At 38.9% G+C, this 57,671-nt stretch carries 54 protein-coding genes and 1 riboswitch (2 of these 55 only partly in view); of the genes, 28 read left to right on the forward strand and 26 right to left on the reverse strand.

What is annotated here, in order from left to right; all coding sequences use genetic code 11:
* The 6 genes from A3Q33_RS11560 to A3Q33_RS11585 all read left to right on the forward strand — a co-directional run.
* A protein-coding gene (locus A3Q33_RS11560) for an aminotransferase family protein (RefSeq protein ID WP_081180072.1) crosses the window boundary here: on the forward strand, positions 1–304 show its end. 1,085 nt of this gene lie to the left of the window's left edge; only the last 304 of its 1,389 coding nucleotides appear in the window; its start codon lies beyond the left edge, outside the window; it ends in the stop codon at positions 302–304.
* 473 nt (positions 305–777) lie between these two features.
* Complete coding sequence (gene pdxR, locus A3Q33_RS11565; protein ID WP_081180073.1) at positions 778–2,253, forward strand: MocR-like pyridoxine biosynthesis transcription factor PdxR; 1,476 nt, start codon at positions 778–780, stop codon at positions 2,251–2,253.
* A 681-nt stretch (positions 2,254–2,934) separates the two neighbouring features.
* The gene (gene ald / locus A3Q33_RS11570) at positions 2,935–4,050 is read left to right on the forward strand and encodes an alanine dehydrogenase (RefSeq protein WP_081180074.1); all 1,116 of its coding nucleotides are present in this window, start codon (positions 2,935–2,937) and stop codon (positions 4,048–4,050) included.
* Positions 4,051–4,114: 64 nt separating this feature from the next.
* A complete protein-coding gene (xsc, locus tag A3Q33_RS11575) occupies positions 4,115–5,878 on the forward strand; it encodes a sulfoacetaldehyde acetyltransferase (protein ID WP_081180075.1) in 1,764 nt (587 codons plus the stop codon).
* Positions 5,879–6,178: 300 nt separating this feature from the next.
* Positions 6,179–7,189, forward strand: a complete 1,011-nt coding sequence (gene pta, locus A3Q33_RS11580) for a phosphate acetyltransferase (protein WP_081180076.1) — start codon at positions 6,179–6,181, stop codon at positions 7,187–7,189.
* Positions 7,190–7,434: 245 nt separating this feature from the next.
* Complete coding sequence (locus A3Q33_RS11585) at positions 7,435–7,734, forward strand: DUF6506 family protein (RefSeq protein WP_081180077.1); 300 nt, start codon at positions 7,435–7,437, stop codon at positions 7,732–7,734.
* A 210-nt stretch (positions 7,735–7,944) separates the two neighbouring features.
* On the opposite strand, the gene A3Q33_RS11590 is transcribed toward A3Q33_RS11585, so the two are convergent.
* The 4 genes from A3Q33_RS11590 to A3Q33_RS11605 form a co-directional block, all read right to left on the reverse strand.
* The gene (locus A3Q33_RS11590) at positions 7,945–8,619 is read right to left on the reverse strand and encodes a hypothetical protein (RefSeq protein WP_081180078.1); all 675 of its coding nucleotides are present in this window, start codon (positions 8,617–8,619) and stop codon (positions 7,945–7,947) included.
* A 342-nt stretch (positions 8,620–8,961) separates the two neighbouring features.
* Entirely contained in the window at positions 8,962–10,305 is a 1,344-nt protein-coding gene (locus A3Q33_RS11595; RefSeq protein WP_081180079.1) for a TRAP transporter large permease, read from the reverse strand.
* Between the two features lie 14 nt (positions 10,306–10,319).
* On the reverse strand, positions 10,320–10,877 hold the full coding sequence (locus A3Q33_RS11600) for a TRAP transporter small permease (RefSeq protein ID WP_196797949.1): 558 nt from the start codon (positions 10,875–10,877) through the stop codon (positions 10,320–10,322).
* A 92-nt stretch (positions 10,878–10,969) separates the two neighbouring features.
* Positions 10,970–11,971 carry a TRAP transporter substrate-binding protein gene (locus A3Q33_RS11605; RefSeq protein WP_081180080.1) on the reverse strand — a complete coding sequence of 334 codons (1,002 nt, stop codon included), beginning with the start codon at positions 11,969–11,971 and terminating at the stop codon, positions 10,970–10,972.
* Between the two features lie 845 nt (positions 11,972–12,816).
* Between A3Q33_RS11605 and A3Q33_RS11610 the strand changes: the two genes are divergently transcribed.
* The 4 genes from A3Q33_RS11610 to A3Q33_RS11625 all read left to right on the forward strand — a co-directional run bounded on the left by A3Q33_RS11610 (position 12,817) and on the right by A3Q33_RS11625 (position 18,028).
* The gene (locus A3Q33_RS11610; RefSeq protein ID WP_196798110.1) at positions 12,817–14,274 is read left to right on the forward strand and encodes an NAD-dependent succinate-semialdehyde dehydrogenase; all 1,458 of its coding nucleotides are present in this window, start codon (positions 12,817–12,819) and stop codon (positions 14,272–14,274) included.
* Positions 14,275–14,552: 278 nt separating this feature from the next.
* Positions 14,553–15,551 carry an AAA family ATPase gene (locus tag A3Q33_RS11615; protein ID WP_081180082.1) on the forward strand — a complete coding sequence of 333 codons (999 nt, stop codon included), beginning with the start codon at positions 14,553–14,555 and terminating at the stop codon, positions 15,549–15,551.
* Positions 15,538–17,295 (forward strand): cobaltochelatase CobT-related protein, encoded by a 1,758-nt coding sequence (locus A3Q33_RS11620; RefSeq protein ID WP_081180083.1) that lies wholly within the window; start codon positions 15,538–15,540, stop codon positions 17,293–17,295. The genes A3Q33_RS11615 and A3Q33_RS11620 overlap by 14 nt, the downstream gene beginning before the upstream one ends.
* A 337-nt stretch (positions 17,296–17,632) precedes the next feature.
* On the forward strand, positions 17,633–18,028 hold the full coding sequence (locus A3Q33_RS11625) for a DUF3461 family protein (protein WP_081180084.1): 396 nt from the start codon (positions 17,633–17,635) through the stop codon (positions 18,026–18,028).
* 62 nt (positions 18,029–18,090) lie between these two features.
* Here A3Q33_RS11625 and A3Q33_RS11630 read toward each other — a convergent pair whose 3' ends face one another.
* Both A3Q33_RS11630 and A3Q33_RS11635 read right to left on the reverse strand, forming a co-directional pair.
* Positions 18,091–18,873, reverse strand: a complete 783-nt coding sequence (locus tag A3Q33_RS11630) for a S1/P1 nuclease (RefSeq protein WP_081180085.1) — start codon at positions 18,871–18,873, stop codon at positions 18,091–18,093.
* A gap of 346 nt (positions 18,874–19,219) precedes the next feature.
* Positions 19,220–20,338: a GGDEF domain-containing protein gene (locus A3Q33_RS11635; RefSeq protein WP_081180086.1), complete on the reverse strand. Its 1,119-nt coding sequence runs from the start codon at positions 20,336–20,338 to the stop codon at positions 19,220–19,222.
* A 657-nt stretch (positions 20,339–20,995) separates the two neighbouring features.
* Here A3Q33_RS11635 and A3Q33_RS11640 point away from each other — a divergent pair.
* The 4 genes from A3Q33_RS11640 (at position 20,996) to A3Q33_RS11655 (ending at position 25,918) form a co-directional block, all read left to right on the forward strand.
* Positions 20,996–21,280 carry a hypothetical protein gene (locus A3Q33_RS11640; RefSeq protein WP_081180087.1) on the forward strand — a complete coding sequence of 95 codons (285 nt, stop codon included), beginning with the start codon at positions 20,996–20,998 and terminating at the stop codon, positions 21,278–21,280.
* Positions 21,281–21,618: 338 nt separating this feature from the next.
* A complete protein-coding gene (locus A3Q33_RS11645; protein ID WP_081180088.1) occupies positions 21,619–22,746 on the forward strand; it encodes an OprD family outer membrane porin in 1,128 nt (375 codons plus the stop codon).
* 253 nt (positions 22,747–22,999) lie between these two features.
* Positions 23,000–24,673 (forward strand): RluA family pseudouridine synthase, encoded by a 1,674-nt coding sequence (locus A3Q33_RS11650; RefSeq protein ID WP_081180089.1) that lies wholly within the window; start codon positions 23,000–23,002, stop codon positions 24,671–24,673.
* Between the two features lie 278 nt (positions 24,674–24,951).
* A protein-coding gene (locus tag A3Q33_RS11655; protein WP_502687248.1) for an IS630 family transposase occupies positions 24,952–25,918 on the forward strand; the annotation gives its coding sequence in 2 pieces (ribosomal slippage) (positions 24,952–25,352 and positions 25,351–25,918; 969 coding nt in all).
* Positions 25,919–26,485: 567 nt separating this feature from the next.
* Here A3Q33_RS11655 and A3Q33_RS11665 read toward each other — a convergent pair.
* The 4 genes from A3Q33_RS11665 to A3Q33_RS11680 form a co-directional block, all read right to left on the reverse strand.
* On the reverse strand, positions 26,486–27,544 hold the full coding sequence (locus A3Q33_RS11665) for an IS91 family transposase (protein WP_081180091.1): 1,059 nt from the start codon (positions 27,542–27,544) through the stop codon (positions 26,486–26,488).
* Complete coding sequence (locus A3Q33_RS11670) at positions 27,541–28,428, reverse strand: tyrosine-type recombinase/integrase (protein WP_081178441.1); 888 nt, start codon at positions 28,426–28,428, stop codon at positions 27,541–27,543. Before A3Q33_RS11670 ends, A3Q33_RS11665 begins: the two co-directional genes overlap by 4 nt.
* A gap of 198 nt (positions 28,429–28,626) precedes the next feature.
* Positions 28,627–28,905: a type II toxin-antitoxin system RelE/ParE family toxin gene (locus A3Q33_RS11675; RefSeq protein WP_081180092.1), complete on the reverse strand. Its 279-nt coding sequence runs from the start codon at positions 28,903–28,905 to the stop codon at positions 28,627–28,629.
* A complete protein-coding gene (locus tag A3Q33_RS11680) occupies positions 28,902–29,186 on the reverse strand; it encodes a damage-inducible protein J (RefSeq protein ID WP_081180093.1) in 285 nt (94 codons plus the stop codon). Before A3Q33_RS11680 ends, A3Q33_RS11675 begins: the two co-directional genes overlap by 4 nt.
* Positions 29,187–29,358: 172 nt before the next feature.
* On the opposite strand from A3Q33_RS11680, the gene A3Q33_RS11685 reads away from it, so the two are divergent.
* On the forward strand, positions 29,359–30,282 hold the full coding sequence (locus tag A3Q33_RS11685) for a hypothetical protein (RefSeq protein ID WP_081180094.1): 924 nt from the start codon (positions 29,359–29,361) through the stop codon (positions 30,280–30,282).
* Positions 30,283–30,351: 69 nt separating this feature from the next.
* On the opposite strand, the gene A3Q33_RS11690 is transcribed toward A3Q33_RS11685, so the two are convergent.
* From A3Q33_RS11690 to A3Q33_RS11705, 5 genes are all read right to left on the reverse strand, one after another.
* Entirely contained in the window at positions 30,352–31,902 is a 1,551-nt protein-coding gene (locus tag A3Q33_RS11690; protein WP_081180095.1) for a cryptochrome/photolyase family protein, read from the reverse strand.
* A 105-nt stretch (positions 31,903–32,007) separates the two neighbouring features.
* Positions 32,008–32,160, reverse strand: a complete 153-nt coding sequence (locus A3Q33_RS11695; RefSeq protein WP_081180096.1) for a DUF2256 domain-containing protein — start codon at positions 32,158–32,160, stop codon at positions 32,008–32,010.
* A 15-nt stretch (positions 32,161–32,175) separates the two neighbouring features.
* Positions 32,176–33,189, reverse strand: coding sequence for an FAD-binding domain-containing protein (locus A3Q33_RS21045; RefSeq protein WP_353615500.1), 1,014 nt, complete (start codon positions 33,187–33,189; stop codon positions 32,176–32,178).
* A gap of 48 nt (positions 33,190–33,237) precedes the next feature.
* Complete coding sequence (locus tag A3Q33_RS21050; RefSeq protein ID WP_353615501.1) at positions 33,238–33,750, reverse strand: deoxyribodipyrimidine photo-lyase; 513 nt, start codon at positions 33,748–33,750, stop codon at positions 33,238–33,240.
* 1 nt (position 33,751) lies between these two features.
* Complete coding sequence (locus A3Q33_RS11705) at positions 33,752–35,110, reverse strand: DASH family cryptochrome (RefSeq protein WP_081180097.1); 1,359 nt, start codon at positions 35,108–35,110, stop codon at positions 33,752–33,754.
* Positions 35,111–35,188: 78 nt separating this feature from the next.
* On the opposite strand from A3Q33_RS11705, the gene A3Q33_RS11710 reads away from it, so the two are divergent.
* The 4 genes from A3Q33_RS11710 to A3Q33_RS11725 all read left to right on the forward strand — a co-directional run bounded on the left by A3Q33_RS11710 (position 35,189) and on the right by A3Q33_RS11725 (position 37,664).
* Entirely contained in the window at positions 35,189–35,506 is a 318-nt protein-coding gene (locus tag A3Q33_RS11710; protein WP_155866762.1) for a hypothetical protein, read from the forward strand.
* Between the two features lie 326 nt (positions 35,507–35,832).
* On the forward strand, positions 35,833–36,732 hold the full coding sequence (locus tag A3Q33_RS11715) for a hypothetical protein (protein ID WP_081180099.1): 900 nt from the start codon (positions 35,833–35,835) through the stop codon (positions 36,730–36,732).
* A 134-nt stretch (positions 36,733–36,866) separates the two neighbouring features.
* On the forward strand, positions 36,867–37,142 hold the full coding sequence (locus A3Q33_RS11720; protein WP_081180100.1) for a hypothetical protein: 276 nt from the start codon (positions 36,867–36,869) through the stop codon (positions 37,140–37,142).
* A gap of 117 nt (positions 37,143–37,259) precedes the next feature.
* Entirely contained in the window at positions 37,260–37,664 is a 405-nt protein-coding gene (locus tag A3Q33_RS11725; protein WP_081180101.1) for a hypothetical protein, read from the forward strand.
* A gap of 464 nt (positions 37,665–38,128) precedes the next feature.
* Here the strand turns inward: A3Q33_RS11725 and A3Q33_RS11730 are convergent, their stop codons facing one another.
* Positions 38,129–39,235 carry a phosphotransferase enzyme family protein gene (locus A3Q33_RS11730; protein WP_081180102.1) on the reverse strand — a complete coding sequence of 369 codons (1,107 nt, stop codon included), beginning with the start codon at positions 39,233–39,235 and terminating at the stop codon, positions 38,129–38,131.
* 191 nt (positions 39,236–39,426) lie between these two features.
* The gene (locus tag A3Q33_RS11735; protein WP_081180103.1) at positions 39,427–40,257 is read right to left on the reverse strand and encodes a LysR family transcriptional regulator; all 831 of its coding nucleotides are present in this window, start codon (positions 40,255–40,257) and stop codon (positions 39,427–39,429) included.
* A 127-nt stretch (positions 40,258–40,384) separates the two neighbouring features.
* On the opposite strand from A3Q33_RS11735, the gene A3Q33_RS11740 reads away from it, so the two are divergent.
* The 4 genes from A3Q33_RS11740 to argR all read left to right on the forward strand — a co-directional run bounded on the left by A3Q33_RS11740 (position 40,385) and on the right by argR (position 45,586).
* A complete protein-coding gene (locus A3Q33_RS11740) occupies positions 40,385–41,578 on the forward strand; it encodes an acyl-CoA dehydrogenase (protein ID WP_081151714.1) in 1,194 nt (397 codons plus the stop codon).
* 134 nt (positions 41,579–41,712) lie between these two features.
* Positions 41,713–43,917: a dehydrogenase E1 component subunit alpha/beta gene (locus tag A3Q33_RS11745; protein ID WP_081180104.1), complete on the forward strand. Its 2,205-nt coding sequence runs from the start codon at positions 41,713–41,715 to the stop codon at positions 43,915–43,917.
* On the forward strand, positions 43,914–45,005 hold the full coding sequence (locus A3Q33_RS11750) for an ACP S-malonyltransferase (RefSeq protein ID WP_081180105.1): 1,092 nt from the start codon (positions 43,914–43,916) through the stop codon (positions 45,003–45,005). The genes A3Q33_RS11745 and A3Q33_RS11750 overlap by 4 nt, the downstream gene beginning before the upstream one ends.
* A 101-nt stretch (positions 45,006–45,106) precedes the next feature.
* Complete coding sequence (gene argR, locus A3Q33_RS11755) at positions 45,107–45,586, forward strand: transcriptional regulator ArgR (protein ID WP_081151718.1); 480 nt, start codon at positions 45,107–45,109, stop codon at positions 45,584–45,586.
* A 282-nt stretch (positions 45,587–45,868) separates the two neighbouring features.
* On the opposite strand, the gene A3Q33_RS11760 is transcribed toward argR, so the two are convergent.
* A complete protein-coding gene (locus A3Q33_RS11760; protein WP_081180106.1) occupies positions 45,869–46,957 on the reverse strand; it encodes an aldose epimerase family protein in 1,089 nt (362 codons plus the stop codon).
* 171 nt (positions 46,958–47,128) lie between these two features.
* Positions 47,129–48,100, reverse strand: a complete 972-nt coding sequence (gene ispB, locus A3Q33_RS11765; RefSeq protein WP_081180107.1) for an octaprenyl diphosphate synthase — start codon at positions 48,098–48,100, stop codon at positions 47,129–47,131.
* A gap of 402 nt (positions 48,101–48,502) precedes the next feature.
* Between ispB and rplU the strand changes: the two genes are divergently transcribed.
* From rplU to A3Q33_RS11785, 4 genes are all read left to right on the forward strand, one after another.
* A complete protein-coding gene (gene rplU / locus A3Q33_RS11770; RefSeq protein ID WP_077285540.1) occupies positions 48,503–48,814 on the forward strand; it encodes a 50S ribosomal protein L21 in 312 nt (103 codons plus the stop codon).
* 16 nt (positions 48,815–48,830) lie between these two features.
* Positions 48,831–49,088 (forward strand): 50S ribosomal protein L27, encoded by a 258-nt coding sequence (rpmA, locus tag A3Q33_RS11775; RefSeq protein ID WP_081151723.1) that lies wholly within the window; start codon positions 48,831–48,833, stop codon positions 49,086–49,088.
* Between the two features lie 168 nt (positions 49,089–49,256).
* Positions 49,257–50,417 (forward strand): Obg family GTPase CgtA, encoded by a 1,161-nt coding sequence (gene cgtA, locus A3Q33_RS11780; protein ID WP_081180108.1) that lies wholly within the window; start codon positions 49,257–49,259, stop codon positions 50,415–50,417.
* Positions 50,418–50,526: 109 nt separating this feature from the next.
* The gene (locus tag A3Q33_RS11785; protein WP_081180109.1) at positions 50,527–50,847 is read left to right on the forward strand and encodes a hypothetical protein; all 321 of its coding nucleotides are present in this window, start codon (positions 50,527–50,529) and stop codon (positions 50,845–50,847) included.
* Here A3Q33_RS11785 and A3Q33_RS11790 read toward each other — a convergent pair.
* From A3Q33_RS11790 to moaA, 7 genes are all read right to left on the reverse strand, one after another.
* On the reverse strand, positions 50,839–51,585 hold the full coding sequence (locus A3Q33_RS11790) for a HesA/MoeB/ThiF family protein (RefSeq protein ID WP_081180110.1): 747 nt from the start codon (positions 51,583–51,585) through the stop codon (positions 50,839–50,841). The genes A3Q33_RS11785 and A3Q33_RS11790 overlap by 9 nt on opposite strands.
* On the reverse strand, positions 51,578–52,810 hold the full coding sequence (modC, locus tag A3Q33_RS11795) for a molybdenum ABC transporter ATP-binding protein (protein ID WP_081180111.1): 1,233 nt from the start codon (positions 52,808–52,810) through the stop codon (positions 51,578–51,580). Before modC ends, A3Q33_RS11790 begins: the two co-directional genes overlap by 8 nt.
* Positions 52,810–53,505: a molybdate ABC transporter permease subunit gene (gene modB, locus A3Q33_RS11800; RefSeq protein WP_081180112.1), complete on the reverse strand. Its 696-nt coding sequence runs from the start codon at positions 53,503–53,505 to the stop codon at positions 52,810–52,812. The genes modC and modB overlap by 1 nt, the downstream gene beginning before the upstream one ends.
* Positions 53,498–54,328 carry a molybdate ABC transporter substrate-binding protein gene (gene modA / locus A3Q33_RS11805; RefSeq protein WP_081180113.1) on the reverse strand — a complete coding sequence of 277 codons (831 nt, stop codon included), beginning with the start codon at positions 54,326–54,328 and terminating at the stop codon, positions 53,498–53,500. The genes modB and modA overlap by 8 nt, the downstream gene beginning before the upstream one ends.
* A gap of 23 nt (positions 54,329–54,351) precedes the next feature.
* Positions 54,352–54,882, reverse strand: coding sequence for a molybdenum cofactor biosynthesis protein B (moaB, locus tag A3Q33_RS11810; RefSeq protein ID WP_081180114.1), 531 nt, complete (start codon positions 54,880–54,882; stop codon positions 54,352–54,354).
* A complete protein-coding gene (gene mobA, locus A3Q33_RS11815; RefSeq protein ID WP_081180115.1) occupies positions 54,875–55,504 on the reverse strand; it encodes a molybdenum cofactor guanylyltransferase in 630 nt (209 codons plus the stop codon). The genes moaB and mobA overlap by 8 nt, the downstream gene beginning before the upstream one ends.
* Positions 55,504–56,475 (reverse strand): GTP 3',8-cyclase MoaA, encoded by a 972-nt coding sequence (gene moaA / locus A3Q33_RS11820; RefSeq protein ID WP_081180116.1) that lies wholly within the window; start codon positions 56,473–56,475, stop codon positions 55,504–55,506. The genes mobA and moaA overlap by 1 nt, the downstream gene beginning before the upstream one ends.
* Positions 56,462–56,618: riboswitch (molybdenum cofactor riboswitch) on the reverse strand. Its footprint overlaps the gene before it by 14 nt.
* Before the next feature lie 203 nt (positions 56,619–56,821).
* Between moaA and moeA the strand changes: the two genes are divergently transcribed.
* Positions 56,822–57,671: the 5' portion of a molybdopterin molybdotransferase MoeA gene (gene moeA / locus A3Q33_RS11825; protein ID WP_081180117.1), read on the forward strand. 386 nt of this gene lie beyond the right edge of the window; 850 of the gene's 1,236 nt are visible here — the first part of the coding sequence; it begins with the start codon at positions 56,822–56,824; its stop codon lies beyond the right edge, outside the window.

The following is a 57,671-nucleotide window of genomic DNA, read 5'->3' on the forward strand; positions in this document are numbered from 1 at the left end:
CTGCTTAAATCAATTGATGGATAAATACGATGTTATTGGCGATGTCCGCGGAAAAGGACTTTTTGCCGGCTTTGAATTAGTTAAAGACCGAAAAACTAAAGAGCCAGTAGATGAAAGTTTACCTATTGCTCTGGGTGCTCACTGTATGAAAAACGGTGTAATTATTGGTCGTACAAACCGCTCGTTTAAAGAGTATAACAATACGATTTGTTTAAGCCCTGCACTTATTGCTACCCGCGAAGATATCGATATTATTATCAAAGCTATCGATAATGCTTTATCGGAACTCGCACCTAATGTTTAATTTGTAATATTAAGTGATGCGCCTGACATATTATTTTATCTATGTGACAGGCGTATTTTTATTTTTAATATATTGTAAAATATTTATCAGAAACTCCCTTTCCCGCTTATTTCATTCTGGCTCATTTGTGACATTTAAAGCAAATGATGCGTACCCCACTGATATATTAACTATTCTCCGTCTAAATTGTTTGATACATTGCTGCACTCATTACAAGCATTGCTATTTTTTTGAAAAAACCGTTGTCATTAATCTTTGGGTTAAATGACCTGTCTTGCTTGCCATAATAGTATGAATACGTCATTAAAATTTCATAGGATGTTCAATTACAAGAGATAGAGGCATATAAATTTTAATAAGGGTTTATCAATATTTAAAATTTACGTGATTATAATCGTCTTGTTAACCGCTTCAATCGATCAGCTACTCATATTGATTGATAACATTTATAATTAAAAATATAAAGGTAAACTATGTTTCAGTTATTTCATTTGACTCCCGGCCAAGGCGGAAGTTTGCAACAGCAGTTAAGGGAACAGATTGCAGCGGCAATACTGAATGGGAATGTTCCCCAAGATCAATCTTTACCTTCAAGCCGTAAATTATCACAGCAACTTAAAGTGGCTCGAAATACCGTAGTTTTGGCTTATGAGCACTTGCTCGATGATGGCTATCTAATTGCGCGCGAAAGAAGCGGCTACTATGTCAATCCTGATATTCTAACAGGGCAGGTTAAACTCGACTCGCTAAAACAAAAATCTACTCATTACGAAGGTTATAATCCCCCTAATTGGGAACAACATTTTAAACTTAATCCGAGTGATCAGATCAATATTGTTAAGCCACATGATTGGCAAAAATATGCTTACCCATTTAATTATGGTCAGTTTGATGCCTCGTTGTTTCCAACGGTTAACTGGCGAGAATGTTGTCGAGATGCGGTAAGCGGTCCGTCGATTAATGAATGGGCTGGTGATCGTATGGACAATGATGATCCGTTATTGATTGAGCAAATTAGAACGCGCTTACTACCCAGACGTGGAGTTTGGGCGTCAGAAGATGAAATACTGGTTACTGTTGGTGCGCAACAAGCATTATACATGCTGGCGCAATTGCTGTTAGATAAGGACAGTACCATTGGGCTTGAAACTCCTGGCTATGTAGATATATGTAACATAGCAAAACTTAACCCGTCGAATGTACGTCCTATTCCAGTGGATGAAAAAGGTATGTTTGTTGGTGAGCATCTTAAAGGCTGTGACCTAGTATACACCACACCAAGTCATCAGTGCCCAACAACGGCAACCATGCCGATAGAGCGGCGTTATCAATTACTTGAACAAGCAAGTAAAGATAATTTTATTATCATTGAAGATGATTATGAAAGTGAAACTAATTTTGAGTCTAACCCGATCCCTGCGCTCAAAAGTTTAGATAACCATGACAGAGTCTTATATATTGGCAGCTTATCCAAAACACTTGCACCGGGTTTGCGTTTGGGCTATTTAGTCGGCCCTGCTAAATTAATTCAGGAAGTGCGAGCGCTACGACGATTGATCGTTAGACACCCAGCCGCTAACAATCAACGCTCAGTAGCCTTGTTTATTGAGCGCGGATACCATAATGCGTTGACCATGAATATTAACCGCAATTATAAAGCGCGCTGGAGAGCTATGGATGAAGCTTTACGCAAGTATTTGCCAGAATCTCATATTCAACCAACGTTTGGTGGCTCTAGTTACTGGATCAAAGGGCCTGAAAACTTAGATGCCGACGAGCTACAAAAAAGAGCGATGGAAGAAAGTATCTTAATTGAGTCTGGAACCATTCACTTTATTGAAGATTCACCGCCAAAAAATTATTTTCGCCTTGGATTCTCTTCAATATCAACGGCACAAATTGACGAGGGAATCAAGAAATTAGCCGGGCTTATTAACTCAATGGTTTAATGGCTAAATCAATGCTAGTCGTCGTTTAATCTGAAATATATTAAAGTTTCTATTACCATATTAGCGTCAATAATCGACCTATTGAACTGCTACAATAGGTCGAGATTTTTGCAATTTATATTAAGTCACTCGTATTTCGCTTTTAGGCATGTTCAATTTTTTAAATGAATTTGTGGGCCGTAAATTGACTTTATGGGTTTTCGTCATATCTGTAGCTCAGTTTAAGTTTAAGCTTAAATATTAAATTATTTAGTGCGGTTGCTGGCACTTACCGCTTGAAAAATAATCACCTCATTATTCATTTTGCATGACTTAGCTAGCAAGGTATGGAACTGATCCAACGCTTCGGCTATACACATCGCTAAAATTTTTTTGTTTAGATCAATTCATATGCAAAATAAATCATACCTAACATTTATATATAGCTGTTTTTAAATTTCCCGTCTTATTTTAAGTTTCTGTATTTAAAGTCTATTTTTAATTTTTATTGCTTTTTAAGTGCTGGCTTCATTAGTGACTTTGATCTGGTTCTATTGCGATTAAGGCCATCATCCTATCTTGTTATCACGTTTTCGGTTCTTGCAACTTAGCTTCAAAAGCGGGTTCAGGTGACAGGAAGAAATATCAATTTATCAATTTATCAATTTATCAATGATATAACCAGAAGATAGGAGCGCTAATATGTTAATCGGTGTACCAAAAGAGATTAAAAATCACGAGTATCGCATTGGTATGGTACCAGCGAGTGTACTAGAACTTACCAGTCGAGGTCATAAAGTAGTTGTTGAGGCTAACGGCGGTACAGGTATTGGTTTTAACGATGAAGATTATCTAGCTGCGGGTGCAACTATTGCTAGCACTGCAGCAGAAATTTTTGCTGCAGCTGACATGATAGTTAAAGTAAAAGAGCCTCAAGCTATTGAACGTAAAATGTTACGTCCAGGCCAAGTGTTATTTACCTATCTTCACCTTGCCCCTGATCCAGAGCAAACGGATGACTTACTCGCAAGTGGTGCTACTTGTATCGCTTATGAAACCGTAACTTCGGCACGTGGCGGGTTGCCGCTTCTTGCTCCTATGTCTGAAGTCGCTGGCCGCATGTCAATTCAGGCAGGTGCCGCTTGTCTGGAAAAATCTAAATCCGGTTGTGGCATGTTACTCGGTGGTGTGCCGGGTGTTGAACCCGCTAAAGTGACTATCATTGGTGGTGGCGTTGTGGGTAGTAATGCTGCACGCATGGCAATAGGTATGGGCGCTCACGTTGTAGTCTTAGATCGTAGTGTAGATGTATTACGTCGTCTAGTGACAGAATTTGGTACTGCTATTCAAACCGTATATTCAAGTAAGGCTGCTTTAGAAGAACATGTTGTCTCTGCTGATTTGGTTATCGGTGGTGTATTAATTCCAGGTGCTGCTGCACCGAAACTTGTAACTGCTGATATGGTTAGACGCATGAAAGCTGGTTCAGCTGTTGTCGATGTTGCCATTGACCAAGGTGGTTGTTTTGAAACCTCTCATGCCACTACCCATCAAGACCCAACATTTATTGTTGATGAAGTTGTGCATTACTGTGTGGCAAATATGCCAGGTGCTGTTGCGCGTACATCAACATTAGCACTTAACAATGCGACCTTACCTTACATCGTTTCATTAGCCGATTTAGGCTGGGAAGATGCTATCCAACGTGATGAACATTTGGCCAAGGGTTTAAATGTTCATGCAGGTAAAATTACTAGTGAAGAAGTTGCGGTTGCATTAGGCCGTGAATACAGCCCTTACCGTCCAGGTAACGCATAGTCGATCAATTGTTACGAGTGGTAACAAAGGTTATCACTCTTTATAAATATTAAGGAATAAAATTATGGCTCGTATGACTCCAAGTGAAGCAATGGTAGAAACGTTAGTTGCGAATGGTGTAACTGATAGTTTTGGTATCATGGGTAGTGCATTTATGGATGCAATGGATATTTTTACCCCCGCAGGTATCCGCTTAATCCCTGTAGTACATGAACAGGGTGCTGGCCACATGGCTGATGGTTACTCTCGTGTGTCTGGTCGTCACGGTGTTTGTATTGCACAAAATGGACCAGGTATCACAAACTTTGTTACAGCTATTGCTGCAGCCTATTGGGCTCACTCACCTGTAGTTTGTATTACGCCTGAAACAGGTACTAACTCACAAGGTCTTGGTGGTTTCCAAGAAGCTGAACAGTTACCTTTCTTTGAAACAATCACTAAATACCAAGTAAGTGTTGTTAATAATACTCGTATGGCTGAGCTCACTGCTCGTTGTTTCGACCGTGCAATGCTAGAAAATGGCCCTACGCAATTAAACATCCCTCGTGACCAATTCTACGGTGATATCGAATGTGAAATTCCAACGCCAATTCGCATTGAACGTTCTGCTGGTGGTGCTGTTTCACTCCAACAAGCTGCTGAGTTATTAGCAAATGCTGAATTCCCAGTCATGGTTTCTGGTGGTGGTGTTGTTCAAGGCGATGCATATGAAGAAGCCATCGCTATATCTGACATGCTTGGTATGCCAGTAGTGAACAGCTATCTACACAATGATTCATTTCCTGCATCTCACCCAATGTGGTGTGGCCCTTTAGGTTATCAAGGCTCTAAAGCCGGTATGAATACTATTGCTAAAGCTGATGTTGTATTAGCACTTGGTACACGTTTAGGGCCATTTGGTACTTTGCCACAGCACGGTATCGATTACTGGCCAAAAAATGCCAAAATCATTCAAGTTGATTGTGATCCAAAAATGCTTGGTTTGGTTAAGAAAATTGATGTCGCAATTTGTGGTGATGCAAAAGCAGCTGCGCAAGCATTAATGAAATTACTGGCTGACTTAAAGCCTAAATGTATTGATAACATGGCCGAGCGTGCTGAAGTTATTGCCGCTGAAAAAGCAGCATGGGAACAAGAGTTAGATGAGTGGATCCATGAAAAAGATGAATACTCTCTAGAAATGATCAACGAGCAAAATGCTGAAGAAGAGAATTGGTTACACCCTCGTCAAGTATTGCGTGAACTTGAAAAAGCAATGCCTGCTGATGTCATGGTGTCTACCGATATCGGTAATATTAACTCTGTGTCTAACAGCTATTTACGTTTTGAACGTCCACGTTCATTCTTCGCGGCTATGTCATTCGGTAACTGTGGTTATGCGCTTCCAACTATGATTGGTGCAAAAGTTGCCGCACCTGATCGCCCAGGTATTTCATACGCGGGTGATGGCGCATGGGGCATGTCAATGATGGAGATTATGACTTGTGTTCGTGAAGACATTCCAGTGACTTCAATTGTCTTTCATAACCGTCAATGGGGTGCAGAGAAGAAAAACCAAGTTGACTTCTATAATCGTCGTTTTGTTGCTGGCGAACTTGAAAATCAAAGCTTTGCAGGTATCGCACGTTCAATGGGCGCACTAGGTGTTACTGTTGATAAGTTAGAAGATATCGGTCCTGCACTTAAAGAAGCTCTGCATCAACAAATGGTAGAACGTAAAACAACGGTTATCGAGATCATGTGTACGCGTGAATTGGGTGACCCGTTCCGTCGTGATGCCCTTGCAAAACCTATTCGTCATCTTGAAAAATATAAAGATTTCGTTTAAGTCACTCTACTCTGACTGATTAATCCGAAGGCTGCGAGCCTTCGGATTTTATTTCAGCTCTTAATTAATGCCAATTGAATGAGGCAAATGCTCAATTATAAAAAATATACCAGAACAAATGTTTATGGTTCCAGACCAAACATAAGGACCTGCATCCATGCAGGCAGGGTGATATTGGGAATTAAGTCGGTTTTTGAATGTAATGACTTCATTTGCACTAAGAACGTTTTGAATAGCTTGCTAACTGACAGCATTTTATTCAAAGCGATTTTTGTTATCTATATATTAGGTTAATAATTCATGAAAGCACTCAACAACATATTTAAACGAGCAAGTGAAGCACCTAAATTGATTGTACTGGCAGAAGGTGAAGACCCTCGTATTATAGAGGCTGCTTATAATGCAACGAGCTTAAAAATAGCTAAGATCATTTTACTTGGCAATGTTGCAAACATTAAAACTAAAGCTACTGCGTTAAACGTATCATTAGAATCTATTACTGTGATTGACCCGAGTCATTCTTCAAAAGCGAGCGATTATGCAGCAAAGCTGTATGAACTTCGTAAAAAGAAGGGGATGACAGAAAACGCGGCGGCTGAACTGATACAAAACCCACTCTATTACGCGCAAATGATGGTGCACCTTGGCGATGCAGACGGTTCAGTAAACGGCGCAGTATATACCACAAGTGATGTGGTGCGCAGTGCTATTCAGATCATTGGGATGGATAAATCGGCCAGCATGGTATCGAGCTTTTTTTTAATGATGTTATGCCAACCTTTTCATGATTTAAAAGGCGGTGTTATTTTTTCTGACTGTGGTCTCGTTATCGATCCAGACAGCGAACAGTTGGCTCAAATAGCGCTGTCGGCAGCTCGTAGTGCTAAAACACTCTTAAACGAAGAACCTCGTGTTGCCATGTTGTCATTTTCGACCAGTGGTAGTGCTAAACATGCTTCGGTTGATAAAGTAGTATCTGCAACTAAAATCGTAAAAGCCCTCATGCCTGAATTAGCGATTGATGGCGATATTCAGCTTGATGCCGCTATTGTAAATACTATTGCAGAGAAAAAGGTCGAAAATTCTGCTACCCATGGTCGTGCTAACGTATTAGTTTTTCCTAATTTAGATGCCGGCAATATTGGTTATAAATTGGCAGAACGTATCGGTAAGGCTGATGCCATAGGACCTATATTACAAGGACTGAGAAAGCCAGCGAATGATCTTTCTCGCGGTTGCAGTATTACCGATATTGTTAATGTAATTGCCATTACTGTTGTTCAGTCACAAACACGTTTACTGGAAAATTAACTTTATTTACAGCGTGTATAGTGCTCTTGCTCTTATCCTTTATGGTAGATCAATTTTAAGCTGGTATTGCAGCTTTCATCCAGCAATATACGGCTCTAAATAGTAAAAATAGGACATTTTAGCTACATTGGTTCTACACCGATAAGTATTTTGGCTCTAATGAAGCGATGGCAATCGGTTTTTAATGTAAGTAATTAAAAGTATTATTAATTTAAATATTAACGACTCAACATTAGGAGCTAATTATGGCGTTGCAGAGATATGGTTTTATTGTAAAAAGTGCAGATTTAGAAATGTTTAAGCATCACTCTCGTCTGGCAAGTGAAAATTTTGACATGTCTATTTCTGGCGTTAACAGTGTTGAACAGGCGCAATTGGTCGCCCAGGAAATGTTGACTAAGGGTATACAGTTAATCGAACTGTGTGGCGCTTTTTCAGCGGAAGATGCTCAACGTATTCGTGAAGCTATTAATGATCATATTCCAGTAGGATACGTTCAATATACTGCCGAGGAACAGGCGCGTCTTGTGCATGACTTAGGTTAAATACGCTTGTTCAGTTGATAAAATATGGGATGGTTTTAACCCTAAAATGCCCCTCTAGGCATTCAATGTTTGACCTGTGCGTATTGCATCAGCAAATTCATTACCGACCATTTTACTGGGCTTTAGCATACAAGCCTTCAACATATCGATACACGAACCAATCCTTTATGCTTGGCGCTAATGTCAGGCCTTAATTTTCGACTGCATTTCTTATTTATTCAAAGTCAGTAAATAATGGTGGAAACATTGACGTGACCACCAATCACTCTGCTGGAGTAGTTGTTCAATTAATGCCCGTTCTTTATTGTTACCATAGCAAGCTATAGGGTATGCACAATGACGTCGTAACTTATTATAAATCCCCTTACTCGCTTTATGGTAATCGTCATAAGTATTTATTTCATCAGATAACGGCTTAAAGGGTAGTGCTTTTCGACAGTCATCGGTAATTGGAAATATAGGAAGCTGGGGGCATAAATAATAAAGCAACCAACTTGCCGCAGCCTCTTGTACTGCACTACCAAAAATAGCATGTGCTGCCAACCTGACTAAATTTTTTGCCTGTTGGTCTGCTTCATCTGGTGCTAGGTGTTTTAATTCCTCCCATTTAGGTTGTAGCTCTGCTCTAATAAATAGCTCAAGCTGCGTCGCTATATCATGATGTGTTAACCCTAAAGTGGGCAGTTGCTTGGCTTGCCAAAGCAACTGGATATAAGTTTTATCGACCAGCGTACGTCCCGCGTTTAACCAGCCAAATTGAGAGGCATGTTCAAGGCTGCCGTACATAATCACAAGTAGGCCATTTTCACTGCTGCGACTGTCAAATCCACTACCAACAAGTGGAGAGGGAGTTGACCAACGACTTAATATATTAGGGAGCGTCATATTGCTACTCATAATGTTGAGTTAATTAATATTTGTTCGACTTGTTCGTGGGGTTATTTAAACAATATCGACATCTACTATGCGTTACTTGTTAAGCATTTCTTCCTAATAAAGCTGCACTATATAAAACTGAACTATATAAAGCTGAACTATTAAATGAACTTCTTTTGATAAACGACCACAGCCTAAAGCTTTATTAAGCCGTCTAGGAAATAGTTTTAGCGCAGAAAAATGATTACTTTAAGAGGGCATGTTTTGGTGTTTAGCTATAGTTTGGCTAGCATCCAATGATTTGGATGCTAGCCATAATAGCTTGAAATAATTAATTAATTACTGTTAAAACTAGTAGCCAAATAAACGCGGTAAGTACAGCGAAATTTCAGGTACAAAGGCGATAACAAACACGGAAAAAGTTGAGACAAAAGCAAAAGGCAATGCCTTAACGGTGACTTCTTCAAGCGATATATTTGAAATCCCGGAGGCAACAAATAAGTTTTCTCCTAGCGGAGGTGTGGAGAAACCTATTGAAAGACTACACACCATCACTATACCAAAATGAACGGGATCGATACCTAGACTATAAGTGACAGGCAAAAGCACTGGCGTCAGTATCATAATCGCAGCTAACGTTTCCATAAACATGCCAACAAATAGCAAGAATACAATAATAAGGAGCCAAATTAGGTAAATATTATCAGTCACACTGAGCATAGACTCAGCAACAATGCCTGGTATGTTATTTTCAACGAGTAACCGACCAAATACAGTCGCAGTAAACAGAATCAATAATACTCGACCAGAAAGCCATGTTGTGGTTTCTAATGATTTAAATAAATCTTTCCAAGTGAGCTCTCTGTGGACAAATACGCCGATAAACAGAGTATAAAAAATAGCTACTATTGCCGATTCTGTTGGCGTAAAGAACCCTGAATAAATACCACCTAAAATGACTAATGGTGCGAGCACAGACCAAATGCCCATTCTTAAGGAAGAACGTATATGTTTGAAATCCCAACCTTCATCAGTACCTTTATAACCTAATTTACGACAACGAAAGTAGTTAAGTGTTAACAAACTAATTGAAATGACTAAGCCAGGCAAGAAGCCAGCAACAAACATTTTAGTAATAGATACTGACTGGAATGCACCATGCTCAGCAATAGCAGATTCTGGTACGGTCAAACCAATGGCTGAAATGCCAAAAATAACCATAGGAATAGAAGGGGGAATAACAATACCTAGTCCACCTGAAGAGGCCGTTATAGCTGATGCATAGCCTTTATCGTAGCCACGCTTGACCATGGCAGGTATCATCAACATGCCTACCGCTGCTGTTGTAGCAGGGCCCGAGCCTGAAATAGCGCCAAAAAACATACAGGCAAGTACAGTAGCTGCCGATATACCACCGGTTACGGGACCTGCAAAACTTTCTGCTATCGTTACTAAGCGTTTCGATATTCCCGCCGCTTCCATCAAAGCCCCCGCTAAAATAAAAGCAGGTAATGCCATTAAGGGAAAAGAACCAACGGATGTAAATGCAATTTGTACTAATTTAATCGGGTTTTCATCGAGGTAAAGAAACGTCGAAAGTGCAGCGACGCCGAGTGATACTGTTACGGGAGCCCCCATCACCAGCAGGGCCAAAAACGTCCCAAATAGTATTAATATAATGCTTGACTCTGCCATGAATTGCTCCTGGGTTATTTGTTGACTTTATCGTCTTTTGTATCGATATCGAGTTCAGTCAACTCATCGAGTTCTTGAGATTCAGGGTTACGAACATCTATGCCCTTGACAAATTTGTAGTAATTCACTTGAATCACTCGGAAAGTCATTAAAGAAAATGCAATCGGTAAAACCATATAAATGTATTTCATGGGGATACCCAGCGTTTGCGATTTCCAAAATAGGTTCATTTTGTTAAAAACAAAATCGTAAGATAGATAAACGAAATAACAGTTAAACGCGATCCAAATAATATCTGATAGTACTTCTAATGTGGCGGCCAGTTTTGCTGGCATTAATTTGTACTGAAAGGTTACTCGGTTGTGCGCAGCTAACTTAGCGGCATAACTGGCACCAAAGAACACAAACCAAACAAACAAATATACCGATAGCTCTTCACTCCATGAGAATGAGTAGCCAAATAATTGTCTTGAAATTATTTGTGCGAATAGAATGGTGACAAATACAGCCAACAATGTTCGACATATGTAACTTTCAATATTATCGAGAAACTTAAAGATCATACGAATCATGACTGCTCCCTCTTAGGTAATATATGCACCTGTTGGTTTCTCACCAGGTGCATACTGTTTTAAAGTGATAAATATGTGTTTAAGTTTGTTACTTAAACTTTATCACGCCCTAATATCACCAATGCTTCGTTAACTTTGTCTTTACCACCAACACTTTTATAGAACTTAGGCCATACAGCATTAGTTGCTTTGTCGATCCATTCTTTCTCGCCGTTTGCAGGGTCAGTAATTATCATGCCGCGTTTGGTTAACTCGGCTTTGATTTTAATTTCACTTGCCACAAGGCTTTTCGCGCTGAATTCTGTTGCCGCTTTACCTGCGGCCAAAATAGCGGCTTGAGTTGCTTTGTTTTGATCTTGGAATACAGATTCACTAACAATGAGTGGTTCAATTGAAAATAAGTAACGTACATTAGTAATATACTTTTGTACTTCATCGAACTTCATTGCGTAAATAGTAATATATGGATTGTCCTGACCATCGATAACACCTTGTTGTAAACCAGTGAATGTTTCAGACCATGCCATAGGAGTAGGGTTAACTCCCCATGAGTTATAGGTTTCGATCATTATTTCATTTTTTGGTACACGAATGACTAATCCATCCAAGTCGTCAAGTGTCCGGATAGGTCGTTTAGAGTTGCTCAAAACACGAAAACCAGAATAAGCCCAACCAATAATTCTAACCCCAGCATCACGCTTAGTATTTTCGATTAACTCTTGGCCTAATTTTCCTTGGGTCAGCGTAATAGCGTCGTCTAAACTCTGAATCATATAGGGCAGGGTTAAGACACCAACTGATGGGGAAAAAGGCGTTACATTATTGATAGCTAAAATTGAAAAATCTAGTGTACCCATTGCGGCATCGTTGACGGTATCTTGTTCACTACCTAACTGGCCATTGAGAAAGAGTTTTGCTTTGTGTTTAGTATTGGCAGTGAATTCTTCTATAAATTTTTTGCCTAGGGCTTCTTGTGTTCCGCCAGCTCCATCGCCTACTGCAATATTAAACTTGGCTGCACTTACTGTATTTGCTGTTAAGATCAGGCTCGACGCCAGGATAAGTGCTTTTACTATTTTATTTCTTGTACTCATCAATTTCTCCAGAATTTTTGTTTTGCTCCCACTCAATGGGGGCGTTTGAGTCTATTTAGTATCAACATATGATTGAATTACAAATAAGACCGATGTCCTTCTTATCGTCAGGTTTGAAATCGCTTATAAAAATTTCATTTTTTGTTAACTTGGCAATACCCCCATATAGTTAACTTCGAAGATCATATTTATTAGGGCCAGCCTATTAATGTTTTTAGTACCAAGCTGAAATCTATATTTTGAGATATCTGTAGGGCGGTATCATCTTTTTGATAGGTGGTTATTTTTATTTAAAATAGTAAATTAAGCTTATCGTTGAAACGCTATTGGTTGGAAAATCGGTTAATCGCAGCCTAAATTTTTCGGCACCATTAAAGCAGTCAGTAGCTTTAATTACAAACAATGAATCGCTTTATTGATATGAATAATCCTTTGCAACTCATAAGTTTAATTATATTGCGTTAACGAGGAAGGTTTGCGGAAGGTTTAAACTAGGCTTTATATCTTAATCGCTACATGGAAATCTTATTAGACGAAGTAGGAAATGCATGGACGAGAATAGCGTATTACTAAAATGCGAGTCTTATATTAGGCCGCTTTTTCACCCGATAAAGTAGACCAGTAAATTAACAGAATAAGCATAATCTCCTGCACCAATCAGTCTCTTTAATGTGGCGCTATCATTCATTTATAAACTATTTAACATGCTATTAAATGTGAAGGTGTCGAGATCTCAAAAAAGTCATACAACACCTCCCAAATCATAGTTTTTCTGCTAATAGACAATATATTGCAGTTTCACTCAACGGCTAACCTCCTTAACTAAAATAGAGCAATATATGACAATACAACTTAAAGATAATAGTTTGTTTAAGACTCAGGCTTTTATAAGCGGTGAGTGGGCTAATAGTGATAACAATGAAACATTTCCAGTTTACAACCCTGCGACAGGAGAGCTTTTAGCGGAAGTCGCCAATGTAGGATTAAATGAAACCCGGCGCGCAATTAAAAGTGCGCATACGGCAATGGCCAGTTGGCGTGAACTCCCAGCTAAAGCGCGTTGTGATATTTTAGAGCGCTGGCATACGTTAATGCTCGAAAATGTCGAAGATTTAGCGTTATTAATGACGGCAGAACAAGGTAAGCCTTTGTTTGAGTCTCGTGGTGAAGTTGCTTATGGCGCTTCTTTTATTAAGTGGTTCGCTGAGGAAGGTAAGCGTGTTTATGGCGATACTATGCCAGCCACAAGTGATCGACGTAGTATCGCTATTAAGCAACCTATCGGGGTTGTTGCCGCAATTACGCCATGGAATTTTCCTAATGCGATGATCGCGCGCAAAGTAGCGCCTGCGCTTGCTGTTGGTTGTGCCATGGTACTAAAACCTGCAGCAGAAACACCGCTCTCAGCATTAGCGCTAGTCGAATTGGCCAACCGTGCAGGAATACCACCAGGACTATTTAGTGTTTTACCAACAAGTGATGCAGCAACGGTTGGTAATGAAATGACCTCAAATACAATCGTTAAAAAAGTCACCTTCACTGGCTCTACACAAGTAGGTAAGCTTTTGATGAAACAATGTGCAGACACGGTAAAGCGGACCTCGATGGAGCTTGGAGGTAACGCACCGATCATTATTTTTGATGATGCAGATCTTGATTTAGCTGTTTCTGGAGCACTAATATCAAAATATCGTAACTCAGGCCAAACTTGTATTTGTGCGAATAGGATTATCGTTCAAGCAGGCATTTATGATGCCTTCGTGAAAAAATTTGTTGCAGCAGTCAATAAATTTACTATTGGCAATGGTCTGGACGATAAGACTAGCCACGGCCCAGTGATCACAGCAAAAGCAACGATCGAAATTCATTCAAAAGTACAAAGTGCTATAGCTGAAGGTGCTGTTGTTGAAACGGGTGGTAATTTCAGTGAACTAGGTGAGTGCTTTTATCAACCTACAGTATTAACCAATGTAAATGATCAAATGCGAGTTTTCCGAGAAGAAATTTTTGGCCCGGTAGCGCCTATTTTTAAGTTTTCTACGGAAGAAGAAGCTATTGCTATGGCCAATGACACCGAGTTTGGCCTAGCCGCGTACCTTTATACTGAACATATGGGACGATGTTGGCGAGTATCAGAAGCGCTTGAATATGGCATGGTTGGGGTTAATGAGACCGCGATAAGTTCTGAAGTTATCCCATTTGGCGGTGTTAAAGAGTCAGGTCAGGGGCGCGAAGGTTCCAAATATGGACTAGACGATTATTTGGAAATAAAGTATATCTGCATCGGCGGTCTTCAGCGCTAATTGATGAGATATAAGACCAGCTTAATTATTTAGATGGTCTATTTTATAGGCAAAAGTGGGGTGTTTTAATCAGTAAAAATAAGCCGCTCACTTTCGAGGTTGATATGCTGAGTAAAACTTGCACGAATCAATATTAAAGGGAAGCGGGGGTATTTTGAACTGGCCGTATCGAAAGGGGATATCTGGCTCCGCCATTACCAAGATGCTTTTTATAGACTTAGAATAACACCTTGTTCTACAGGCATAACCTTTATGACCCTTTTTGTATGGAATAACGCATGTTAGATATAAAACTTGAACAACCCGATATAATGATTTCTGTGCGCGATGTTTTTGGCATTGATACTAACCTGAAAGTACCAGCCTTTAGCGCAAGAGATCCCCATGTGCCTGAGGTTGATAGTGCTTATCAATTCAATCCAGAAGTCACCCTCGCTATTTTGGCTGGGTTCAGTCGTGATCGTCGGGTCATGGTTCAAGGGCTTCATGGCACAGGTAAATCAACACATATTGAACAAGTTGCAGCACGCCTGAATTGGCCTTGTGTTCGCGTTAACCTTGATGGACATATTAGTCGTCTTGATTTAGTGGGAAAAGATACAATAACCTTGCGTGATGGTATGCAGGTAACTGAGTTTCAAGAAGGGATAGTACCTTGGGCATTACGTCGACCTACTGCACTTATTTTTGATGAATTCGACGCTGGCCGCCCAGATGTAATGTTTGTTATTCAGCGTATTTTAGAGCGAGATGGTAAATTTACTTTACTCGATCAAAATGAAGTGATTCAACCGCATCCAAGTTTTAGACTATTTGCGACGGCCAATACTATAGGATTAGGCAATAGTAATGGCCTATACCATGGCACTCAAATGGTTAATCAAGCGCAGATGGATCGCTGGAATATAGTAACGACGCTTAATTATTTGCCGACTGAAGATGAAATAAAAATCATATTAGCACGTGTACCTAGCCTGAGTAGCGAAGCAGACGAGCAACAAATAAAGTCTATGATCGCTGTTGCCGACATGACGCGTAAAAGCTTTGCCGCGGGCGATATTTCTACTTTAATGTCACCAAGGACTGTGATCTCTTGGGCAGAAAATATTGAGATTTTTAAAGATGTTGCTGTTGGCTTCCGATTATCATTTCTGAATAAGTGTGACGAAGCTGAGCGTCCTATCATTGCAGAATTTTTTCAACGCTGTTTCGACCAAGAACTGACAGAGTCTTGGGCTACTCAGGCCGCACAGGTAATGGCTGATGGCCAGCACTAATATCATTAACAGCTTGGGCAGTAATCTCCAACCTCGCACGGATAAATTGCAGCAACAGGTTGAAGAACTTTGCGGAGCAACGATAAGAGCAGCTTCTGGTGAGAAGCTTTTTCGTTTTCGTGGCAGACGACCAGAGATAAATGGGAAATCATCTGGGATCAGGGCTCCACATTTACAGCCAGATCTTCTCAAAGATGACTTTCGCTCATTTCGTGGTGCTGCCGATGGTATAGCCTTACGTTTGCAATTTTGTGATTTTGAATTGCATCAAAAGCTGATACCTGAAAGTGCTGTTGGACAAGTCATCTTCGAATTACTGGAACAATTACGAGTGGAGTCTTTAGTTGAGGATAATCATCCTGGTGCTAAAGCTAATCTCATTCATCGCTATCAAAAATGGTGTGAAAGTTTTTGTGCCTCAGAGATGATTGAAAATCATGTTGGCTTACTCGTTTATACTATCGCTCAAATTGTGTGGTCACGCTTATTTAGACTGCCCGTAAGCGAAGCAACTGAAGGATTAATTGAGCCTCAACGTATGATGTTGGCACCACATATTGGTACTTTCTTAGTTGGAATGCGTAAAAACTGCCAGGATCAAAAAAAATTTTCCGACAATGCTTTAGGTATTGTTGGGGTTATTGATGAAATTATTACAGGAATGGACGAAGGTGACGCAAATAAGAATACTAAATCAAAAGCAGATGAAGCGGTTGCTGGTTTCAATTTAATTCTTTACCCCGAATCAGGTTCTGATGGTGACCTTGCGGTAGCAGGAAGCCAAAGTAGAGGGCAAGCATATCGGCAATTGGTTGAGCAGCTTAAAAGCTATCAGATATATTCTAAAACAAATGATCGGGTTATTGCTGCTGAAAAACTTATTTTGCCACAACAGCTGATAAAACTGCGAGAAAAACAAGACAAGCGTATTGCCGGACAAGGCGTGAATATTGCACGTTTATCGAGAGAGTTTTCTAAAATACTATCAGTCCCTCGACTAGAAGGCTGGAATTTTGGCGAGGAAGAAGGCTACATTGATGCTCGCAGGCTTAGTCGGTTGGTGACTTCGCCAGACTATCGTCAGTTATTTAGACAAGAGCGTTATCAGCCCCAGAGTAACTGTTTGGTGACCTTCTTACTCGATAACTCAGGCTCAATGAAGGAACATATTGGCTCAATACAGATGTTGGTCGAAATTATGACGAGAGCATTGGAGCTTGCAGGTGCCAGCACAGAAATATTAGGTTTTACTACTAGAGGATGGCAAGATGGCAAGACCTACAAGCAATGGATGCGTAGTGGTCGTCCGGCTAATCCAGGCAGGTTAACCGAACTCGAACATATTATCTATAAAGATGCTGATACACCTATTAGGCGTGCTCGACATAATATCGCCGCCATGTTGAAACCAGAATTATTCCGAGAAGGCATTGATGGTGAGGCATTGTTGTGGGCTGCAGAGCGCATGAAAGGTCGCTCAGAAGAACGTAAAATTTTAATCGTATTATCAGACGGTTGCCCAATGGAAACAGCAACCAGCCAGAACAATGAAGAAGCGTATCTTGATAATCATTTAAGGCAGGTCAGTGCCATGTTAGAAGCCAGAGGAGATATAGAGCTATATGCCTTGGGTTTTGGCCTTGATTTAAGCCATTATTACAGTAATAACCTAGCATTAGACTTACCCGAAGTACTAGAAAACGGAGTATTTAAAGATATTTTACAATTATTATGCCGCCGCTAGTTATAAACGTTTACTACATTTGTATGCTGAATGATGCTGGCCCTAAAATTATGTCGATGTGGCCCTATAGCTATTTTATCGAATCAACTATGCTTGCCAAGCAAAATTCAATATTGTCTGAGCTCAGTTAATAATTAAATTATTATTGTGAAGGACTAAATTTAATTATTAACTTCGAGGGATTGTAATATTTATTGCGCTCCTTAGACGTTATTTATCCGCTTGACAGAACTGAGATATCGTTCTGCCTTTAAGCATTTTTGAGCTAAGTAAACCTAATTTTTTGAGCATCGCATTTTTTAGTAACAAAGTGCGCTTTAATGAGAATGTATAAATCATGTCTGAATATCCAACCCTAAATAAAATGGGCGTTACCTCAGTTGACAATGTAGACAGATATACTTTGCGCCATCAAGGTGACATCGATGTATTGAAAATTTACTACAAGCGTCCTAAAGGGTCATTTTTATCACGAACCAAAAAGTTTTCATTTGTGAGTGGGCGTAAAGCTATTCCATTAGAAGCGCGTAGTTCAAAAGCATTCGATAGTATTGTTGATTTTAGCCCCCAATTAGCGTCGGCGCTGAAAGAGCTAAAATGTTTAGATGCGAAGCGAAAAGAAAGTGATCCTATTGATCCAAAACAAAAGTTTATATCAGACTTAGATCATCTTGAGAAGGTCATGACTGAGAAAATGGATGATATTCGCCGTCAAATTAATGAGTTAAAGTAGCTAAACAATAACATGTTAGTTCAAGATAAAACGCACCTAAGTGCGTTTTTTTATGTCAAATATTAGATGCTAAAAATATTATTTAGCATGCCGGCAAGGCGTATACCTGCTTTAGATATTTGCTCATTTAATATTGGTGTATTTTTATATGCATATTTATAGCCTAATTCTTTATCTTCAGGAAAGTTATAAACATTTGATCTATAAGCTTTAGAATCTTTAGCCCAATCTAAGTAAACAGCGTTTTGCCATAACGTAATGGTATCTACAGATTGGTTATTTAAAAAATCAGCATACTCAGTGTAAGAAAGTTTTTGATTTTCAATAATTGATGAGTCCCATACCGCATGAAGTTTTGTTGGTTGCCCAAACCATTTTACGGTTATTTCATTGCCGCCACGGTCATCTCTGCGTCCAACATGCAAAGGTTGGTGGATATCACCGACAAAATGTATGTAAAAGGCTAATGCTTGCCATTTTTCTTTTTTGCTGACTGTTTTGTCACGAAGTATTTTTTCAAAATCTGACAGGGCTTTTAGTATGTCACCCGCTTTGTTCCGGTGTAGCCCTGTAAATTCCTCATCATCATCTATAGATATATAATGCCAAGGTTTAGCATAATCCCAACTTTCATCTGAACGGATAGTATCCGGCCAGTTTGCTAACTTGGCTAATGGGTCGCCATTTGTGATCTCCATAAGCGCTTTTTTAGCTGCAGGTTCTAGGTTATCTTCAGCTATTTTTGCAACTATACGATGTCCATTAGGACCAAGTGCGGAAGCTGTTTTTATAGGCAAATGCGATAATGTAATTATCATGACAGCCATTAAACTTTTGTTAATCATTTATAGTCCTTCTTTTCGATCTTGTATTACAGTTATTAAAATATTGGCTTAATCTAAGTAATAGAAAAAGCGTTTTAAGCGCTTAGCTTTATTGCGGTCAGATATCGACAGTGATCAACAGATAATGCTGATAAACTTCGTGGTTATCTTCCTCATATAGAAGGAAATATATCACGAGTTATCGAAATTTATTTTTGAAATGGAGAAAATAATAGTAAATGTACTCAGCGTTAATAGTGAATTTGCTAGCCACATTAGGGGTGTTGGTATGTTTTAAAATAGCTCATTATGGGAGGCTTATGAAAGGTGAACAGATGGGAAATACAAGTGTTTATCCAAATAATCATTATTGAAAAGTTCTTAAGTAATATTGATTTCTTCCATTCTCTTTCGCTTCATATAAATATTCATCTGCTACTTCAATAAGATTATCACTGGTAATTTTAGCCGTGCCAGACTTTAAAACAGCGCCCAATGACACCGACGTTTTAACGTTTTTCCGATTATTTATAATGTTAAAGTTTGCAACGCTCTTCACCATGTCGACACAAATTTCTTCAAGCTTTTCACTGTTTATACCATAGAGAATAAGTGCAAATTCATCGCCACCCACACGAAAACCAATATCTTCTGCACGCTGACATTTCGCATCGATAACATTCGCTATTCTTATTAGAACTTCATCGCCGATGCTATGGCCAAATGAATCGTTAATGGTTTTAAAATTATCAGCATCAATTAGAATTAAGCCTAAAGTGGCATTATCTCGAGTTGCTATGGCATTTAATCTTACTACTTCTTCTTGAAACGATCTTTTATTATGTAGTTTTGTCAATCCGTCGGTTATCGACTCATTGTATAGCCGGTTGATTAATAAGTAATTTTTATAGAGTGTTTTTTGCCCTATTACGTTAATGGTAAGACAAATACAAGCAACAAAACCCAAAATGACGAGAGCAAATATTAAATCGGCTAATTGTTGATTTAAATGAAAGTTTACAGCGGAAAATACAGCTAAAATAATGAAAGTCGCTATGGCGGCAGGCTTAATGGGCATCATTAAGAGTAAACAGCCAAACATTAATATCAGTACTAAACCCAGTTCGGAAAATGGAAAATTGTATATTTCAGAAAGGTAGTAAATTAAAGAGTGAGTTAACCCACTGCCTATGTAAACCAGTAATAATATCAGAAGGTTTGAGCGTATCGAAATAGGAGGAAAGAACCAATAAACAAAATTTAAATATAGTAAGGGTACTATGACTAAAATAAAACGGGTTGTTAAGGTTAATGAGTAAACTTCACTGGGAAATTTGATCACGTCCATAACAGCAAAAACGATATATAAAAGTAACGATGCCGTTAAGGCCCAACGTCTCATGCCTAAACATTGAGTCATCAAAAAATGCAAAAAATTATCTTCACTTTTTAAATTTTCGTACTCGTTTTTAACTTCTTTATTCATATAATATAAACTTAATTAGAGGTTAAGAAAGTATAGTTATTTTGTTTTTTTCGTGCTGGAATTATTAACAACGATAACGATTGATAAGTTAATAGTAGTGCCGCTTTATTTTAAGTATATAACTATTTTTGTCACTTTTGTTGTTGATGTTTAATTTAGACGCATAATAAGAGATGTGTTATAAAAAAATGCATTTTTGCTAAATATTTTAATCGCTTACTATCTTTGTCTAGCGAGAAAGCTTTTAAACTAGAGTCTGTCGCAAACTGACCGTGATTTTAGTTCACTCACTTAAATCTCATCTATTAAAGAGATTCGTTTAAAAACTTAGTAGCAAGCTATTTTATAGATAATTCAGCTAGTCTATTTCGCATATAAAATTATACATTGTAAAGGGGTGTAAAGGGTTAAGTAATGCGGCTTAAATACCTATGGACGAGTATAGTTAAAACAGTGTACGCAATAAGTTAGGAATATCGCTAGTTTTTGTTAGTTATTCCCTAGCCATATTGCAAACATCATTAGTCAATAGCTTGAAAGTAATGCAAACTAGCAAATAATTCAAGCGAAGCTGTTAATCGCTAGTTATTTTTTAGCATATTTCAATCAATTTAATCAGCTCCTTAAATGGGCGTGTATTTCTTCTGGATAGGTATTATGAATTTAGATAAATCGACAAAGCGTATAGCAAAAAAAGTTAAAAATGGTTTTCAAGGTTACCCTCAAATAACTTTGGCTTATTTTGGTGAGTCTGAAAATTGTGCAACGCAGGTAGTGGTTAGTTTTATTTTAGAGGCTGGTGCAGTCGCACAAGAAGAAAAGTTTTCTAGCGTCGGTGATGTGAGAAAAGACGAAACAATTCAAACAACATTAGTTAAGGTTATCGAGCGCGCAGAGGCTAAAACGGTAATAGAAGTTGCAGGAGTTGCAATAATTAAATAGTTTATTGAGTAAGGGGTAAAAATGAATAGTTTATTATTAACCCTTTATTCTACGCTTTAACTTTAACTTCAATTTTAATTTCAACTTCAATGAAAGTAAACCAGTCTAGAATGTTCGAATTTAATTGGTTGGTGAGCTATTCCACAGCTTTAAATGCTAGTCGAACAGAAATGAGATTGATTGTTTGTTTATTCCTTCAGTTGGATTTTTAGCGGTTATACCAAGTTGACTAATCATCAGTTAATCACAGTATTTTAGATTATATTGGTATTTAAGATTGATTCTGCCTGATTTAATCTCTATATTTGCCGCACTTTCACTCAATTTTTAATCCAGACATGAATGCTTTTAAACAACCTTTAGCCGTTAGCGCTGCTTTTGCTATAGCCAGTAGCTTCTCTACTTATACTTTTGCCTTTGAAAATGCAGAAATGCAAAGTGATACGGTATTACCTGAAGCATTAAATACTGGGTTTTCTGGACGTGTTCGCCTCGGTTATATCTCGATTGATGATGAAGTTAATGCACGTGAACAAAGTTCAGCTATTGGCGCAGAGCTAAGCTATAGCAGTGAAAGCTGGCATGGTATTAGTGGCACTGGCAGTTTATACACAACACAAAAATTATTCCATGATGATGAAGGCAGCTTTTTTGGCTCTGATGGTGATGGCTATGCTATTTTAGGACAAGCCTACCTTCAAGCTAACGTTGATAATACCGAAGTGAAACTTGGGCGCTTTGGTTTTGACTCACCTCATGCTGACACAGATGATGTTCGTATGGTGAAAAATACTTTTTCGGGTGTTTTAGTGACCAATACCGATATTACAGATACCACCATTTATGCTGCGCACCTAGCTAAATGGTCAGGCGTTAATAGTCATAAACCAGAAGATTTTACCAACATAAATAGTCATGATGGTGTCAACATTTTAGGTGTTGTGTATCAAGGTTTTGAAAATATTGCCTTACAAACATGGTATTACAACGCCAATGACTTAGCTGATTTTTTCTACGTAGAAGCAGCGGTTGAATATGATAACTTTTCCTTTGGTGCACAGTTTGGCAAACAATCAGATACCAGTGATAACGACACCGGACCTGATGGTGATGCATATGGCATTTTGGCCAGCTATGCCTTAAACGATTTTACTTTTACAACCTCCTATAACCATGTGTCGGGTACTATTATCAATGGTTTTGGTGGCGGACCGTTTTATACCAACGCCGCTGATCACACCATATCAGGTGTATTAGATCAAAATGCCCTTGCCATTGGCGTTGATTATAGTGGTATTGAAAACCTGACTATTGGTTTATTAAATGTTGCTTTTGATAAAGGCGAAGATGAAATAGATTTATTTGTTAGCTATGATTTTGGCAACGATATGTTATTAGATTTTACCTATCATCACTTACATGATGATGGTGACATGATTTTAGCCATGTTCAATGTTTATTTTTAATTTTACAGCTTAAAAGTACACAAGCTGAGTTGCGCTTTAAACAAAGTGGCAACTCAAGTTATTTAAATGCTTTTCTCAATAGCAACACCCTACGAGTTACCTGGCAAAAGAGTTTTCAGTAGTAATTTCACACGAAATTAAATACCTAACAGTAAACAGACTTACCTCTAGCAGAGGTTACTTAGTGACATTACGCTGATTATGTTATTATCTCGATTTATAGCTTAATTTAACATTTCATCATTATATTGCCATGACAAACCTTGCTCCCTGTTTTACGTTATTTTCTCAGTCGATCGACAATATAGTGCTGCCAGAAAAGTTTACATTCCCATTTTATTACCAACCACAGAAAATTGCCGTAGAGGCAGTTCAGCAGTTACAGCAGCAGCTTGAAAAGCTACCTCAGTGCTTAACAAAAACCAAAGCAAGTGAAGTTAGTGTTGGTAAAATGTTTGGTGTGTTAGTGGTACAAAATGGCCAAGGTAAAATAGGCTTTCTTAGTGCCTACTCTGGACAAATAGAGGGCGAAAATGCTGATATTGATTTTGTGCCAGCGGTTTCTAATATGCAGTTACAAGACTCTGCTTTTTTAGCTGAAAATAATATCATCAATAATATTAACGCGGAAATTGAGCAGTTAGAAAGTAGCCAACAACTTAGCGTTATTACTAATGAACTTAATGAAGCTACTGCGACCTATCAGCAACAACTATCGGCACAACAAAGCCTAATAGTGGCTAGCCGTCAGCAAAGAAAACAGCAAAGAAACCAAGCTGTTGGGCAGTTAAGTGCTGATAACTTTGAACAGTTAAAAGTCGAGTTAGCAGGGCAAAGCATTCAAGAGAAAAAACAACTGCAAGCACTCAAGCAAAGCGGACAAAATAAGCTCGAATTATTACAAAAAACTTTAGCGCAAATTACAGATGAAATTGCTAAGTTAAAAAAGCTACGTAAATCACGATCAAAAAATTTACAGAAAAAGCTTTTTGCTCAATATAATTTTCTAAATGCTGATGGCGAAGCTAAAGATCTAAGTGCTATTTTTGCCGAATTGCCTGAACGCACGCCACCAGCAGGTGCAGGTGATTGTGCCGCACCTAAATTATTGCAATATGCTTATCAGCATAACTTAAAGCCCATAGCGATGGCTGAGTTTTGGTGGGGTAATGCGCCAAAATCTGCCGTAAGACAGCACAAAAATTACTATCCTTCTTGCTACAGTAAATGCCAGCCTATTTTGACACATATGTTAGAAGGTTTACTTGTCGATGATAACCCGCTGTTAATTAATCCAGCACATGGCAAAGACTTAGCCATTGTCTATCAAGATTCAGACATGTTGGTGGTAAATAAGCCGGCTGAGTTTTTATCAGTGCCGGGTAAAAATATTGAAGATTCGGTTTATATGCGCATTAAAACACAATTTCCACAAGCATCTGGACCCCTTATTGTACATCGGTTAGATATGTCGACGTCTGGACTGTTAATTATTGCCCTCAATAAAAGGGCCCATAAAGCACTGCAGAAACAATTTATTGAGCGCAGCATAGAGAAACGTTATGTCGCTTTGGTCGCAGGGAATGTGGTCGAAGATAGTGGCACTATCGAGTTACCATTAATATTAGACTTTGATGATAAACCTCGTCAAATGGTTTGCTATCAGCACGGAAAGCACGCGCTTACGACTTGGCGAGTGCTTGAACGAAAAAATAACACCACACGATTACATTTATTCCCTAAAACCGGTCGAACCCACCAATTAAGAGTACATTGTGCGCACAAGTTGGGTTTAAACATGCCGATTGTTGGCGATGATCATTATGGCTTGAAAGCTGAACGATTACATTTACATGCAGAGTACTTATCGCTATCGCACCCGATTAATCATACCAAGTTAGAGTTTGAAGTTGCTGCTGATTTCTAGTGTTATATCCGAACTACAGCTATCCTGGTCTAAACTGCTAATGATGAAGTTTAAGGGCAAATAAGTGAAGGTTGTAAGTTCTATGAAGTTATGGAAATTATTTATACTAAGGTCAGTTTTGAGCCTCAAGCGAACATAATAGTACTCGATTAATACCAATCTGCACAAAGATGTGATCTAATGCTATTTATTTTTGAAGCAGATACCACGTTTTGGAACAACTCACCTCAGTAGATTTACTCAAGTTATCACGAAAGGAACAAAATGGGCGAAAGCGTATGCGTTTGCTTGCTGTCTCATATTTTTTAGATGGTCTGAGCAGAACCGATATATCAACGACATTAAAAGTCGCTCGTTCAAGTGTTAATCGTTGGGTCACTGCATATTTGTCAAAAGGCTTGTCGGGCCTTGATAGTGTTAGCCCGAAAGGAAGACCGTCCATGCTTTCTCCAAAGCAACTCAGCCAACTTGCTCAATACGTTGAAAATCAGAGTTGCTCAGCGGAGGGAGGTCGACTTATGGGGCAAGACTTTTGTACCTTTATCAAAAAAGAATTCGACATAGATTATCATCGAGATCATGTATATAAAATACTGAAGAAACTAGGATACTCCTGGATAACAAGCCGATCCAAGCATCCTAAGCAATCACAAAGCGTCCAGGACGTTTTTAAAAAGCTTCCAGATGGAAACGATCCTTAACATCCCCTTTAATATTAGCTTAGATAAAGTTGATGTTTGGTTTCAAGATGAAGCACGATTCGGCCAGCAAAATACAACAACAAGGTTATGGGCGAAAACGGGTAGTAGACCGAGAGCAGTAAGACAACAACAGTTCGAATATGCATACATGTTCGGGGCTGTTTGTCCTTCGACAGGCGCTACAGAGGCATTGATCTCACCTGTAATGAATAAAGACGTTATGAAAAAGCATTTAGAACAAATATCACAGGCGACACCCGAAGGTAGATATGCTGTTGTAGTAATGGATGGCGCTGGTTGGCATGCGGAAGACACATTTGAAGATTTAAAAAATCTAGCCATGATCAAGCTACCTCCTTATTCCCCAGAGTTAAACCCAATTGAGCAAGTGTGGCAATGGCTAAGACAAAACTGCTTGGCCAATAGATGCTTTAATGGCTATGAAAATATAGTTGATGAATGCAGCCATGCTTGGAATATCTTCAGAAGTGACATAAAAAGAGTAATGTCGTTATGCAATCGTGACTGGATTAATCTGATTTAATGCTTATGCAGATTGGTATAATATGTCGGTTTGAGCACATTGCTGATATTTCAACGAACCTGACCCCGCAGTTTGTGACCCCGCAGTTTATTGATTTTATCATATCTAAAGAAACTCCATATAAAGAAGAGTTTCATAATATTAAAATACACTCTGACAATAATATTGCCACTGTATATTTTGACTATATATTCTATGACAACAATAAAAAAGACAATTGGGGGGAATAAAGCTGGCAACTGGTACAAGCAATAAAAGGTTGGAAAATCCAAGCTGTTTCTTTTTCCATAAATAGGGATTAGCTTCTAGTGAACGGCTAACAAATAAGAATAGGTGTCGCGTAGCCGACACCTATTCGGGTGTTGGACAAGCCCGGAGCCTGCTTTATATAGTAAATAGCGTGATTGATTTTCAAGGTGGGTTGGCCTTGTATGTAAATACAAGGCGCACTGAGCCAAAGCGAAAAACCTGGGTGTTTTTCCGCTGTTAATTCAGTTATTTATGCATAGAATATTTATTTCCTCATGAGCGTTTGTTTACACCATCATCCTTTTCTTTCTTTCTTTATTAGCCAGCCCTAATGACGCCAGTACATAGCATCTGATGCTGACAGCACGGACAAACCCGTTTTGCTTTGGGTTTGGATGGTGTGATGCTTGGCGGTAAAAGGTGAGTAAACTCGGTTAATAAAAACTGTATCAATAATCGTATTTTCCTAGCGCCCGAGGATAAGAGACCATAGTCTCGAACACGCTGTAACCCTTTAGGTAATGCATGCTGTAATATCAGCATCAGAAACGTTAAGGTGGGTAGCGTACGTGTTTCAGTTTTTTTAGTGGTGCTATTTGTATAACGAAAGGTGACGTTTTTATGGTCATGGCTGATAATATCTTTGTCCGCTAATACACCACGATAAAGGTATCTTGAAAGGTATTTTAACGCAGGCAGACCATAGCCCACCTTTTTACAATGAACGACCCATTGCTTTGGCATGATGTTAATGTCTTTCAGCGATAACTCAGGATGTTGGTTAATTGCCTCAAATATGCGAGCTCGCCATACCTTAGCGAGTGCCTTCGCATTAAACAAATAACCCGGCTTGCCTTGCTTCCACTGCTTACGTTTTGCATCATAACCGCCATTGGGCACTATGATATGTATATGAGGATGCAGCTCACGTCTTCTGCTGTGGGTATGTAAAACACTCGTAAACCCTATTGTCCCTAACTTATTACGTCGTGCAAAATCTTTTAAGATTGACGCGCTGACACTAAACATTATTTGATATAGGGCTTTAGGTCGCTTGCGAGCTAACGCTCTTAACTCATAGGGCAAGGTAAAGGTTGTCATGTAATATTGCACAGGTAAGCGTTTTTGTTTTTGTCTTTCAAGCCACGTTGACGTTGTGCTTTGCTGACATTGTGGGCAGTTTCTATGACCACAAGAAAGCGCTTGGCTCTCATGATGCTCACAAGCTGAGCATGCCCATAATGATTGACCTTGTTGCCCCGTTTTACATGACAGCATGGCAAAAATCGCTTGGCGCATATCATGTGATAGTTGACGGCTATACTGAGTTTCAAGGGCTTGATGATGTTGACGTAGTAACGCGATAAAGGTGCTCATTTTACCGACCATGTAATGGTCAATTTATCTGTTAATTGATTTACCGCGCGTGACATATCACGTTGTTTAACTTTCGTGAGTTGTGTGTAGCGTGCCGTGGTGTTGAGACTTGCGTGTCCCAATAGATGCTGTAAAGAGCGTAAATCAAGCCCCTGTTCAAGCAGGTGCGTAGCATAACAATGACGCAGCGAATGTGGGCTAATGAGTTTTTTAATGTGGCAGTCTTGAAGCACACGTTTTAACGCTTTTTGAACACTGCCTTTATCCATAGGCGTATTCGTTTTTGTATGAGTTCCAGGAAAAATCAAACGCTCGTGGCGGTGAGTTTTCCAATAATCCCTTAGCGCTAAGAGGGTGAGCTCAGGCAGAGGTACCATGCGGTCTTTTCCTCCTTTGCCATCACGAACATGTACCAACATGGTCGATTTATCAATATCGTGTATGGTTAAATTAAGGCCTTCGCTTAAGCGTAACCCCATACTGTAAAGGGTCATAAAAAACACTTGGTAGCGAAGTTGCTTGGTTTGATTAATCACATCATCCACTTGCTTGGGTGTTAAAATATCGGGGATGCGTTTTACTTGAGGAGGCTTGACGATAGAAAGCCACTCCCATTGTTTATTGAGCGTATAGCGGTAAAAGAATTGCAAACCGTTACGGTCAAGTTTAATGGTACTCCAAGAATGGGTTTGAATGAGGTTGTTGAAATACAGCTTTAAGTCAGCCGTTGTTAACGTATCAGGTGACTTATCAAAAAAGGCTGTTATACGGCGTACAGCACGGGCATAAGCATCAATAGTTGAAGGACGTTTACCTTGCAGTCTTAAGTTGATAAGATGTTGTTCATAAAGAAAATTATAGTGTTGCTCTTGTGATGTATTCATGAGGTTATACTCCAATAACACACCGTCACAATGACGATGTTATTATTGAGTATGGAAGGTAGTTTCAAAGCTACTCTGCCGCAGAGCGGCTTCGTTCAACAAGAACATTAAACGGAAAATTTACAGTTGGCTGTTTTTCGTTCCTCAAATAATATAGCCAAGTATAATTTCCGCTTATGTAAGCGTTAGTTACCCTTTCTAATCTTGCGGAAACTTCTGCTTCTGGTGTAAAACTCGCATAATACGGATGGTTCCATCATCAACACAATAAGAAACGATCATTGATACTTCGGGGATAATTAAGATTCGTCCACGAAAAATATCTCTTTGAACACCCATTAACGGATGTTCAAGTAAATTTTCAACTTTAGACTCAATTATTTGGTCGGTTTTTTCTGCTGCGCTAGGGTTAAAATCAAATAAGAATTCAAATATCTTTTCACGGTCATTCAGTGATTCTTCTTCCCAAAGAATCATCTTTTATCTCTATTACGGATCTTGTTCTTTCTAACTTCCATCTGGGTTTTAGCTTCATTGTGTTCCATAAAATTAGCTTTACCGCTATCAAATTTATCAAATGCAGCATTTATTTGTTCTGTTAACCACAAATCATGGGTCATTGTTTTTCGTTGTTCTTCAGCTAAGCCTACGGTAAGCTCTCTACATGCATCGCTTAATGTACGCCCTTGGCTTTCAGCCATTAACTGCGCCAAGCGTTTAGTTTCTTCATCGACTCTAAATTGTATGCGAGTGTCCATAATATATTACCTTAAGTTCATTGTGTACTCACAAATGTTAGCACTAGTATTGCGCACAGGCAATTATAAGTCATTAAAACAGGACAAATAACAGTTGGCTTTTGCTCCTGTGTCGCTGATTTTAGCCAACATATTATTTGCTTCTTAATGAGGTGTTAGGTACTCAATAAATATGGTTTTTCCATTTAAAATGTTAAAAAAAATTATAGCTTTCTCTTTGGTTTTTAGTTTCCAAGTGAATGCAGCATTAACTATTAAAAAATCAGAGCCTAAAGATGATTTAGCTAGCTTTACTGTTACAAATAAAAGCAATCAATCTACTTTTAAAGTTTATTTTAATGATGAATTAGAAGGGCTAGCGTCTCAATCGCTTATGATTTTAAGTGATATCTATTCCAAGCTAGCATTCAACGCAGGTTTACAGCCGTCAGATATAACATGGGCTGAGGTTGCTTTTGTGACAGATGAAAAGTACATCCCTCCAAGAAAAAATGGTTCAGTTAGGTGGGCTGTAACCTCTAAAACTTCTGATAAGCTATCGAAAAAAACTATTAAGCAGCTTTATCTATTTATCGGTCATGAGCAAACACATTCGATTCAAAATGCCTTGTCATGTGAATCACCTCGGTGGTTTGAAGAAGGACAAGCTATGTGGAATGAATTGAAGGTGACCAAATATTGGAATGGCCAAATAGCCATTAATGAACGCTCCAGATATGAACTAGCTTACAAAAACCTTAAAGGTGACCTTAACTTGGAGGGATGGGGAGGTATTAAAGTAAAACAAGAAGCTTATGATAGACAATTAACAGAAGAACAAAAGCAAAAAATGAAAGAAAATCCCAATTATTCACCACCTGGGCCATTCAGCTTTGGCCCTGATGATATAATTAGTGATGAATCAAACGCTGAAGCGAGATATTTTTATTCTCTTACTATATTTGAATACCTTGAAAGTAAATTAGGTATGCATAAGCTTCAGCTCTTTTTTAAGGATGTCTATCAAATGAAGAGTTGTGAGTCAGGTAGTTTGACGAAACACATTAGACAAGAATATAAACTTGATATATCCAACTTTTTTGAAAAGAGTACCTAACGAAAAAATTGATTATGTCTGGCAATTCTGATGTAATTGTACACAATTGAAACGAAGAAAAAATTAGTGCTATATCTCATTTAAATTATTCAACAACTCAGCCGCTTTCTCTCTTATTTCTTGTTTTTGTTCAGGTGCCATTTTATCCCAATTACGAACGGGAAAACTCATTCGCTGGTTGTTAGAGAACTGGTCGTAATTATGATCAATAAAGTTCCAGTACAAACTATTCAATGGGCATGCATTGGCACCAATTTTTTCTTTCACGTTATATTGACAGCCTTTACAGTAATCGCTCATTTTATTCACATAGTTACCGCTTGCTGCGTATGGCTTTGTGGCAATCCAACCACCGTCAGCAAAAAGTGCCATACTGCGGGTATTTGGAAGCTCTACCCATTCAATGGCATCAATGTATATGCCTAAATACCACTCATCTACTTGGTTTGGCGATATTCCTGCTAGCAGAGCAAAGTTACCGGTGATCATTAAGCGTTGAATGTGGTGTGCATAGGCGTGATCTAGTGATTGTGTTATTGCACTTTTTAAGCACAACATTTTAGTTTCACCATGCCAAAAGAAGTCAGGTAAGTCTCTTTTAGCAGCTAAAAAGTTTTGCTCGGCGTAATCAGGCATGTTTAACCAATACATACCCCTAACGTATTCCCGCCAACCTAAAATTTGGCGTATAAAACCTTCAATTTGAGCCAGTGTTATAGCGCCTGCTGATTTTTCATAGGCGTTAAGAGCGGTTTCAATAACCTCCTTAGGACTCAACATTTTACAGTTAAGTGAAAAACTCAGCCGTGAATGATATAGACTCCAAGCGTAAGGTGAGGCGATAGTCATCGCATCTTGAAAATTACCAAAATTAGCTAATTGATATCGACAAAAAAAGTCTAACAACGACAAGGACTGCTCACGATTGATAGGGTAAGGCACAGTAGAAGATTGCTGACCAATAGTAGTAATTTTATGATCTTTTATTCGCTGCAAATATTTACTAGCGTCGTTATCGAAGACCAATGGCTTTGGAATAGCCTTAAGGTCAGACTTTTTAAATGACTTCCTATTATTCGCATCAAAATTCCACGCATCACCTTCAGGTTTTGCGCCATTCATCAGAATTGAAAAACGCGTTCGCATATAACGATAAAAGTTTTCCATTCGCACGTGTGTCGCTTTTTGAAAATGCTCGGGTAACTCTTCAAATGGTAACAAAAAGTGCTCACTATCGACTTCAACAACATTAAGTGAATGTTGATTTTTCATAGCGTTTAATTGTGCACGTAAACGATATTCATCGGGTCGTTGAAAGGTAAATATTTCGCTGCCATAGTTAGATGTTAAGGCCAGAATCAGCGCAGGAAGGTCTTGATATTTATCTGTGTCATCTAATGTTAAATAACAAACCTGATGCCCTTCATGTTCAAGATAACGTGCAAAATCAGCCATCGCAGCAAAAAAAGCCGTTATTTTTTGAATATGGTGTTTAGTGTAGTTAGCCTCTTGATGCAGTTCAGCTATTACATAAACAACATTGTCATCAACATGCTCAAACCAACTATGCTTAGCATTTAACTGATCACCCAATAAAAGTCTGAGCTGCTTGGCCTTCATAAATCACCCTTATAATATTAATCTACTGTTTCAATTTCTACGGAGCTAAACTTAGAACCACTGTTAGCTCAAGGTAGCTCAACTTATCATAACCTCGTCGTACACTTACTTTGCACTATCAGGCTTTAGTTTGTTACGTCTACATCGTTCAGAACAATAAAGTACTTGCTCCCAACACCCTTGCCATTTTTTACGCCATATAAAATCTCGTTTACAGGTAAGGCATGATTTAGCTGGTAAGAATAATTTTTTATGCATTGATGTTTTCTCCCACTAACCCATCGCTTTTTTGTCTTTTTTGTCTTTTATAAATAGCGATGCTTTACTCGATTTTTTAGTTCTACGCACATGCTTTGATAAAATACGTTGGCTTTCTTTGCTTGTGTCTATTCGCTTTTGAAAGCTCCACAACAAGTCGCGAGCAATTTTACCAGCTTCATTTATATCTATCATAGGCAACGGATAATCTACGCCTAATTGGCACTGATAAAGCTGTTGTTCCATAGGCGTTAAATCCCAAGGTGTGTGGATCATTTCATTTGGTATTTCAGATAAACTCGGCAACCATGTTCTGATAAATGTGCCTTGTGTATCTTTTTCTAATGACTGCTTTACGGGGTTATACACTCGAATAATATTAGTACCCGTTACCCCTGACTGCATTTGAAATTGTGGATAATGAATACCTGGCTCAAAATCTAAAAATAACTTCGCTAGATGAGTAACACCTAAGCGCCAATCAAGTAATAAATGGTGACATAGAAAACTAACTAACATTGCTCGCATTCTAAAGTTTATATAGCCAGTTTTTATTAGACATAACATACATGCATCGACTAACGGATAGCCGGTTTCACCTTGTTGCCATTTTATTAGTCGTTCTTCAATAGTAAGGCCAAGATGAACTTTAGGATAGGTTAACTCGCTGTAAGCTTTATTAACGGGGCGCCATTGCATTTGATGTTCGCTTTCAAATTTTTGTATAAAATGACAATGCCAATGCAAACGAGAAGCCACAGCATCAATAGAGCGTTTCCAGCCCTTTTCAGTTCTTTTCAATAAAATGCTTTGGTAAAACTGCCGTACACTGATATTTCCCCAAGCTAAATAAGGCGATAAACGTGAACAACTTTTACGACTTTCATGTGGTTTCGAAATATCATATTGATAGTTTTTTCCACGCTCAGCAAAGAATGATTGCAACATTTTATGTGCCCATGTTTCACCGCCCTTTAGCATAAACTTGTTCGGCTGAGTCCATGAAACAGGTAAAATAAATTCGGGCAAGCTCGCTAGTCTTTCAACACTCACTAATCCTGTTGATGATAAAACGGCCTAGCTCAATTCAGCTTTCATTACTTTTTGCCAATGACTATCCCACTTATTTCTGTTCTTCATACCACGCATTACTGCACCTGTGGCACTTTCAAACCAAGTAATATTCTGTGTTTTACACCAACTTTTTACGGCTTTGTCTCGGTTGAAGGTAGATAATAACCCTACTTCTTCATGGCTATATAGATTCGCCACTTTAAAGATTTTCTGAATTTCATTCAAGCCATCTATTGCATCACCATAGTAAACATAAATCTTAGTGTTAAATGGCGATAGCTGAATGTTGAGGTCTTGAATTGATTGCCAAATAAACCGCCAATGTCGCTCTTCATAATGAGGATCATCGATTAATAAAGGTTCAAATACGTAATATATAAGTGTTAATCCAGCTTGCGTAGATTCTGCAAGAGGTTCGTGATCGCTTAGTCTTAAATCACGCTTTAACCAAACAATGTTAACGCTGTCTTTGTGCACATTTTCTTGTAGTTTTTGGGCGCCATTATCTATCAGCATGTTAGTTGCCATTATTATGTTTGGCTTGTACTGGCCAATCTGAGGCATCAACAGAGTCTAGTGTTTGGCAGCTAGAAATTTCGATATTTTCTGTCCACGCAGCCTGATAGACTCGATCGGGATCAAAAATTTCGCTTTGTTTCTCTATATTAAAATGGCGACCTCCTCTAGGGTCAGCGCCAACACCGGCGATATATTGCCAATTGCCCCAATTAACCGCAGCATCATAATCTATTAAGCGTTCTTCAAACCAAGCGGCACCATATCGCCAATCAATACCTAATTCGTTAACAAGGTAGCTGGCAACAATTTGGCGACCTCTATTACTTAAATATCCTGTGAGTCGCAGTTCGTTCATACACGCATTGATTAAACTGCTAGGGGTATTTGAAAAACACCATTTATTAAATCGTTCAGCATAGTAGGTAGTAAGCGGTTTTTGCTCTGAAATGCCTTTAAATTGATACATTTTCGGCCCCACTTTAAAATGAAGCCATTGAAAGTACTCACGCCATAAAATTTCTAAATACAAACATTCTGTCGAACTATTTTTACCACTGAGTAGCTCGTATTGTTTAATATAATTAACCACTTGTCGGGCAGATATACAGCCATAACTTAACCAAGCTGATAACTTGCTGCTATTTTCCCATCCGGCTAAGCTATTTCTAACTTGTTTATAATCTGACGGTAAAGTGGATGCAAAGTACTGTTCAAGATGCTTTAAACCATATTGCTCGCCACCATTAAACTTAGCCCCCTGTTTATTTTCGTTAAATGCGACTACAGGCAACCAGTTAGGCTTAAAGTTTGACATTTCAGGCAGTGATTCAAACTTGTTTGGTAAAAATTCAATAGCAGGCTGCAGATCTATCGAACTGGCTTCAGGCAATAGTTTTCTAAATTTTGAATAACTCGCAGGAAGATTTTCAAGTTCAAAAGGCAATGATTTCTCGGTGAATAAAGTAAATTGTTCAACCAAATTAAAACTTAATTGAGGCAAATTTTCTCTGAGTTGGCTAATCAGTCTATTTTCATAAGTACCTGGTAAGCGAGTCGTAATAAAGTCTGTAATTTGATATTTATCACAAAGCTGACATAAGGTAGTTAAGCTATCGCCATATACGATATACAATTGCTGACCCATTGCTTTTAATTGTTGCTCAAGGTCATTTAGGCAACTTTGTAAAAATTGCCATCTAGCATTACCTAAATGTTTTGATTGAAAGTTACTCGCTTCAAACCACTGTTTATCTACAACATATACGCACAGTAATTTTTCAGCTTGGCTAGCCAAATTAAGTGCCGCATTGCCATTAATACGCAGATCTTTTGTCACCCAATACAAAGTACGCTTCATCGTTCAAGTTCTTAAGCTTAAAAAATTTTATACGAGCGAAGTAACAGAAGAGATCATAAAAGGGCGATACAACCCAATATGCTCATGCCCTTCGTCGGTAACCCAAGAGAAAATATGCCCAAGGGCTTACCGTTTGAACTCAGTGACTACCTACAATTAATTGAATTAACCGGACGTTGCATAAGAGAGGGTAAACCCGGTTTCATCGAAGAAAGCCTACCGAGCATACTCAACCGATTAAGCATATCGGCTGAAAACTGGTTAATCATCACGACAGAATTTAGAACTCAACTTCATGGCGCCATAGGTCACGAAGACGTGCTCAGTGATTATTGTGAGCATCAACAAATAAAGCGACGACAAAACTTAAGTCATTGCAATAAACTCTTTGCGTAAACACACGATTTTCCGATTTTATTGAAACACAACAACATAAATTCAACGCGTCATTACTTGAGGGTGATACTTACCAGAAAATTGATGTTTTAGTGCAGCTTGGAGCTAAAGTGATAATTTCGTTTCTATCTTTTGACAAAATCGCCATTTGATCATGACAATTAGCAAGATATTATAATATCGATGTTATGTGATTAGATTTTATTTAGAATGAGTGTCACTATTAACTAATTATGGCTCTGGTTTGTAAAACTAACCCACGTTCAGAGGCTAGCACCTCGTGGGGAGTCATTGTGTCTAGCAATATTATCGATACGGAGTGTTGAATGACTAAGTGTCCTACTTGTATTCAAAATAAACCTTTAAAATCACATCTTTTTGAGCTTTCAGAGCTTTGCAAGTATTTAGGTAACTCAGTTGAATTTACTCAACATGGCTCTACTCGAATAGTTAAAACATCAGTTATTGGCGACTGGCTAAAGCTTGCTTCCCATTTAAAAAAAGTTGATATGGAGTGGTGGCGTTATAGAGATGAAATGTCTGAAATGTATTGCCCTTCAGAAGTTGATGATGAGGCTTTAGATGAAGAACATTTTACAGAATACTCTACAGCTTTAACTCGTTTTATGTATGTTACAAATGCAATGGAAGAAGCTTATCGGTTTATAGATAAGGAATATCATTCTTTAGACTCTGTAATTAATATGCCTAAAAATAAAAGACTTAGGGAGCCAAGCATGAGATCTACCGTCGTTATTGACCTTATCCCTAAAGAATCTTTACCTGAAAATTTTTTCCATATAATGAGAAACTTAGAGATAACCTTTGGAAAGTACATTAAGCACTTCTCATTAACAGTCAATGGCATAGTTGATGTAAAGCAAACCGATAACAGCGCTGGATTACATTTTATTAGGAATCTAAGAAATCATATTGCTCATGGGGTTTTTCCAATAATAGATAATCCGGAATATTGGGGGGGAGAAGATAAAAAGAGAAATTTATTAAATTTACTTTTTCATGCATGCAGAGCAAGTGCGATTTATATTCAAACAATCCTTTTGAGTTTTAATGACGGTTTTCAGTCCCAAGACTATTTTTATATGAAAGATGTTTGGGATGAAGAAGGGGATTATTTTGAAAGTAATTGTAAGATTGAATTAGCGAAATCGTTACATTTGAACGGTACATATAGTTTTGCAGAACCTGTGGAACCATATTGCTAACAAGGCGTTTAAACGGAACTAAAACAGTTGGTTAGGTTTCGCTTCGCTACACATTATAACCAACAATTTTAGTCCGATTAACGCGGCGTTTTAGTTTTTTCAAAGCATCAAGGGTGCTTAAAAGGATTTAGAATATGTATAAAATAGTATTGTTACTTTTAATATTAAGTTGCTCAGCCTGTGTAGTATTACCAGAAAAATACCGCTCTCAAAAATATAAATGCGCATTATCGAGTGATATGAAGGTATTAAAGTTAGTTAATTTAACTGATGGTGATACTAGCTTTTATGAGTGGAATGATGAGTTATTGGCAATTATTACTATACCAACATCCGCTATAATTTCAGGTACATATGTTTTAGTTAATAATATCTACCATATCGGTGAAAAACAGATAAAGTGTAGCTAACCAAAAACTATAAGTCATTTCAGCAGGACAAAAAACAGCTGGTTTTTGCTCGTGCCTCGCTAATTTTAACCAGCCATTTTATTGCCTCTGAATGAGGCGTTGGTGCAAGGATTTGTGGTGAAATTTAGTCGAAAAGATATTATCTCTATTTTTATTGCTTTTTATTTTATATTTTTAATGTTTTATGGCTCAAGATCTTGGTTTTACCCTTCTAGTTCTATTGCTTTATCAATGTATGCATTTGTACAGCTAGCAACGATTTACTTAGCTATTATTATGTTTAAATCCCCAATTAGGTTAACTAAAACTAAATATGGTGAAGTTAAAAAACCGATAGCTATTCTGGGCATAATCTTTATATTTCCAGCAATATTTTGGTTACCCCTTTCTATTGGTTTACCAGTCCAAATTTCACTATTTCTATCGCCCAATGAAAAAATATTAACTACTGTTAGTTCAGTAGATAGCAGAAGTAGAAGATGTCATAATAAAATTGCATTTACGGATATGGATATTTTTTAAAATTTGGAATCTGTGTTAATAAAGATATTGTTGGTTCGTATCAAAAAGGTGATAAAGTTGAATTCATAGTAAATAAAAGCATACTTGGAATCAGAATTTATTCATTTAAAAGTACGGCTAACAACACGCCCTGAGGTGGACAACAAATATAATTAGCGTTCTGAGATGAAAAAAACTGGCCGCTATGACCTTACATCAGTCCCTGAAACATCGAGTGATTTGTAGTTAAAATTCACCCCTAATATGTTTATAAGTTAACAAAAGTTAATGTCGTCTTTGTTATCTGCTGCCGTAAACCACAACAAACACCTAATGTCCGCAATGTCGTGAAAGTAGCCATAAGATCAACTTAAAGCTTGGTAGCTTTAAATAATAAAATCTACTCTTCGTAGTTATTTCTGCTGAGTTATTCAGTCGTACAACCAGCTAACATAATATTAGTTCTAGTATGGGCTAATTAAGCTTTATTTATACGTAGCGTTTAGTGCAGGCGTTGATAGTACAATGTCTGTTAACAAAGACTCTTGCTGGCAAAATAATTTATAGAGTTGTAATTGATTTTCTGCTCTGACTAAATTGTGGCGGGCATAAGTGGTTTTAAAATATCGATCGCCATTTAAGAAGTCAGTTAAAAAACGGGTGCTGAGCATAAAGGGCATCAATTTGATGCCACATAATAAGCTCGTTCGTTCAATTTCACTTAGTGAGCCATTAAAACCTGCAACATAAGCACTTGTGAGTGCCGTTAGCATATTCCAATCAATTGACATATTATCGAGATCAGCACTATCTTCGGCAATGGATGCACAGCAAGTGCGTACCATGTCGCCAAAATCATGCATCAAATAACCTGCCATACAAGTGTCTAAGTCAATCACCGCGACTGGTTTGTTAGTCTCTGTGCTAAAAAGTAGGTTGTTAATTTTTGTGTCGTTATGGGTGACACGCAAGGGTAAGCTTTTCGTTGTTTTTACAATATTGTCGATAAAATTTTGCTGAGATTGAATAAACTGAATACTTGCTTGAGCGGCAATTAATAATGGCTTTGACGCGTTATCTATTGCTTGGTTAAGCTGTACTATTCGCATCGACAAATCATGAAACTGTGTAATGATTTCTGCTAGACTTTCGCTGTTAAAATCACTGAGTGCAGCTGTAAATTGTGCAAAGGCATTGGCGACAGTGCTTGCTTGCTCTACGTTAGCTATTGACTCAACAGTATAACAGTTGGGAATGTAATGCAGACTGCGCCAATATTGTCCTTGTACAACAACATGGTTTTTATTGTCTGTAGTACGTAGCTGGCAAACAGGCGTTAAAGCATAGCGGTTATTATCCGACTTAACCTGTAAGTGCGAACTGATCTGGTCGGCATTGTTTGTTACATTCAGTGGCGAAGTAAAAACCTGTTGATTTAAACATTGTAAAACAAAGGTTTTATCAGTGGTTTTTACTAAGTATGTGTTGTTTATTAGGCCATTACCCAATAAAGATATTTGGCAATCATCAATAGAATAACCAAATTTCGGTAATACTAAGGCTAATATTTCATTCGTTATGGACTGAGTCATGTTGGGTGAATAACTTCTGAGAATATGACGACATATAGGCGCCTAATGTTGTCTGTATGTTAAGGCATAGCTGATTATATGGGAAGTTTTCATTACTTTGATACAGTGTTGCTGTAAAGGTTGGCTGGTTATAATTGTTTCGTTAGGGGGTTGTTTAGTAAAACATAAAATTCATCGATGACCCGCTATGCTTAATGCGCATGTTTATGGGCTAATCGTTTTAAATTATTAATAGCTTTTGACGATGCGGTGTAAGCTAATACAATTTCACGGGTTGATTGCAAGCCAACTATAGGCCTGAAAACTACGTCACTGCGTTTAATAATTTCACTATGCGCGGGTAAAAATGCGCAGCCTAAACCAGCATGTACCAAGCCAAGTGCATAATCGATGGTTGTTATTTTTGCCCGTACATCAAGGCTAACGCCTGAGATCGCTAAAGTGTCTTGTAGGTGATCCCAAGCACTGCAAGGCGTACGCTGAATAAAAGGTAAGCCGTCTAGCTGTTGAATTGTAACGGTATCTTTAAGTGCTAATATATGATCATACGGTAGGGCAAGTAAGTAATCTTCATGCCACATGTCAATGTACTGCTCATTTTCATGGAGTTCATCTTTTAAAATAATGCGTGCATCAACATTTTCAGTATGTGGTACTAAAGTCAATTCGACAGAAGGGTTTGCGGAGGTAAATTCTTTTAACAATAAGCTCATGCGTTCGACACCTAAGCCGCGAGTAACACCTAGGTTGAAGGGGTGCTTATTGGTTTTTTCTGAAAAAACGCTTTTAATTGCGCCTGCTTGTCCTAACAACTGTTTCGCCAATGGAAATAATTTTTTACCTTGCTCTGAAGGCGTTACGCCACGCGCATGACGAATAAAAAGTTGCACTTTAAGTTGTTGCTCAAGTTGGGCTATTGCTGCTGATATTGAAGGCTGAGCGATAAAACATGCTTTTGCAGCAGCACTAAAACTTTTTAGCTCATAGACCGAAATAAAATACTTCAGTGACTTTAAATCCATAATAAACTTAGTTGGCTTAGGTATAGCTTTAAACTATATCAGTTAAAGGTAAATAATGTTTTAACTTTGGCTAGTATTTGCTTATTATTTTTGCACTTAATTATTTTTCAGCTTAACAGGTAATTTCATGTCTAATTCAAACAGTGCAAACCGTCCTTCGTTTAAATGGCAAGATCCACTTTTATTGGAATCTTTATTGTCTGAAGAGGAGCGAATGATCCGTGACAGTGCGCATCAATATTGCCAAGAAAAACTCATGCCAAGAATATTAATGGCCAATCGCAATGAAGTATTCGATGTTGAAATTATGCGCGAGCTAGGTGCACTGGGCTTATTAGGCGCAACATTGCCTGAAAAATATGGCTGTGCTGGCGTGAATTATGTTACTTACGGCTTAGTTGCTCGTGAAGTGGAGCGCGTTGATAGTGGCTATCGCAGCGCGATGAGTGTGCAGTCGTCGTTAGTTATGCATCCGATTTATGCTTATGGCAGTGAAGAGCAACGGATGAAATATTTACCTAAATTAGCGTCTGGCGAATACATTGGTTGTTTTGGCTTAACTGAGCCAAATTCAGGTTCAGATCCTGCCAGTATGACGACTCATGCCAAAGCGGTAGAGGGTGGTTTTCGCATGACAGGTAATAAAATGTGGATCACGAACTCACCCGTGGCCGATATTTTTGTGGTTTGGGGCAAACTTGATGGCGTAATTCGTGGCTTTGTTTTAGAAAAAGGCATGGAAGGGTTAAGCGCACCAAAAATTGAAGGTAAATTTTCATTACGTGCATCAATTACCGGTGAAATCGTGATGGATAACGTTTTTGTGCCAAGCGAAAACTTATTGCCGAATGTTAAAGGGTTATCAGGTCCATTTGGTTGTTTGAATAAAGCACGCTACGGCATTGCCTGGGGCGCTTTAGGTGCGGCTGAGTTTTGTTGGCATGGTGCGCGTCAATACACCCTTGACCGTGAACAATTTGGTCGTCCTTTGGCGGCAACACAGTTAATTCAGAAAAAATTAGCCGATATGCAAACCGATATTACCACCGGGTTATTGGCTTGTTTGCAAGTGGGTCGCTTAATGGATTCGGACCAATTAGCGCCAGAAGCCATATCGCTGATTAAACGTAATTCATGTGGTAAAGCATTAGAAATTGCTCGAACTGCCCGCGATATGCATGGTGGTAACGGTATTGCTGATGAGTTTCATATTATTCGCCATATGATGAATCTTGAAGCGGTAAATACCTATGAGGGTACGCATGATGTGCATGCCTTGATACTCGGTAGAGCACAAACCGGTTTGCAAGCATTCTACTAAAAATATTACACAGATAAGGCGTATTTGATACGCCTTTTATTTACCCATTATTTAATGTTTTTTGTTCCTAAGTCGCATTAATCAAAGTGGTATAAATCTTAAGCACAATAATAAAAATATTCCGTGGAGATATCATGTCTGATCGTAATCAGTTGGTGAAAGAAAACTTTATCAACTTTGTTCGCGCCCAAACCTTGCCTGACTCAACTTGCACTTTAACTCCTGAAGCTGTTGGACTCAGTTCAGCTGATGTCATTGATCTATTTGAAACGCAAGTGATGAGTCGACACCTTGATTTGCAATCACGGGTGATGCAGAAAAAAGGCCAAAGCTTTTATACCATTGGTAGCTCTGGTCATGAGGGTAATGCGGCTTATGCCAAAGCTTTTCGTCCAACAGATATGGCATTTTTACATTATCGTAGTGGCGCGTTTGTTATACAGCGTAGTAAGCAAGTGCCAGGACAAACGATTTTATATGACATGCTGTTGTCATTTGCGGCCTCAAAAGATGATCCTATTTCGGGTGGGCGTCATAAAGTACTGGGAAGTAAAGCGCTCTCAATTCCACCGCAAACAAGTACCATAGCGTCGCATTTACCTAAAGCGATGGGCGCGGCTTATAGCATTCCGTTAGCAAAACGTTTAGCGCATAAAGGTGAGATCCCAGACGATGGCGTTATTATTTGTAATTTTGGTGATGCTTCCTCGAATCATTCCACCACGCAAGGGGCGATAAACAGCACAGCTTGGGCCGCTTATCAGTCGATTCCTATGCCCATTGTGTTTGTCTGTGAAGATAATGGTATTGGTATTTCAACAGCTACACCGGAAGGCTGGATTGCCGCCAACTATGAAAATAGAGCCGGATTAACTTATCTTTATTGTGATGGCTTGAATATTTTAGATACTTACAAAACCGCAAAAGAAGCTGAACGTATTGCTCGAGAATTGCGTAAACCGGTATTTTTGCATATCCGCACCGTGCGTATTTTGGGGCACGCTGGCTCTGACGCTGAGTTTGTTTATCGTGATATGGCCGACATTACGGCAACAGAGTTTCAAGACCCACTGTTACATACCGCGCGTATTATTTTAGAAAACGAAATTTTAACGGCTGAACAGCTGATTGAAATTTACCAAAATGTAGAAAAGCGCATTGCTGTTATTGCTGACAATGCCGCTAGTAAAGCTAAGCTGACCAGCGCTGATGCAGTCATGGCTAGCATTATACCTAATGTGCAAAAAGCACGTAGTTCTTTGGTGGTTAGCGATGAAGCCCGTTCAGAAATATTCAAACATGAAAAACACAATCTCCCTAAAAAACAACATTTAGCAAAATTGATTAATTGGGCATTAATGGATTTGATGGCTGAATACCCCAATATTGTGATGTGTGGTGAAGATATTGGCAAAAAAGGCGGTGTTTATAACGTAACGGCAAAATTATGCGAACGTTTTGGCAAAAGCCGGGTGATTAATACTTTATTAGATGAGCAAACTATTTTAGGTACTGCCATCGGCTTAGCGCATAACGGCTTTTTACCGATACCTGAAATTCAATTTCTAGCTTATGTACACAACGCTGAAGATCAAATTCGGGGCGAAGCAGCAACATTACCATTTTTCTCAAATGGGCAATTTACTAACCCTATGGTGATTCGTATTGCTGGCTTAGCTTATCAAAAAGGCTTTGGTGGCCATTTCCATAACGATAACTCTTTTGCCGTTTTTCGTGATATTCCAGGTTTAATTATTGCGTGTCCGTCAAATGGTGCTGACGCGGTTGAAATGATGCGAGCCAGTGTGCGCTTAGCGCAAGAGCAGCAACGTATGGTGATATTTTTAGAACCAATAGCTTTGTACATGGCGAAAGATTTACATCAAGAAGGTGATGGGTTGTGGACCTTTGAATATCAACCTCCGACGTTGACAGACAGCAGTATCGATTTAGGCGTTAAGGTTGCCGGTTCTGGCAAACAATTGTGTATTTTAACCTACGGCAATGGTAATTACTTATCGCGCCAGGCCCAAGCTAAATTAGCCGAGCAGGGCATTGATGCGCGAGTTGTTGATTTACGTTGGCTAGCACCGTTAGATGAGCAAGGCATTTTGGCGCAAGTAAAAGATTGTCAGCATGTGCTGATTGTTGATGAATGTCGTCAAACTGGCTCAATTAGTGAAGCCCTAGTGACTTTAATTCATGAGCAAACAAGTAAATGTCCTAAAATAAAACGCGTTACCGCCAGTGACAGTTTCATTCCCCTTGGTGCTGCAGCCTATGAGGTATTACCATCGGTTGATAATATTGTCGATGCTGCGAAGGAGATTTGCCAATGAGTTCGTCAATAAAAAATACCGATAAAGCGCCCGTAAAAGTAATGAGTAATAAAAAGCAAAGAGCGGTAGTTATTTGCCCTGGACGAGGGACTTACAATAAAGAAGAACTAGGATATTTGCAGCGTTTGCATAGCGATAAAACCGAAATAGTTTCTCTAATTGATGATTTTCGTGACAGCAAAGGACAAATAAAAGTTGCTGAACTTGATGGCATGGAAAATTACAGCATGCGCACTCACACTGCCGGCGAAAATGCTTCCGCACTTATTTATGCTTGTGCGTTATCAGATTACCAAGCGATTAATAAAGACGAGTTTGACATTGTCGCGGTTACTGGCAACTCTATGGGTTGGTATATCGCCTTAGCCGTTGCTGGCGCTTTAAAGCCAAAACAGGCTATTGAGCTAATTAATACCATGGGTTCGATGATGACAAACGGTGTTATTGGTGGACAAATGATTTACCCCATCATTAACGATGAATGGAAAATTGACCAAGAGCAAGAACAAAAGGTGATGCAATGGTTAACACAGGCAAATCAGCCAAGTGATTGTGAAGTTTATATCTCAATTAATTTAGGTGGTTATCTTGTTTTTGGTGGTAACAAAGCGGGCTTAAAAGCGTTAGAGGCTCTACTGCCAGTGGTGCAGGAACGTTACCCGATGAATTTATTTAACCATGCGGCTTTTCATACACCGCTGCTGCATGATGTTTCAAAGCGAGCGATGGCACTGATGTCAGCAGAATTGTTTAATGCCCCTGAAATACCATTAATCGATGGCTTAGGAAAAATTTGGCAACCTTATAGCTGCGATGTTGAGCAATTACATTACTATACGCTAAGTACACAAGTAGTAGAGCCTTATAACTTCTCTAAAGCTATAGAGGTAGCCATAAAAGAGTTTGCCCCAGACAAGCTTATTATTTTGGGTCCAGGTGCGACTTTAGGTGGGGCAGTGGCACAGAGCTTGATTAGTCATGACTGGCTAAATTTAACCAGTAAAGCTGATTTTATAGCTCAGCAAAAACAAGCACCTTATATACTCGCGATGGGATTAGCTGAACAACGTAAAAGTGTCGTATTATAGGCTTTGAAGAACAAAATTAGCATTCGAGTATAAAATAAAATAGCTGAAAAAATATTTATTTTATACAATAGGCATAAGATATTTTCGTTTTGAGTTAAATAATGACCACAAGCCGTAAAAAAAATGAAGCAGAATTAATACTTGCGTTTAAAGCATTACTAAAAGAACAATGCTATGGCTCACAAAGTCAACTTGCTGAAGCCCTAGCTGAGCAAGGCTTTAAGAATATGTCGCAGGCGAAGATTTCACGCTTGTTGTCTAAACTGGGCGCGGTAAAAATGCGCAATGCCAGTGATCAAGTCGTATATATCTTGCCTGATGAGTTAGCCGTACCAAAATCAAAGCAAGCTATTCAATCTGTGGTGATCAGTGTAAAACATAATAATATGCAGATTATTTTAAAAACAGGTATTGGTGGCGCGCCATTAATTTCAAGAATGTTAGACAGCTTGGGTGAGTCGACCGGTATTTTAGGCACCTTAGCGGGTGACGATACTATATTTATCGCACCAACCAATGTTGATCGTATAGATGAAATAACCAAAGATATCAGTTTGTTATTAGGTGTTTCATCATCATAGTTTAATATTAACGGTTTAACATTAACGGTTTAACCGCTATTTATTTACTGCAATTTTAGGTAAATGGTTTTAAATTTTAAGCCTCAAGCTTTGAGAACTAAATCTAACTGAAAAGTTTTTAGGTTGGGGTTTCTCCCACCATATTGATTTTATGATGTATTGAACATAATAAAGTGTTTTAGAGATAAACCCTGATTTTCATGGGTTTATCTTGCTTCTATCAAATGCTTGCCACTTTTAGCTAAAGTATGGTCGATGATTATTTTTGCTTTAGTTCTTCAGTTATCGAGCTTTAAATACAAAGCGCGTTTGACTATAAAAAGGTTGGTCTGGTCGAAGTATTGTATTTTTTATATCGGCACCGGTATCACGGTTAGCTAACCTTTGTGGTTCAAAACAAAAACCGGAGTGTTTTTGATATACGCAGTTTTCTTTACCTGTTTGGCTACCATCAATATAATTAGCGGTATATAAAATCAAGCAAGGTTGGTCGCTATACATCGTTAATTCACGCCCAGAGCTTGGTTCAAATGCTCTAGCCGCAAATACTTCGCCACTGATAGCATTATCATTCGTTAACCAATAATTGTCGTATCCTTTAGCGATAAGCACTTGTTCGTCATCTGAGTTGATGTTTTTGCCTAAAACAGTCAATTGGCTGAAGTCGTGCGCGCTCTTTAGCACTGCTCTAATTTCACCTGTTGGATAAATGCGTTCATTCATCGGTAAAAAATACTCAGCGCTTAGTTGGATTTGATGCTGGTAGATATCACCTGAATTGTGTCCTGCGAGATTAAAGTAACTATGCTGAGTGAGGTTAATTATCGTGGTTTTATCAGTGCTGGCAAAATATTCTACGGTCAATTCATTATTATTGTTTAGGCTATATTTTACTTTAAAATCAACATTTCCGGGAAAACCGTTATCACCATCAGGGCTAGTGTGATGCAGTAATAAACTTGCATTTTCATCCGAACTTTCGGTGGATGCCTGCCAAAGTTGCTTGTTTAACGCTTTAAAGCCACCGTGCAGTTGGTTGTCACTATTATTCATCTCCAGTTGATAGTATTTGTCGTCAATAGACAATTGCCCTTGATCAATACGCCCAGCATAACGACCAATAATAGCGCCCAAATAATAAGGATCATTTTCATATGATTCAATATTGTCGTAGCCCAGCACTATATCGCTTGAATTTCCGTGTTTATCTACTGTTTCAAGCGCAACAATAATACCGCCATAATTACTGATTTTAACTTGCACGCCATGACTATTTTCTAAAGTGAAAAGTTGTGCTTTTTCACCACTGCGTAATTTGCCAAAATCGCACTGAGTGATCTTTGGGCTGCTAATGTAGGGAACCGTTGGCATATATGGATGACACTCATAAAAAATAGAAAGTCTATACTAGCAAGGAGCTTAAGACATTGTATAGTAAAGAATGTTAGCAAGAACAGGTGAAATTCGAATATAAAATGACAACAGTTAGCTAAAGCACCAACTGTTGATTTTTAATCGAGGGATTGCGATTTGTGGCTGTGGTTAGTGACTACGATTAGCCGCAATATGCGCCAGTGAAATCAAAGCTTGTTTATGCTCAGACTCAGGTAGCATTGCAATGGCATTTATTGCCTTATCGGCTTCTTGCTCGGCCTTTTTCTGGGTATAAACTAAAGAGCCCGTTTGTTTCATGGCGGCGAGTATGTCATCGAGGTGGTCCATACCATTGCCATGTTCAATGGCGTCGCGAATTAAGGCTTTTTGTTGGTCAGTACCGTGTTTCATCGCATACAAAAGTGGCAAGGTCGGCTTACCTTCAGCGAGGTCGTCACCAACATTTTTGCCCATTTCTTGTGCGTCAGCAGTATAGTCCATAATATCGTCAACTAACTGAAAAGCAGTACCTAAGTGTTTACCGTAATTCAGCATCGCTAATTCTGTAGCATCATCTTGCTTAGCGATAACAGCCGCTAGTCGCGTTGCTGCTTCAAATAATTTTGCGGTTTTGCAGTAGATAACTTTCATGTAGCTATCTTCTGTGGTGTCAGGATCATTACAATTCATCAATTGCAGCACTTCACCTTCAGCAATAATATTGGTTGCATCGGATAAAATATCCATGATTCTTAAGTTGCTTAACTCACTCATCATTTGAAATGAACGAGAATACAAAAAATCACCAACTAATACGCTAGCACTATTACCGAACATCGCATTCGCTGTTTCACGACCGCGGCGCATATTCGATTCGTCAACAACATCGTCATGTAAAAGAGTTGAAGTATGGATAAACTCTACAATTGCCGCGAGTTGTAAATGCTCTTCACCTTTATAACCAATAGCTCTTGCTGCTAATACGGTGAGCAATGGGCGCATACGCTTACCGCCACCATTAACAATATAAACACCTAATTGATTGATTAGCGCAACGTCGGAATGAAGTTTCGAAAAGATAAGATCGTTGACAGCGGTCATGTCTTGTTGAGCCAAAGCTTGGATATTTTTTATATTCATAGAGCGTAACAAGTTACCTTAATTGAGCATTATACCAAGTGAAATAAATAATCGAACATTTTAAGGCGACCTAAATATCCCATATTTGCGGTGCTTGCAGGCACTTTATGTTTAGTTTGGAACAATAAACATGCGCTCTTAAATATTTATTCTCGTTTATAACGGTTCATTTACTTAATTCAATTAGTATTTAGTGTTAGAATACTAGTAATTTCACGGGGTAATTTTACACGAAATTCATGACGATAGAAGTTTTGTGAGCAAGAAGTTTTTACTTTAGTAAAAATAATAATAAATCATTACTTTTATGCTTGCTCTAACCGATTTCTTCGCGTAGAATTCGCGCCCTATAATTTTAAATTTAAGCGTCGTCCATAGATGATGACGCAGTACGGAGTAGCTATGTACGCGGTATTCCAAAGCGGTGGTAAACAGCATCGTGTAACTGAAGGCCAAACAGTTCGTTTAGAGAAAATTGAACTTGAAATTGGTGCTGCAGTAGAATTCGAAAACGTTTTAATGATCGCCGATGGCGAGAGCATCAATGTAGGCGCGCCTTACATTGCTGGTGGTAAAGTTGTGGCTGAGGTTGTAAACCAAGGTCGCGCTGACAAAGTTAAAATTGTTAAATTTAAACGTCGTAAGCATTCACGCAAAGAAGCGGGCCATCGTCAATGGTTCACTGAAGTGAAAATTACTGGCATTAACGGCTAATTAGGAGCGATTTACAATGGCACATAAGAAAGCTGCGGGTAGTACACGTAACGGTCGTGATTCAGAAGCTAAACGCCTAGGTGTTAAACGTTTTGGCGGCGAAGCTGTTTTAGCGGGTAACATTATTGTTCGTCAACGTGGTACTCGTTTCCACGCTGGTAGCAACATGGGTATCGGTAAAGACCACACTCTATTTGCTTTATCTGATGGTAAAGTACAATTTGAAGTTAAAGGTCCTAAAAACCGCAAGTTTGTAAGCATCATTGCTGAGTAGTAATACGCAAACTTATAAAACCCTGCTGTTACGCAGGGTTTTTTTTTGCAGGTAATTTATAGTAATCCGTTACAAATTGTATAAAAAATGACATTGTTCAATCCAAATTGAAATAAATCATTTATAATATGTAGCAGAAAATAAAATTTTGGAGTGTTTTAAAACACCATGAAATTCGTAGATGAAGTAGAAATTCGCGTAGAAGCCGGCGACGGTGGTAATGGTTTAGTTAGTTTTCGTAAAGAAAAGTATATTGAGTTCGGCGGTCCAAACGGCGGTGACGGCGGTGATGGTGGCGACGTTTACTTAATTGCTGATGAAAGCTGGAATACACTAATCGATTATCGTTTTGAAAGATTTCATCGCGCGAAACGTGGTGAAAATGGCCGAAGCCGAGATTGTACGGGTAAAGGTTCAGAAGATCTTTACTTAAAAGTACCTGTAGGTACTCGTGCTGCTGATATTGATACCGGCGAGCAATTAGGTGATTTGACTCAACACGATCAAACACTATTGGTCGCAAAAGGCGGTTGGCATGGCTTAGGCAATACACGCTTTAAAAGTAGTACTAACAGGGCTCCACGTCAGAAAACTGATGGAACGCCAGGCGAAATACGCAATTTAAGACTTGAATTGTTGTTACTCGCTGATGTTGGCTTACTTGGTTTGCCAAACGCAGGTAAATCGACCTTAATTCGCAGTGTTTCGGCAGCGAAACCCAAAGTAGCAGACTACCCGTTTACTACCTTAGTGCCTAATTTAGGTGTTGTGCGTTTAGATGCTCAACGTAGTTTTGTTATTGCTGATATCCCAGGTTTGATTGAAGGTGCAGCTGACGGTGCTGGTTTAGGTACACAGTTTCTAAAACACTTAGAACGTTGTCGTATCTTATTGCATGTGGTTGATGTTTTACCGGTTGACGGCTCTGATCCGTTAGAAAATGCAAGAACCATTGCAGGTGAACTAGAAACACATTCTGCAGCACTGGCAGGAAAGCCACGCTGGTTAGTATTCAACAAGTTAGATTTATTACTTGAAGAAGAAGCGAAAGAAGTTACCGACCGCATTATTGAAGGCCTAGGGTGGGAAGGTGAGGTTCGCAGTATTTCAGCGGTTAATCGCAAAGGCACTGAAGATTTGTGTCAAGGCGTTATGAGCTTTATAGAAGCCTTGCCACCAGAAGTTGAAGAAGCGCCGATTGATGGTAAAACTGTTGAATTTAAATGGGATACTTATCACGAAGATGCGATTGCAGACTTGGCAGACGATCTTGATGATGAAGACTGGGATGAAGATGATTACGATGTAGAAGTTGAATATCGTAAGTAAATTTGTAATCTACCAGCGTTCGATTTAAGCCTTTATCATACGGTTAAGCGCTAAATAAAAGTGTTAAAAGGCGGTTTGTTATTTACATAATAAACCGCCAAGCTTTCAAGTGGTATCTATCAAATTCTATCAAGCAAAGCCTATCAAACTCTTTCAAGTAACGCCTATCAAATTCTATCAAGCAAAGCCTATCAAACTCTTTCAAGTAACGCCTATCAAATTCTATCAAGCAAAGCCTATCAAACTCTTTCAAGTAACGCCTATCAAACTCTTTCAAGTAACGCCTATCAAATTCTATCAAGCAAAGCCTATCAAACTCTTTCAAGTAACGCCTATCAAACTCTATCAAGTAACGCCTATCAAACTCTATCAAGTAAAGCCTATCAATCTATATCAAATAAACCCTGACAAATCCTCTAACTTACACTGAGCATATAGGGCATTTAGCCTGTTTTTTCATAGCGAATTGCTGCCATGAGTTATTTAAACCATCAAAAATATTCAGTTGATTTGTTGCCACGGGATAACCGGTTAAAAACTTAATCGCCTGTAACGCTTGCATGCCACCAATAATCGCTAATACGGGGCCTAATATGCCGATGGTTTGGCAATTATTTTCGGGCGCTTTTTTATTAGCAGGAAATAAACATTGATAGCAAGCGCTGTCAGCTATGTTTGGGTTAACGAACATATGTTGACCGTCAAAACCTGTTGCCGCCCCAATGACTAGGGGTTTCTTATGTTCTATACATTTTTGATTAATAAGATAACGGGTGGTTATGTTGTCAGTGCAATCGAGTACTAAGTCAACGAGGGGAAAATAGTAATCGGCAAGCTCTTCATCGAGCATTTCATCAAGCACTTCTATATTGGTACTGCTATTAAGTTGCTGTAATTTCTCTGCGCTAGTATCTGCTTTATTTTGGCCGATATCGGTTTCACTGAACAGTATCTGCCGGTGTAAGTTGGATATTTCAATGCTATCGCCATCAGCAACATAAATATTGCCAACCCCTGCGGCATTTAAGTAAAGGCTAACAGGATTACCTAAACCACCAACACCAATAATTAAGATGCTGGCATTTTTAAGGGCTTGTTGACCTTCTTCACCCAAGCCTTTTAACATAGTTTGACGGCTAAAGCGTAATTGTTCTTGATTGCTAAGCATGGTGTGTTGGCTCCGTATAATGATAACTATGTACAGCATTTGCTTTGAATTGAATAAACACGATTGCATGTGTGGTTAGCGCCATGCGTTTTGCTGACCACAGACTGATTTGAGCATAAAACTTTTGCTCACCGGCATTTAGCGTGATTAACGCATTGGTATTACTGTAGTCAATTGCACTAATAGTTGCCGACAAGTGATTTACAATTGAGCTATGTTCAGGCTTTGTTGTACTGATACTAATATCGCGTGCATAAATAATAAAGGGTAGTTGCTGGCCAATTAAGCGCGGGTTGCTGGTCTGTTCAAGTATTGGTGAATATATGCTGTGATTACTGCTTTGATTACCGCTCTGTAATGTAGGCAGTGAAAGACGGGTTAGACCGTAATCAGGTAAATGCTCAGCGATTGTTAACGATAAACTCGTTTTAGGGCTAGTCTCGCCTCGGCTATTTAAGTCATGAATAGCTTGGTGAATAGGGGCTGATTGACTCATTTTTCCTGCTGAAACTATCACTAATTGATCGGCGATATATTGTAATTCACTTAAACTGTGACTGACATAAAGCATGGGTAGCTTAAGTTGCTGCTGAATAGCTTTTAAAATGGTTAACATCTGTGATTTAGTGGTTTTATCTAAGGCACTAAAGGGTTCATCCAATAACAGTAATTTAGGCTCTGCTAATAATGCTCGAGCAATGGACACTCGTTGTTTTTCACCACCGGAAAGCTGTGTGACATTTTGATGCTGTAGTTTGGTTAGTTGCGTTAATGTCAGTACTTTATCAATGGTTAGTTGTCGGTTTTTTTGCCGCTTAGCGCCATAAGCTAAATTTTCATAAACCGTTAAGTGCGGAAATAAACGACTGTCTTGAAAAACTAAGCCAATTTGTCTTTTTTCAGCTTTAATAAAGCACTTGTTGTCGCTGTTTTGTAACGCTACGCCATTTAATGATAGTTGGCCATTTGCCCGGTGTTCAAGGCCGGCAATAACGCGTAGTAAGGTCGATTTACCTGAACCAGAGTCGCCATAGATACCGGTAATGCCTGAGATGCTAATCGTTTGTTCAATGGACACTGCAAAACTATTAAACGCTAATGTAAATGCCAAAGATAATTCTGAAGATATAGTTCGCTCAGGGTTTTCAGCGAGTGACTTTTTGTCGGCTATAGCTTTGATATAAGGTTGTTGATTTGAGTTGTTAACGTCAGGCATATCGCTCATCACTTTGCTAAGTCCTTTTGCTTACTGGTAAAATTGTTACCTAGCAGATATACAAAAGACAACAGTAATAATGACGCAATAAGTAGGCCTGCTGACAACAAATGGGCGTTAGCATAGTTAAACGCTTCAACATGATCGAATAAAGCGATTGATAAAACTCTTGTTTCTCCGGGAATATTACCGCCAATCATCAGCACCACGCCAAATTCACCTACGGTATGGGCAAAACCTAATACGGTAGCGGTAATGAAGCTGGCCTTAGTTAAGGGAAAAACGACACTAAAAAATCTATCTAGCGGACCTGCGCCAAGCATAGCTGCTGCTTCTAAGTGCTGATCGCCAAGTTGTTCAAAAGCCTTTTGCAATGGTTGTACAACAAAGGGTAGGGAATAAAGTACGGAACCAATAACAATAGCACTGAAACTAAAGGCTAATTGGCTGCCTGTAGCACTTTGCCATAACTCTCCAGGTAAAGAGGTCGGTGAAAACGCCAATAGTAAATAAAAGCCTAATACAGTAGGTGGCAATACTAAGGGTAAAGCGACAATTGCTTCAAAAAAAACTTTAAATCGACTTTGCCATTTAGCTAAATACCATGCCATCGGCGTACCTAATAATAGGAGGATAACGGTGGTAATCGCAGCCATTTTTAAGGTGGTGACAAGGGCGAGTAAGTCAGCTGAAAGATCAGTCATTTTTTGCCTTAACCTGAGTGTTATCTCGTGGTGATTTTACTGGCAAGTAGCCCAGTGCTTGTAATGTTTTTTGGCTACTAACTTGTAGTATAAAGTCACTTACTTGTTGGGCTAATTCAACTTGTTGACTAGACTTTACAATCACTAGCTGTTGGGCAATAGGTTGATAATATGCCGTCGGCATAATTATCCCCTGATAGTTATTGATGACTAATTGACTATACGCCACTATGCCTAAAGGGACGGCTTGACTTCGAACTTGTTGAAAGGTTTGGCTAATATTTATACCGGTGATTAATTGATTTTTTAACTTCGGCCATAGCGATAAATGTTGCAAGGCTTGCTGGGCCGCTTTGCCATAGGGCGCAGTATCGGGATTGGCGATGGCTAACTTACCGGTATAATGATTAAGCTCATTTAAGCTCTGTAATGGTTGAGTGGCAGACCATAAAGCAATTTGCCCATAAGCATAAGTTTGACGACTATGCTTTATTATCAGCTTTTCTTGTTCAAGTAATTCTGGTCGGACTGAGTCAGCGGATAGAAATAAATCAAACGGTGCACCATGTTTTATTTGCTGATAAAGCGTACCCGTAGCCGCACTGATAATTTGATAATTAATCTGATCTTTATTCGGTAAGTCAGCCAATAATATTTTAAGTGCAGGAGCAAAGTTAGCCGCTACAGCAATACGTAAAGGCTTGGTTTGCTTTTGTTGGTCAACAGCAAAAACGTAGCTAGTTTGTAAGGCTAGCCACATAATCGTAAGCGCAATGAATATTTGCGCTAACTTGGGTAAGTGCTTCAGCATTAAATTGGGCATAAGGACTTTCGATAATATTAATGCTATGTAAACTTTAGATGGGGCACAAAGTTACATGGTCGATGGCTAGCATCTAATTGTTCGACAATTAACTTGTCCCAAGCCGTTTTACAGGCATTGGTTGAGCCCGGTACTGACAAAATAACAGTGCTATTTGCCATGCCGCCAAAGGCGCGTGATTGAATGGTCGAGGTACCAATTTCAGCTAAAGAAATCGTTCTAAATACTTCGCCAAAGCCTTCAATATCTTTATCAAATAAAGGCAGTAGCGCTTCAGGTGTATTGTCTCGAGCTGTAAAGCCTGTTCCGCCGGTCGTTAATATAACCTGCACATTTTCATCAGCAATCCACTTAGAAACTACAGCACGTAGTTGGTAGACGTCGTCTTTTGAAATTTCTTTAGCGGCTAATTTATGGCCAGCAGCTTGTAATCGTTCAACGAGTGTTTGACCTGAGGTATCATTGTGCTCTTCTCGGGTATCTGAAACGGTTAGTACTGCGATGTTTAATGGGACGAAACCATCGCCGCAATGAATTGAAGAGATACTAGACATGAGATTTCCTTTGCAAAGATAATAATTGTTTTGCCTGTTGCCATTGCTCAGGCGTATTGGTGTTAAATAAACACTGATCGTTTTTAGGTTTTATCGCGTTATGCGGAATTTGCGCTAATAAACTTCGCACAGAAGGCCCTGATAAATTGCGTTTACCGGTAGATTTTTTAGAGGCAACTTGAGCGTGCTCTCGAAATAGTGATTGTTGAAAAAACTGTTCAACAAAAGCATTTACGGGTAAATACAGTGGCAGAAAATTATCAGTAAAATAACATGCGCGTTGACTCAATTCTCCAACTTGCTTTAGTGCTGCGAGCTCACCTGAGGTCATTAAAGGCAAATCAACGGGTAAAATTAGCAGTGATTTAGGTTTGAATTGTTCGATAATGCTTTGAATACCACCCAGAGGACCCATATTCGCCACGAGATCGTCAATACCTTTTTCACCACCACTGACGATCACGTGTGAGCTGCCAGCACTCTTGAGCACAGACTTGCTATAACTCAGCATGTCTTGTGTTTCGCGCTGTAAATTGGCTTTGTTTTCTCCCATACGGCTAGATTTACCACCCGCTAAAACCACCCCTAAGCAAGGCTGGAATAATGTGTTATCTACACTCATTAACCGCCCAACATTGCTAAGTTTTTTGTCGCTCCAGTGAGCTTGTCGTGTAAAAAGTGGGTTTGTTTTTTGTCGGTCAACATATTGCTGATAGCGGCTTTTAAAGGTTCAACATCATCAGTTTGCAAGTAGTCCTTTAGCGATAAGCCTTGTTCGGTAAATAAACATAAATGTAATTTACCAATGGCACTTATCCGTAAGCGATTACAGGTATTACAAAAATCTTTTGAATAAGGCATTATTAAGCCAATTCTACCTGCATAGTCAGGGTGAAAGAACTCTTGTGCTGGCCCAGCTGCTTTATCATTAATAACCGGTAACCAACCATCTAAGATCAAGTTTTGCTTTATGCGCGAACCTTGAACGTGTTGAGCATCGAAAAACTCTTTATTATCACCCGTTTGCATTAACTCAATAAAGCGTAAAGTTATTGGTGTATCTTTTAACCAAGCTAAATAACTGGCAATGTCGTAACCATTGTACTCACGCATTAATACCGTATTCACTTTAACCGTTGTATTACCTGCAGCAACCGCCATATCAATACCTTTAAGGATATGTTTTAGCTTATCGTGGCCAGTAATAGCATGGAATTGTCGTGGGTCTAGCGTGTCAATACTAATATTGATGGCATCAATGCCGGCATCTAGCCAAGCAGGTAAATGCTCAGGAAGTTTGTAACCATTACTCGTAATAGCGACCTTTTTAATACCTGGAGTTTGCTTACATCGAGCAATTATTTCAGGTAGGTCTTTACGTAAAGAGGGCTCGCCACCAGTGATACGGATTTTTTCCGTACCCATAGAAGAAAACGCTGAAGCTAAACGGGTAATTTCAGGCAGTGTGAGGAATTTTCTATCGTTATCACACTGATAGCCATCGGGTAAGCAATAGCTACACCGAAAATTACATACGTCAGTGATCGATAGGCGCAAGTAATAAAACTTGCGACCGAAGTTGTCTGTTAACATGTCACCTTTCCAAAGTCGGGAGGTAAACAAGTTTCCTTGTTAACCCTGGCAAACTCAAAAATTAAATTTGGTTTACGGCTAAAAGAGCATGTTGGTTGCATAGCAACGAATTTAGCTAAGATAGCTCGGCGAAAAAAATATTTTATATCATATAACTATAAGCATAGTATGATTGTTAGCACTATAACAGATAAAGACCTTGGTTATATTAAATGACGTTCAATATTGTCAATATTATTGGCATAATTTGTTCACCAAGTGAAGATGGAAATATTTAAAGCAAGCTGCCTCATGCGCTAGGCGATAGCTGAGAAATAGAAAATACAATAAAATTGGATGGTTTATTATGGTTGATTGTTGTGCTACGCCTGGATTAATGCCCTTTGAACAAGCACTAGAAACGATGCTTGCTGGTATTACCCCGATCACTGAAGTTGAACGTACTACCTTAACCGAAAGCCTAGGTAGAGTTTTATCGACAGATATAACTAGCCCAATTAATGTCCCTCCACATAATAACTCCGCTATGGATGGTTACGCTTTTGCTAACGCTAGTTTGGCTAAACACTCAAGTTTGATTTTAGTTGGCCGTTCAATGGCAGGGCAGCCTTATGAAGGTGCTTGTGGCAAAGGTGAGTGCATTCGTATTATGACAGGTGCAAAAATACCTGCTGATTGCGATACGGTAGAAATGCAAGAAAATTGTCAGGTAGTAGATAACAGCGTTAAGTTTGAAGTACAACGTGAGCTGGGTGACCATGTTCGCTATGCCGGTGAAGATATTAATAAAAATCAGGTGGTTTTTAGCAAAGGTCGGCGTTTATCTGCTATTGATATTGGCGTTTTAGCTTCACTCGGTATTCAAGAGTTAACGGTATTTCGCAAACTTAATGTCGCGTTAATTGCTACAGGTGATGAGCTAAAAGCATTAGGCGAACCACTAGGTAGCGGTGACATTTTTGAAAGTAACAGTTATGCGCTTGCCGGAATGTTAGAAAACCTCAATGTTAATGTGATTAATTTTGGCGTTATAGTTGATGATGAAACCGCTATTAGAGAGGCTTTTATTCAAGCCGATGCATTAGCAGATGCAGTGATTTCCTCTGGAGGTGTTTCAGTCGGTGACGCCGATTATACTAAACTCGTGCTGGAACAAATTGGTGAAATTGCCTTTTGGAAAATCGCAATGAAACCAG

It is taken from the genome of Colwellia sp. PAMC 21821 (genome assembly GCF_002077175.1).
Taxonomy (GTDB): Bacteria; Pseudomonadota; Gammaproteobacteria; order Enterobacterales; family Alteromonadaceae; genus Cognaticolwellia.

Coding starts and splice junctions, on each gene's coding strand:
- A3Q33_RS11590 (WP_081180078.1), bottom strand. CDS start 8,619: ATGACGCTCCCTAATATATTAAGTCGTTGGTCAACTCCCTCTCCACTT.
- A3Q33_RS11710 (WP_155866762.1), top strand. CDS start 35,189: ATGCTCATGCCCTTCGTCGGTAACCCAAGAGAAAATATGCCCAAGGGC.
- A3Q33_RS11715 (WP_081180099.1), top strand. CDS start 35,833: ATGACTAAGTGTCCTACTTGTATTCAAAATAAACCTTTAAAATCACAT.
- A3Q33_RS11750 (WP_081180105.1), top strand. CDS start 43,914: ATGAGTTCGTCAATAAAAAATACCGATAAAGCGCCCGTAAAAGTAATG.
- A3Q33_RS11705 (WP_081180097.1), bottom strand. CDS start 35,110: ATGAAGCGTACTTTGTATTGGGTGACAAAAGATCTGCGTATTAATGGC.
- ald (WP_081180074.1), top strand. CDS start 2,935: ATGTTAATCGGTGTACCAAAAGAGATTAAAAATCACGAGTATCGCATT.
- A3Q33_RS11585 (WP_081180077.1), top strand. CDS start 7,435: ATGGCGTTGCAGAGATATGGTTTTATTGTAAAAAGTGCAGATTTAGAA.
- A3Q33_RS11790 (WP_081180110.1), bottom strand. CDS start 51,585: ATGCTTAGCAATCAAGAACAATTACGCTTTAGCCGTCAAACTATGTTA.
- A3Q33_RS11665 (WP_081180091.1), bottom strand. CDS start 27,544: ATGAGCACCTTTATCGCGTTACTACGTCAACATCATCAAGCCCTTGAA.
- A3Q33_RS11730 (WP_081180102.1), bottom strand. CDS start 39,235: ATGACTCAGTCCATAACGAATGAAATATTAGCCTTAGTATTACCGAAA.
- moaA (WP_081180116.1), bottom strand. CDS start 56,475: ATGTTAACAGACAACTTCGGTCGCAAGTTTTATTACTTGCGCCTATCG.
- modC (WP_081180111.1), bottom strand. CDS start 52,810: ATGAGCGATATGCCTGACGTTAACAACTCAAATCAACAACCTTATATC.
- A3Q33_RS11620 (WP_081180083.1), top strand. CDS start 15,538: ATGGCCAGCACTAATATCATTAACAGCTTGGGCAGTAATCTCCAACCT.
- A3Q33_RS11635 (WP_081180086.1), bottom strand. CDS start 20,338: ATGAATAAAGAAGTTAAAAACGAGTACGAAAATTTAAAAAGTGAAGAT.
- A3Q33_RS11615 (WP_081180082.1), top strand. CDS start 14,553: ATGTTAGATATAAAACTTGAACAACCCGATATAATGATTTCTGTGCGC.
- modB (WP_081180112.1), bottom strand. CDS start 53,505: ATGACTGATCTTTCAGCTGACTTACTCGCCCTTGTCACCACCTTAAAA.
- A3Q33_RS11740 (WP_081151714.1), top strand. CDS start 40,385: ATGTCTAATTCAAACAGTGCAAACCGTCCTTCGTTTAAATGGCAAGAT.
- A3Q33_RS11720 (WP_081180100.1), top strand. CDS start 36,867: ATGTATAAAATAGTATTGTTACTTTTAATATTAAGTTGCTCAGCCTGT.
- A3Q33_RS11625 (WP_081180084.1), top strand. CDS start 17,633: ATGTCTGAATATCCAACCCTAAATAAAATGGGCGTTACCTCAGTTGAC.
- A3Q33_RS11675 (WP_081180092.1), bottom strand. CDS start 28,905: ATGATTCTTTGGGAAGAAGAATCACTGAATGACCGTGAAAAGATATTT.
- pta (WP_081180076.1), top strand. CDS start 6,179: ATGAAAGCACTCAACAACATATTTAAACGAGCAAGTGAAGCACCTAAA.
- A3Q33_RS11670 (WP_081178441.1), bottom strand. CDS start 28,428: ATGAATACATCACAAGAGCAACACTATAATTTTCTTTATGAACAACAT.
- A3Q33_RS11595 (WP_081180079.1), bottom strand. CDS start 10,305: ATGGCAGAGTCAAGCATTATATTAATACTATTTGGGACGTTTTTGGCC.
- A3Q33_RS11605 (WP_081180080.1), bottom strand. CDS start 11,971: ATGAGTACAAGAAATAAAATAGTAAAAGCACTTATCCTGGCGTCGAGC.
- A3Q33_RS11600 (WP_196797949.1), bottom strand. CDS start 10,877: ATGATTCGTATGATCTTTAAGTTTCTCGATAATATTGAAAGTTACATA.
- A3Q33_RS21050 (WP_353615501.1), bottom strand. CDS start 33,750: ATGCTGATAGATAATGGCGCCCAAAAACTACAAGAAAATGTGCACAAA.
- rplU (WP_077285540.1), top strand. CDS start 48,503: ATGTACGCGGTATTCCAAAGCGGTGGTAAACAGCATCGTGTAACTGAA.
- A3Q33_RS11760 (WP_081180106.1), bottom strand. CDS start 46,957: ATGCCAACGGTTCCCTACATTAGCAGCCCAAAGATCACTCAGTGCGAT.
- A3Q33_RS11645 (WP_081180088.1), top strand. CDS start 21,619: ATGAATGCTTTTAAACAACCTTTAGCCGTTAGCGCTGCTTTTGCTATA.
- modA (WP_081180113.1), bottom strand. CDS start 54,328: ATGCCCAATTTAATGCTGAAGCACTTACCCAAGTTAGCGCAAATATTC.
- mobA (WP_081180115.1), bottom strand. CDS start 55,504: ATGAGTGTAGATAACACATTATTCCAGCCTTGCTTAGGGGTGGTTTTA.
- A3Q33_RS11650 (WP_081180089.1), top strand. CDS start 23,000: ATGACAAACCTTGCTCCCTGTTTTACGTTATTTTCTCAGTCGATCGAC.
- A3Q33_RS11690 (WP_081180095.1), bottom strand. CDS start 31,902: ATGAAGGCCAAGCAGCTCAGACTTTTATTGGGTGATCAGTTAAATGCT.
- cgtA (WP_081180108.1), top strand. CDS start 49,257: ATGAAATTCGTAGATGAAGTAGAAATTCGCGTAGAAGCCGGCGACGGT.
- A3Q33_RS11695 (WP_081180096.1), bottom strand. CDS start 32,160: ATGCATAAAAAATTATTCTTACCAGCTAAATCATGCCTTACCTGTAAA.
- rpmA (WP_081151723.1), top strand. CDS start 48,831: ATGGCACATAAGAAAGCTGCGGGTAGTACACGTAACGGTCGTGATTCA.
- pdxR (WP_081180073.1), top strand. CDS start 778: ATGTTTCAGTTATTTCATTTGACTCCCGGCCAAGGCGGAAGTTTGCAA.
- A3Q33_RS11685 (WP_081180094.1), top strand. CDS start 29,359: ATGGTTTTTCCATTTAAAATGTTAAAAAAAATTATAGCTTTCTCTTTG.
- xsc (WP_081180075.1), top strand. CDS start 4,115: ATGGCTCGTATGACTCCAAGTGAAGCAATGGTAGAAACGTTAGTTGCG.
- A3Q33_RS11735 (WP_081180103.1), bottom strand. CDS start 40,257: ATGGATTTAAAGTCACTGAAGTATTTTATTTCGGTCTATGAGCTAAAA.
- A3Q33_RS11630 (WP_081180085.1), bottom strand. CDS start 18,873: ATGATTAACAAAAGTTTAATGGCTGTCATGATAATTACATTATCGCAT.
- argR (WP_081151718.1), top strand. CDS start 45,107: ATGACCACAAGCCGTAAAAAAAATGAAGCAGAATTAATACTTGCGTTT.
- ispB (WP_081180107.1), bottom strand. CDS start 48,100: ATGAATATAAAAAATATCCAAGCTTTGGCTCAACAAGACATGACCGCT.
- moaB (WP_081180114.1), bottom strand. CDS start 54,882: ATGTCTAGTATCTCTTCAATTCATTGCGGCGATGGTTTCGTCCCATTA.
- A3Q33_RS11640 (WP_081180087.1), top strand. CDS start 20,996: ATGAATTTAGATAAATCGACAAAGCGTATAGCAAAAAAAGTTAAAAAT.
- A3Q33_RS11745 (WP_081180104.1), top strand. CDS start 41,713: ATGTCTGATCGTAATCAGTTGGTGAAAGAAAACTTTATCAACTTTGTT.
- A3Q33_RS11680 (WP_081180093.1), bottom strand. CDS start 29,186: ATGGACACTCGCATACAATTTAGAGTCGATGAAGAAACTAAACGCTTG.